The sequence below is a fragment of the Silvimonas soli genome (genome assembly GCF_030035605.1).
Taxonomy (GTDB): Bacteria; Pseudomonadota; Gammaproteobacteria; order Burkholderiales; family Chitinibacteraceae; genus Silvimonas; species Silvimonas soli.
The window spans coordinates 3,518,015-3,575,374 of the sequence record NZ_CP106736.1; the positions used below are offsets into that span (position 1 = coordinate 3,518,015).

Genomic DNA, 57,360 nt, shown 5'->3' on the forward strand with positions numbered 1-57,360 from the left:
CAGGTTTGACTGACCTGGCCCGGTGAATTGTCTACGGTTGTGTATAGTTGTGACTCAATACACATTCTGGAGACAGCTTTCATGTCTGCTTTTCTCAATATATCCCGCCTTTTACTTACGTGTGCTTTGCTGGCTTTTCTCACCGGCTGCGGTTACAACGCCATCCAGGTGAACGACGAGCAAGTCAAAGCCAACTGGTCTGAGGTGGTAAACCAGTATCAGCGCCGTGCTGATCTGGTGCCTAACCTGGTCAACACCGTGAAGGGCTATGCCAATCACGAAGAGAAAGTATTGACTGAGGTAACCGCCGCTCGCGCCAAAGTGGGCAGCATCCAGATGACTCCGGAAATGATCAACGACCCTAAAGCCATGGCCAGTTTTCAGGCAGCGCAGGGTGAGTTGTCTGGCGCGTTGTCGCGCTTGATGGTGGTGACCGAGAACTATCCGAATCTCAAAGCCGACGGCTTGTTCCAGAACTTGCAGGCGCAACTGGAAGGCACGGAAAACCGCGTGACGGTGGCACGCAATCGGTATATCAAGTCCGTCCAGGACTACAACGTATTGATCCGCCAGTTCCCCAATAACCTGACCGCCAAGATGTTCGGCTACGACGTGAAGCCCAACTTCACTGTTGATAACGAGAAGGCCATTTCGACTGCGCCGACGGTAGATTTCTCGCAGCCCACACCGCAACCTGCAGCCAAGTGAGCGAGCGCATGGTGATGCGTAATCCGTCGCTATGGTTGGTGTTGAGCCGCTGGATGGCGCCGCTGCTGTGCGTGCTGGGCCTGTTGTTGCCAGCAGCGGTACGTGCGGATGCCGATTCGCCACCCATCCCGGCCATCACCGCGCGGGTGACTGACACCACCGGCTCGCTCAGCGCGCAGCAAGTTCAGGATCTGGAACAGAAACTGGCTGCGCTGGAGCAAAAGAAAGGCTCGCAACTGGCGGTGCTGATTATCCCTACCGTACAACCGGACACTATCGAAGACTACGCTGTGCATGCCTTCGAGCAGTTCAAGCTCGGGCGCAAGAAGGTGGATGACGGTGTGTTGTTGATCGTCGCTAAAAACGATCACAAAGTGCGCATCGAGGTCGGTTACGGGCTGGAAGGGGCGATTCCGGACGCTGCTGCCGCACGCATCATTCGCGAATACATCGCCCCGCAGTTTCGCCAGAACAATTTTTATGGCGGCATCAACGATGCGGTAGGCGCACTGACGCTGCTGATTGAAGGTGAGCAACTGCCGCCGCCCTTAACCAAAGAACAGCATGTCGACGAAGGCGTTAATCCTCCGGGTTTGATTGGCGCCGGTATCTTCGGCGTGTTTGTGCTGATGCTGGGTTCGGCTTTCAAATTTGGCGGCTTCACGAGGGCGATGATGGCGGGTTTGCCCAGCTTTGCGGCGGGCTGGCTGTTGCTGGGCTCGCCCGCTGCAGCGCTGTTGATGGCGCTGGTGGCCGCTGGCTTGGGCTCCGGCGCATTCTTTTACATGATGGCCATGGGCGGTGGCGGACGTTATACCGGCGGTGGTGGAGGTGGCGGCTTTGGCGGGGGAGGTGGTTTTGGTGGTGGAGGCGGATTCTCCGGCGGCGGTGGTTCATCGGGAGGCGGTGGTGCCTCCGGTGGCTGGTGAGAGGGCGCACAGATGATTACCCGATTATTTCGCCACTTGTTTGCTCCGCTGGTACGCCAGCGTTTTCCTGATTCAGCGCTGGACGCCATCCAGCATGCCGTAACCCAAAGTGAACGCCTGCACGATGCCGAGTTGTGCTTTGCAGTAGAAGGGCGCTTGTCGATAGACCATTTGCTGTCTGGCCGCAGCGCTCGCCAGCGGGCCGAAGAGGTGTTTTCCAACCTGCGGGTGTGGGATACCGAGCGCAATACCGGTGTGCTGATCTATTTGCTGCTGGCTGAACGGGCCATTGAAATCATCGCGGATCGTGGCGTTGCGCTGCGCGTGCCAGAAGCGGAATGGGCCAGCGTGCATGCGGCGATAGCCAGTGCTTTTGCGCGACGCGATTGGCAAGGCGGTGCATTGTTGGGCGTTGAAGCAGCACATACGGTGCTCGCCCGGTTTGTACCAGTGACCGGCCAGGAACAGATAGACGAATTGCCGGATCGGCCTGTGTTGCTTTGAGTTGCTTTTTAAGCCTCGCTTCGTAGCCCGGATGAAGCGTGCCCCTCGGGGGTACCCCCACAAAGCACTTGGTATCACATATGGCGGTGGCGGTGGGGGGGGGCGGGAATCCGGGGGCAATGCATAAATGAATAACCGGTTTGGGATTATCGCCATCGCCACCCCGGATTCTCGCTCCGCTTCATCCGGGCTACATGTTGGCAGGGTACGCCGTGCGAGGCGTAAAACTGGTCCGGTAAATCAATCCCCCACCTTGAAAGCGGTTTTTATCGCCCCCACCTGATCTGCCATCTGCCGTCGCCCGGCAACGAATTACATCGCAACAAGGAGTGTTCAACCCATGAGTAAAGAAACGCTTGGCTTTCAGGCCGAAGTGAAGCAACTGCTGCAGTTGATGATCCACTCGCTGTATTCCAATAAAGAGATTTTCCTGCGCGAGCTGGTTTCCAATGCCTCGGATGCTTGTGACAAGCTGCGCTTTGAAGCCATCAATAACGGCGATTTGTACGAAGGTGACGGCGATCTGGCCATCAAGCTGTCGTTTGACAAAGACGCCCGCACCATCACCATTGCCGACAACGGCATCGGGATGAGCCGCGATGAAGTGGTTGCCAATATCGGCACCATTGCCCGCTCCGGCACCAAAGAGTTTTTCAGCCAATTGAGTGGCGACGCGGCCAAAGACAGCCACCTGATTGGCCAGTTTGGCGTGGGTTTTTACTCGGCCTTCATCATTGCCGACAAAGTCACCCTGACCACCCGCCGCGCTGGCTTGCCAGCCGACCAGGCTGTGCGTTGGGAATCGGGCGGTGAAGGCGACTTCACGCTGGAAGATGTCTCCAAAGCCAGCCGCGGCACCGAGATCGTGCTGCATCTGAAAGAAGGTGAAGACGAGTTCCTGGATGACTGGCGCCTGCGTGGCATCGTGCGCAAGTATTCGGACCACATCAGTCTGCCGATCCTGATGGCCAAGCAACCGGGCTACGACAAAGACGGCAATATCGAACCGGCTGAAGGCGAAGAAGCCGTCAACCAGGCCAACGCGCTGTGGGTGCGTAACAAGTCCGATATCACCGAAGAGCAGTACAAAGAGTTCTACAAACACGTTTCGCACGATTATGAAGAGCCGCTGGCCTGGAGCCATGCGCGCATCGAAGGCCGTCAGGAATACACCGAGCTGTTGTATATCCCTAAACATGCGCCGTTTGATCTGTACGAACGCGACCGTCGCCACGGTGTGAAGCTGTACGTGAAGCGCGTGTTCATCATGGAAGACGCCGAAAAATTGATGCCGCAATACCTGCGCTTTGTGCGCGGGGTGATCGATTCATCCGATCTGCCACTCAATGTCTCGCGTGAAATCCTGCAAGCCAGCCGCGAAGTGGAAACGATCAAGTCCGGTTGTGTGAAGAAAGTGCTGGGCGTGCTGGAAGACCTCGCCGAAAACAAGCCGGAAGACTTCACCACGTTCTGGACTGAGTTTGGCAAGGTGCTGAAAGAAGGCGTCGGCGAAGACTTCGCCAACAAAGAGCGCATCGCCAAGCTGCTGCGTTTTGCGTCTACCCAAGCCGACACGCCCGAGCAGACCGTCACGCTGGCCGATTACATTGGCCGCATGAAGGAAGGCCAGGACAAGATTTATTACATCACCGCCGATACCTTCGCTGGCGCGCAACACAGCCCGCATCTGGAAATCTTCCGCAAGAAGGGTATCGAGGTCTTGCTGTTGTCCGACCGCGTGGATGAATGGCTGACCTCTAGCCTGACTGAGTTCGAAGGCAAGAAACTGCAATCGGTGGCCAAGGGTGAACTGGATCTGACCGCATTTGAAGATGAAGCCGAGAAGCAACAGCAAGAAGCTGCGGCCGAAGAACTCAAAGACGTGATCGAGAAGGTGAAAACCACGCTGGGCGACAAGGTGAAAGACGTGCGCGTAACGCATCGCCTGACCGATAGCCCGGCTTGCCTGGTGGTCGACAACTTTGACATGAGCGCCAACCTGGAGCGTCTACTGAAGTCGGCAGGGCAGGATGTGAAATCCACCCGCCCGATTCTGGAAGTGAACCCGGAACACGCGTTGGTGAAAAAGCTCAAGGCGCAACTGGACGGCGGCAGCTTTGATGACTGGACCCACCTGCTGTACGACCAGGCCGTGCTGGCTGAAGGCGCGCAGCTGGAAGATCCGGCTGGCTTTGTGAAACGTTTGAATGGCTTGATGGCGGCGCTGTAATGCGCAGTTCTGTTTGGCTATGAAAAAAGGCGCCTGATTGGGCGCCTTTTTTTATGCAATTTCAGCATGGGTAGATTCGTCACGTATCTTTCGTCGCCCGGATGGCAAGCGAAGCGTGAATCCGGGGACTACATCGGCCAACACAGCCTTGATGATTTATATCGCCTCCCCGGATTCTCGCTGTGCTTCATCCGGGCTACGGGGCTGAAACGGTCTAACCGGCGCCCAAAACCCCGACAATCCGGATCGACTTGGTGTCCGGAATTTCGTTATGGGCAATCACCCGCAAATTGGGGATCGAGCGCCGCAAAAAACGACTTAACATCGGGCGCAGATTACCTGGAGTGATGAGCACCGGGTTGAAACCCTGCGCTTCCAGTTCTTCGGTCACTGTGGATGCCTGTTTCAACAAGCGTTCGGCCAGACCCGGTTCCAGCCCGCCTTGCGATTTGCCGGTGGCTGCACTGACCAGAATGTTCTCTAGTTGCGGCTCCAGCGTAATCACCGGCAATTCGTTTTCGCCGGGGAATAACTGGTGAATGATGGCGCGGCCCAGCGCAACCCGCACGGCGGCGGTCAGGTCGTCGATATCCTGGGTGCGGCCGATGTGCTCGCCCAAAGTTTCCAGAATGGTCCGCAGGTCACGCACGTGCATGCCTTCGTCCAGCAGGTTCTGCAGCACTTTTTGCACGGTGCCAACCGGCACCAGCTTGGGTACCAGGTCTTCCACCAGCTTGGGCGCTTCTTTGGCGAAATGGTCGAGCAACTGCTGTACTTCCTCGCGACCCAGCAATTCGGCGGCGTGGCTTTGCAGAATATTGGAGATATGCGTGCCTACCACGGTGGACGCATCCACCACGGTATAACCCATAGCCTGAGCGGTATCGCGCAGCGTGTTTTCGATCCACACAGCGGGCAGGCCAAAGGTCGGGTCTTTGGTAGCAGTGCCAGCCAATTGACCACTGGCGCTACCGGGATTAATGGCTAGCCATTGGCCCACAAACGCTTCGCCCGCGCCGACATCCACGCCCTTGAGCTGAATGCGATATTGATTGGGCTTGAGTTCCAGATTGTCGCGGATATGCACGGCCGGGACGAGAAAGCCCAAGTCCTGCGCGATCTTTTTGCGGATGCCACGGATGCGCCGTAGCAACTCGCCGTCCTGATTGCGGTCAACCAGCGGAATCAGTCGGTAACCCACTTCCAGCCCGATTGGATCAACCGGTTGCACGTCGGCCCAGCTGACTTCCTGCAACGGTTGCTCTGCCGCCGCCGCAGGTGCAGCCGCGGCTGCCGCAGTCTGGGCCGCTGCCGCCGTGGTGGCCACTTCTTTTTTGGTCTTGTTTTCAACGGTCCAGGCAATCGAGGCCAGCAAGGTGGCCAGGGTCAGGAACGCCAGATGGGGCATGCCGGGGATAATCCCCATCAGACCCATCACCCCAGCGGTGAGATACATGACCTGCGGGCGGGCAAACAACTGTCCGAGTAGTTGCTGAGACAGGTCGGCGTCGGTGCCCACGCGGGACACCACGATACCGGCGGCAACCGAGATGATCAGCGACGGAATTTGCGCAACCAGGCCATCACCAATGGTCAACAGCGTGTAGGTGCGGCCAGCGTCGGCAAAGGCCATGTCATGCTGCACCATGCCGACGATCAAGCCGCCCACAATGTTGATCACCATGATCAAGATACCGGCGACCGCATCGCCGCGCACGAACTTGGAGGCACCGTCCATGGAGCCGAAAAAGTCGGCTTCTTCGGCGATGGTCCTGCGGCGTTTGCGAGCGTCTTCTTCGCCAATCAAACCGGCGTTCAAGTCGGCGTCAATCGCCATTTGTTTACCGGGCATCGCATCCAGCGTGAAGCGGGCGCTCACTTCGGCGATCCGGCCTGCACCTTTGGTAATCACCACAAAGTTGATGATGGTGAGAATGACGAAGGCGACGATACCCACGGTGAGGTTGTCACCGATCAGCACGTGGCCGAAGGCTTCAATCACTTTACCGGCGGCATCGGCGCCGTTGTGGCCTTCAGTCAGGACCAGTTTGGTGGAGGCCACGTTCAGCGCCAGGCGCAACAGCGTGGTAAACAGCAAAACGGTAGGGAAGGCGGAGAATTCGAGTGGTTCGCGGGTGTACAAACCGACCATCAACACCACGATGGACATCGAAATATTAAAAGTGAAAAAGAAATCCAGTGCCAGCGGCGGCAGGGGCAAGATCATCATGCCCAGGATCATCAAGACCAGGATGGGGACGGCCAGCACGGCCACATTGATTTTACGCCACATGGCTAGACGTGGCTTTTGCAGAGAACTTCATGGTCAGGAAGTGATTCCGTTTTCAGCTTGGCTTGAGTGTTCCGGGTCCAGTTCGGCTGGCACCGGCAAATCCGTATTCAGTGTTGGAGCCTGGCCGCCGTGGCTTTGCCAGTTTTTCAATTGATAGATATATGCGAGTAACTCGGCAGCCGCAGTATACAGTGCCGCCGGAATCTCCTGACCAAGTTCAGTGTGGTGATACAACGCACGCGCAAACGGTGGCGTACGTACCACAGTGACCTTGTTTTCCTGCGCAATATCGATAATGCGCTCTGCCAGCAGATAAGCCCCTTTGGCGATGACCTGCGGTGCCCGCATGCGCTCGTTGTATTGCAATGCCACGGCATAGTGGGTCGGGTTGGTGACCACCACATCGGCTTTGGGAATCTTGGACATCATGCGCTTGCGCGCGGCTTCGCGCTGCATCTGGCGGATGCGCCCCTTCACTTGCGGATCGCCTTCAGATTCTTTGTTCTCTTGCTTGACCTCTTCTTTGGTCATGCGCAGGTTTTTGTAGTAATCCCACAACTGCCAGGGCACATCGATGCCGGCAATCAAGCCCATGCTGCCAATCACCAGCGTGAGCGTATAGCGGGTCATCTGCCACAGATAACCGTAGCTTTCGGTGCTCGGCATGACGGCCAGTTGCAGCAATTGATCGCGCTCACGCCACAATACCAGGCAAGCCACGCCACCAATCAGGCCGGATTTGAGAATGGCTTTGCTCATGTCAACCAGCGCGCGCAAAGACACCAGGCGGCCCAGCCCTTTGGCCGGATTCAATCGGCCGAAATTGGGGGCCAGGGTTTCGGTGGTAAACAGCCAGCCGCCCAAAACCAGCGGGCTGACCAGCCCGGCGATGGCGCAGGCGATAGCGACCGGCAATACCGCGAACAGGGCGATGTGAAACACATTGGTCAGAAACGGGAACAGCAGCGTGGGGTCGGACGCCATGGTGCGGTTGAAGGTAAACGCCTGCATGAAAATGCCTGTGATCGCCTGAGCCAGCGATGGGCCGAGCGAAATCATCGAGAGCAAGCCGGTCATCATCACCGCAAACGAACCCAGTTCTTGCGAGCGCGGCACCTGCCCTCGCTTTTTCGCTTCCTCCAGCCGTTTGGCCGAGGCGGGTTCTGTTTTCTCTAGATCTGAATCTTCTGCCATCTGGCGATGATATCCCTGTCACTTTGCCGTTGTGGCGTGCCCCGAAGTTTAGCAGCAAGCGCGGGCGCGGCGGGGCCTGGCATTGGTTTTGCTTTTATAGAACCAACTCGTATTTCAATCTGTACCCAGATTCAGGATTACCCAATGGCTGCCGCGTCCTCTGTCAATTCGTTTCAAGCGTTTTCCGCCAGCTCTGCCGGGGCGACGCAACAAGCTGGCCACAGCAATGGCGTAGACTTTGGCGCAACGCTGGCCGATGCGCAGCAGACTGCCAAAAAGGCAACACCAGCGCCGGCGCCATCACCGTCTCCAACGCCGGCACCATCCCCCAGCCCGGCCCAGACCCAAGCCAAACAAGACGCCGCACAAAACGCTGACGCCAGTACTGATAGTGCGGCCAAAGCCAGCAAGGCCGCTGCACGCGAGGCCGCCGCGCAAGACAAAGACAACACAGCGACTGATGGCGATACCTCGTCGTGGCTGGCGATGTTGCAAGCCATGCTGATGCAGCCCGCCACCAACGTTACACCTACCGATCCAACCGCCGCGGCTGCAACGTCTGGTACTAGCTCGACGGACGCCCTGGCCTCGCTGAACGCCATGCTGACAGCGCACCAGGGCAGCGTTAGCGACGACGCACTAACGGCGAGCGATGCCAAAGCGCTGTTGCAGGATATGAAAGCGGGAGACGGCAAAGCGGCGAATTCCATGGCGGATATTGCCGCAACCGACGGCAATTTCTTGCCGCTTTTGCAAAATGCCGCCGCTAATAGCGCCGCGACCACCAGCGATACGGACGACACCGCGCTGGCGCAATTGACGGCCGCGACTCAGCAACACCCCATCGCGGCCAATCAGGATCAAACTGCCAAACCGACCACCGCAGTTCACCAGATCGCCGTGCCGGTGACTGACAACAAGTGGGGCGACGCCGTGGCGCAACGGGTGTCGATGATGATTGGCAAGCAAGAACAACAACTGGATATGCAACTGAATCCGCCGCATCTGGGCCCGATGGAAGTGCGTTTGTCCATGGCGCAAGACCAGGCGAGCGTGATCTTCACTTCGCAGCACGCTGGTGTGCGTGAGGCGCTGGCAGCGGCAACACCACGGTTGTCGGCATTGCTGGCCGATCAGGGCATTACCCTGACCAATGTGCAGGTGGCGTCAGACTCGCTTAACCAGCAAGCACAACAGCAACAAATGCAACGCCAGTTTGATGGCAGCAACGGCCAGAATCAGGGGCGCAGTCAGTGGGGGGGAGTCGTCGACGCCAGTCAGGCGGCACTGACACCGGTAACCGGCACAATCCGCGTACCTGTCGCGCGTTCCGGTTTGAATCTATATATCTAGTTAGCGGATAAATCCGGCTAGCTCGCTTGCTTGCTCGTTTTATTACTTCAGACCCGCCTTCACGGCGGGAGTAGCCGCTTGTTTTCCGTCTGGTTTATGGGTATAACCCGGCCAGGTCTTGCAAATGCGATGTGGGTTGGTCTGGCACCGTTGAAGCCGGGTCAAAGCGGCTTTATGTCACTTTTACTGCGCTGCAATAATTTAAAAAGACCTGGAACGATACACGCATGAAAACCGGCTGGCATCAGTAAGCCAGGCACGTGATAATGCAAAAACGAGAGGCGGGATTGGTGTGCCGTGCGCGCCAGGCCTGCAGATACAGTGCTGATCGCTGCAGGCGCGTTTGAATCCGCCGGGCGCAGGCAAGCAACGTAAACGTACGGAATAAACTATGGCTGAAGCCAAGGCGCCCAAAGGCAAATCCAAGCTGTTGTTATTTATTATCCTCGGCGTCGTCCTGGTGTTGGTCATCGCTGGCGGCGCTGCCGCTTTCCTGCTGATGCATAACAGCTCGGACAGCGCAGATGATGGTAGTGATTCGTCCTCCCATCAAAGCAAGGCCAAAGCCGAGAAGAAAAAGACTGATCATCCCCCGATTTTCGAAAAGCTGTCGCAGTTCACGGTTAACCTGAACTCGCCTGACGGGCAAACCATGCTGCAAACCGACATTGTGGTTGAAGTTGCGGATGCGGCATCAGAAGAAGACCTGAAAAACTTGCTGCCCAAAGTGCAGAACGAAGTGAACAAGCTCTTGCGCAGCAAAACGCCAGAAGACATGAAGGCACCAAACAGTACCGATAAGCTGGGTAATGAGATTCGCCAGGCCATTAATAAAGTTCTGGGCGTTCATGCCGATGATCAGGGTGTGTTGTCCGTTAATTTCACGACTTTCATCGTGCAATAACGGCGCGATAGCGCATAACGGTATTGGGCAATAAAAAGTAATAGTCAGTGCAATAACGAGCAATAACAGTTGGTAATTGCAGTAAACCGCAGGTTTTACGGGTAAACAGATCGTATCAATGGCAGACGATATTCTTTCCCAGGAAGAGGTCGACGCGCTTTTGCGTGGGGTGACCGGAGAGGAAGACGTCGTTGAGGAAAACCTCGACGCGGGTGCCGTGCGCGCCTATGACATTGGTCGGCAAGAGCGCATTGTGCGTGGGCGCATGCCTACGCTGGAAATCATCAACGAGCGCTTTGCCCGCAATTTGCGCATTGCCTTGTTTAATTTCATGCGCCGCAATGCTGAAATCAGCGTTGGCCCGGTGCGGGTGCAGAAATACAGCGAGTTCATTCGCAATCTGGCTGTACCCACCAATTTGAACCTGATCCAGATGAAGCCGTTGCGTGGCACCGGCTTGTTTATCTTTGATCCGGACTTCGTATTTCTGGTGGTCGATAATCTGTTTGGCTCAGATGGTCGTTATCACGTGCGGGTGGAAGGGCGAGATTTTACCCCGACCGAACAACGCATTATCCAGCGCTTGCTGGACGTGGTGTTTGAAGAATATGCCAAAGCGTGGAAGCCGGTATTCGAGTGCGAATTCAGCTACGTACGCTCCGAAATGAACACGCAGTTTGCCAATATCGCTACGCCCACCGAAGTGATCGTAGCCTACACATTCAAGATTGAACTCGGCGCTGGCGGTGGTGATTTCCACGTCTGCCTGCCGTATTCCATGATCGAACCGATTCGCGACGTGTTGTACAGCTCCATGCAGGCTGACCGGATCGAATCCGATAATCGCTGGTTGAAACTGCTGCAAAAGCAGGTTCAGAACGCGGAGGTGGATCTGGTGGCTACATTGGGCAATACCGAGGTTACGCTCGGCGATATTCTCAACCTCAAATCGGGCGATGTGATCTCGCTGGAGATCCCGCAAGCCATCATTGCCGACGTGGACGGCGTGCCGTTGCTGGAATGCAACTATGGTATTCTCAACGGCCAGTACGCTTTGAAAGTCAACAAAATACTGAATAACGCCGACTCCTTGATGGGATCGGGCGATGTAGAGCGGGGAGATGCACATGGCTGAGGATAGCGCGCCCGAAGAGGCGCTGGACGACTGGGCTGCCGCCATGGCCGAGCAGGCCGAAGCAGATAGTCAGGCCGCCGCACCGGCTGCAGACGTAAAAAGCGCAGCCGACATTTTCGAGCGCTTTGACGCCGTCCAGACTACCGCACTAGGTACTCCGAACAATATCGACATGATCCTGGATATCCCGGTTGCGCTGACCGTGGAGCTGGGACGAACCAAGATCGCCATCCGTAGCTTGCTGCAACTGGCGCAAGGCTCGGTGGTGGAGCTTGACGGTCTGGCTGGCGAGCCGATGGATGTGCTGGTCAATGGCTGTCTGATTGCGCAGGGCGAAGTGGTGGTGGTGAACGACAAGTTCGGTATTCGTCTGACCGATATCATCACCCCAGCCGAACGTATTCGCCGCCTGCATAAATAGTCATCAGAACGTGATCAGAGCCGCTCGCCTTGCCACGCATGGCGCAGGCGGCCTCTGATTCCGGTGTCTACCCGATAATCCGTCAGTCCAAAGTGGGGCCGGGCGCGCCCGAGTGCAATTCATGCTGTTAAACCGCATCACATTGGGTGCCGTCCTTACGCTAAGTGCGGGGACTATTCTCGCCGCAACTTCAGCATCCGCAGTATCCGCAGCTATTCCTGCCGCAACTTCCGCTTCTTCGTTTGGCCAACTGGCGCAGGTCGTGCTCGCGCTGGTGTTTGTCCTCGGCCTGATTTTTGTGTCGGCCATGCTGATGCGCCGGTTTTCCTTGCTGCCCGGCATGGCGGCGGGCAATCGCTTGCGCGTGGTGTCCGGTGCGATGGTTGGCCCCAAAGAGCGTGTGGTGGTGGTCGAACTTGATAACACCTGGTTGGTGGTTGGGGTGACGCCGCACGCAGTAAACCTGCTGCATACCCAAGCCAAACCGGACGATGCCCGCGCCGCACCTGTCCCGCCGCAATTTGCCACTCGCCTGGCAGAAATCATCGCCCGCAAGAGACCACAGGCATGAAGTCCGTATTGATGAAACGTGTAGCCATGCTGGCGGCTGCTTTATTGCTGGGCGGTTTCGCCTTGACCGCCCACGCTGCGGATGCGGGTATTCCGTTCATGACCGCCACGCCGGGCAATGGCGGCACGGCGTATTCGTTGCCGATCCAGACCCTGCTGTTTTTGACTGCGCTGACCTTTTTGCCCGCAGTGCTGCTGATGATGACCGCGTTCACCCGCATCGTGATCGTGTTATCCCTGCTGCGCCAGGCTTTGGGCACGACCACCACGCCGCCCAATCAGGTCATTGTCGGTTTGTCGCTGTTTCTGACCTTTTTTGTGATGTCGCCGGTTTTCGACAAAATCTATACCGACGCCTACGTGCCGTATTCCACTCAGAAAATGCAGTTTAACGATGCGCTGGATAAAGCCGCCGTACCGTTAAAAGACTTCATGCTGAAGCAGACGCGCCAGCGCGATCTCGCCTTCTTCATTGATATCTCTGGTACACAAAAACCCAATGGCCCGGAAGACGTCACGCTGCGCGTGCTGGTGCCAGCGTTTGTGACCAGTGAACTCAAAACGGCCTTCCAGATCGGCTTTATGGTGTTTATCCCGTTCCTGATTATCGACTTGGTGGTGGCCAGTATCCTGATGGCAATGGGGATGATGATGGTGTCGCCAGTTACCATCTCTTTGCCCTTCAAACTGATGTTGTTTGTGCTGGTGGATGGCTGGACCTTGCTGATGGGGTCATTGGTGCAGAGCTTCTATACTGGATAGCGGTAGAGGCGCGTGCGCAGGCGGCTTCATATCAAACCTTCGCCGTGCTTGTGTTCCATTGCCATAAAACCCGATCCGTCCGTTCATAGGTGAATAGCATGAGTCCCGAAACCGTCGTAACCCTGATCCAGCGGGCCATGGAAGTGCTGGTGCTGTTGGCCGGGCCGATTCTGCTGGCGGTGCTGGCGGTGGGCTTGATCGTGTCGATTTTTCAGGCCGCCACCCAGATTAACGAAGCCACCTTGTCGTTTATCCCCAAGCTGCTGATCGCCTTTCTGGTGTTTGTGCTGGCCGGCCCGTGGATGATCAGCGTGATTACCGACTACACCACGCGGCTGTTCCAAAGCATTCCGCAGTTGATTGGTTAACCGCTGAGTATGTTTACTGTCACCGATGCCCAGATGAACAGCTGGCTCGCGCTATTGTTCTGGCCATTTCTGCGGATACTCGGTGTGTTCCTGGCCGATCCGTTTTTCTCCAGTGCTGCCATTAACTCCACCGTACGTGTGGCCTTTGCGCTGCTGCTCACCATCCTGATCGCGCCCGTTCTCCCGGCCATGCCAGACGTGCCGGTATTCTCGGCACCGGGTGTGCTGATCGGCATCAATCAGCTGCTGGTGGGCTGGATGATCGGCATGAGCATGCGGCTGGTTTTTACGGCGGTGGAGCTTGCGGGCAATCTTTCCGGTTTGCAGATGGGCCTGGGTTTTGCCTCGTTTTACGACCCGCAGAGTGCCGCGAATGTGCCGGTGGTGGCGCAATTCTTGAGCGCCGCAACGATCTTGCTGTTTCTAAGCATGAACGGACATTTGATCGTGTTGCGTGCACTGGTCGACAGCTTCAGCCAGTTTCCGCCCACTGCGCAGCCATTGGCGGCTGGCGCGCTCAAAATGCTGGTTGATCACGGCAGTGTTATCTTCAGCACCGGCCTGCAACTGGCCATGCCGATTATCGCAGCCTTGCTGATCACCAATCTGGCGATTGGCGTAATGACCCGCGCCGCGCCGCAACTGAATGTCTTTGCGATCGGCTTCCCGATTACGCTGGCGATTGGCGCCGTCTCTTTATATATGGTGGTGCCGTATTTGCCGCAATTTGTCAGCGCAATGATTAGCGAATACACCCGCTTTATCAATGCCTTGATGCTGCAACTGGCGCCGCCGCGCTAACTTTTCGGCGGACGGACTAAATAGATAGATATGTACATCCTGTTGATCGGTTATTTGTATGTGATCCTGATGATTGCCGTGGGCACCGGCACCGGCAGCGTCGCGCTGGGCGGCGCCTTCATCCTGTTTCTGGGCGTGCTGCCGACCTGGTTGATTTTCTGGCTCAAACGCGGCGGCCAGATCAAAAAAGCAGAAAAACGTGCTGAGCAAGCGCAAGACGAACGGTTGCGAGAAGAATGGGAACAACAAAACGCAACCTCTGCCGAGCCAGATGCCAACCCGCTATCCGTTGAGGCGGACAAAACGCCGCTGGATAAATCCTGATGTCGCGTATCGCCCCGGTACCGCATCGCAATGGCGTGGCGCCCAGTTTTGTGATCCTGCCTGAGCAAGGCCGCTGGCCAGATATGCGCAGCTTTCTGCTCGCGCGTTTTCCACATTTACCGCAAGACGTATTGTTTGCCCGCCTGGCCAATGGCGAAATCGTCGATGACCACGGCCGCCCCGTCGCCGGCTCCGACCCATATTGTTCTGGTGGTCGTCTATGGTATTACCGGGAAGTGCCCGATGAGGAGCCAATTCCTTTCGAGGCCAGCGTGCTCTATCGCGACGACTACATTCTGGTGGCGGACAAACCCCATTTTCTGGCCACCATTCCATCCGGTCGGCGGCTTCGCGAAACGTTGTTGGCCCGCTTGCGCACGCAGCTGGATTTACCGGACCTCACCCCCGTGCATAGGCTGGACCGCGAAACTGCCGGGTTAGTGTTGTTTTGCCTGCATCCGCCCAGCCGTGGCGCCTACCAGTCTTTGTTTGAAGCGCGTTCCGTATTCAAAGTCTACGAAGCGGTGGCGCCCTGGCGTGCCGATCTGCTGCTGCCGCGCACGCACATCAGCCGCCTGGAGCAAGGCGACAAGTTCTTTACCTCGCAAGAAGTGGCGGGGGAGCCCAACTCGGAAACCCGCATTTCAGTGATCGAGCGGGCAGGGGAGCTTGCTCTATATCGGCTGGAGCCACACACCGGCAAAAAACACCAGCTACGCGCGCATATGTCCGCGCTGGGCCTGCCGATTCTGAATGACCCGTGGTATCCGATTGTGCAAGCGGATCAGGACGACGACTTCGCCAAACCACTGCAACTGCTGGCACGTTCGCTGGCCTTTGTGGACCCGCTGAGCGGCGTCATGCGCGAGTTTCACAGTGAGTTGCAGCTGCAATGGCCGCGCTCACCTGAATAACAGCACACTGGCTAGTCTCCGCAATCAACAGGCATCAATCTGCATCCAGGCAAGCTCGCTGGCATCAGAGCGCGCTCTCGCGTGCGCGCTGGACCAGATTACGTAGCGTACTGGTCAAACGATTCAAATCGACCCTTTTTCTCCCTGCGTTCCCCCCACCCTCTCGATTGCCGTCTTTATCTCCTGCCTTGCAAGCCTGTTCAACTGACTTTAACCGCCGCCAATCACCGATTTGGGCCAGATTTGAAAGTGGATAGGGCAAAACACTTGTCCTTTTATTCGAGAGGCAAGGTCAGTTCTCTTTGCTGTGCGGGATATCCCGAATACTTCTTGGGTCGATTTTAGGCAGGGGTGGTACTTGCATATGGAATATTTCCTGACAACCCCTCCTGGTGCCTGGTGAGGAGGAGTCCATGACTGGTGCACATTTCAAAGCGGTGTAAGTAATATGCACCAAAAGTGTGCTTTTGCACTCTCATTAAACACTTGTTTCAATTGATAATTACTTTATGCTTACTTGTATATTATATATTAGGAATTTTTTATAGTTCTTAATTGAATATTTGACGTAATCTATATTCTATTTTTTAACGCATTTTTGTAGTTGGTGGGGTTCCGATTACACCCTGCATATGGGTGTGCAAAGTGGTTTGACTGTTGTCATGATACGACAACAGTTTCTTTTGGTACTTGTTTTACATCTTTAATGTATTGATTTTTAACGATTTAATCGTGTTTTGATAATGCCAAAAAGTACCTGTTTATCGTGTTGTAACGTGTTTACTGTGTTTTTTTGACAACAATTCTGAGCACTATTCCCATTTTTTTTGTGGAGTGAATGTCACTTCTGCGATTATCCGCACACTTACACGGCCAACCGACAACGATGGCCGGAGTGGGTCGCCAACAGCGAACCCCTTGGCCGTACTGTAAGGATGTGGGCTTCCACTTACCAACCCTGGGAGGCAGTTGTGCTTCATAAAAGAAAAACTCTTGTAGTGGCACTGGCAATGATCGGTGCAACGTATGCAGCATCTGCCTTCGCAGATGATGCAGATTCATCCTCAACAACCTCCTCCGCTGCGGCAAACCGTGTTGAAGTAACCGGTACGTATCTTCGTGGTATCAAGCAGCAAGGTGCCAACCCTGTTACCGTCATCAAGACGGAAGACCTGACCAAGCAAGGTATCGTCAACGTCGAACAAGCCGTTGCCGCTATCGCTGCCAATACCTCGGCTATTACTGCAGCGACCTCTGTCGGCACCGACAATGGTGGTGCTGCGTTCGCCGACTTGCGCGGCTTGGGCGAGCAATACACTCTGGTTCTGCTGGATGGCCGTCGTATGGCTAACCAGGCCAGTAACGGCCTGGCGGTTGACCTGAACGCTATTCCGCTGGCAACAATTGATCACATCGACGTATATAAGGGCGGCGCATCAGCCACCTACGGTACCGATGCGATTGCCGGCGTTATCAACTTCGTGACCAAGAAGTCTGTTCAAGGCGCGACGATTGAAGCCCGTATCCTGGATCCACAACATCCAGGTGGCATGACCAAAGAAGTGAGCGTGACCGGCGGCAAGGGCAGCCTGGTAGACGATGGCTTCAATATCTATGGCTCCTTCACGGCGTCCAAGACAGACGAAATCAAGACGACTGATCGCGATTTCGCGACCAACCGCCTGAACCCGCAGGGTGTGAGCGGCAATACTTTCCCGGCCAACTTTGTGCCGCTGGACAGGACCGGCAATCCACTGATCGATCCGAATTCAGCGGTTGATCCGACCACCGGCAACCAATCGCCGTATGGCACGCTGAATACGACTGCGCCGAATTGCCAACCGCCAGTCTTGGTGGGTAACGGTACTGGCAAGGCTTGTCGCGAACAGACTCCGCTGTTTTACGGTATCCAGCCTGAAGTTGAGCAGTACACCGTGACGGGTAAGGCTTCGAAGCAGATCAACGAAGACAATCTGGTGGCCTTGCAGTACATCGGTACGCAAACCACCACCAAGACTCGTGTTGCTCCGACACCGCTGCTGACCTACACCAACGACTTCTTCAATCTGCCGAGCACCTCGCCGTACTTCTCGCTGGCCAATGCACCCGCCGGTACGGACTCGCTAGAACTGCACGCTCGCTCCATTCCGGCTGGCGATCGTCTGGATGAAGTTGTGTCCACGACCCAGCGGATCATGGCAACCGCTGATGGCATGATTGGTGACTGGGCATATGCTGGTGGTCTGGCGTATTCGCAAAACCAGGTTCGCCACTACCTGACCGGTGGTTACGTTGACGGTAGCAAGTTACAAGACGCATTTAACGACGGCACCCTGAACCCGTTCGGCGACTCCGCTGCCGGTGCTTGGGATAGCGTTGCATTGAATGGCAAGATCGAAGAAGACAAGTACGCCACCACGTTGGCCGACTTCCATGTCAATAAAGACATCTTCGCTCTGCCGGCAGGTAACGTGCAGTTCGCGGCAGGTGTTGAAGCCCGACATGAAAGCCTTGACGCGAACTTCAGCACTTTGGCTGCTGCTGCTTTGAGTACCGGCCTTGAGTCGGCCCAGAACACATCCGGCAGCCGTAACTCGCAAGCTATTTTTGCGCAGATGGATATTCCTGTTACTGAAAAGTTCAATGCCGGTCTTGCCGTGCGTGATGACTACTTCAGTGATTTTGGTAATACCCTTAATCCGGAAGTGAAGTTCACTTATCAGCCGATCGAACAGCTGAAGTTCCGCGGTAACGCCAGCTCCGGTTTCCGCGCTCCGTCGCTGTACAACATTTATCAGCCGAATCAGCAAACCAACACTGCCGGTCAGTATGACGACCCGGTCTTGTGCAAGGGCGGCGTTCTGCAACCTGGTGGCAATCAGGGTCGTGATTGCGCCGCGCAGCAGCAACTGTTGATCGGTGGCAGCAATAACCTGAAGCCGGAAAAATCCAATTCCGCCAGCTTCGGTTTTGTAGTTGAGCCAATCAAGGCTGTGACTGCATCGGTGGACTACTTCTGGACCAACATTCACGACACCATCGGTACCCTGTCCGAAACCGCTATTTTTGCTGATCCAGACAAGTACGCAGACCGTTTCGTTCGTGATCCGTCCACTCAAAAGCTGTTGTACGTGATCGATACCACCCAGAACTTGGGTAACACCATGATCTCCGGTGTCGACTTGTCGGCAACGATCCGTCTGCCCAAGACCGATATAGGTAACTTCGCGATCAGTTACGACGGTACCTACCTGACCAAGTTTGATTATCAGCACGAGAAAGATGGTCAGTACTTCCACGGCATTGGTCAGTTCTCGGACTACAACAACGCGCCGATCTTCCGTTACAAGCAAGACCTGAACCTGAACTGGAACAAGGGTAACTTTAGCGGCCTGTTGGGTTCGACCTATCAGACTGGCTATCAGGATATGTATGAAGGCAATCGTGTAGCTTCGTACATCCTGTGGAACCTGTCCGGCACTTACGTGTACCAAAAGAACCTGTCGATCACGTTCGGTATCAAGAACCTGTTTGATAAAGAACCACCGTACTCCAACCAGGATTACACCTTCCAGCAAGGTTACGATCCACGCTTCTTCGACTCGGTTGGTCGTGCGTACTACCTGCAAGCTTCTTACAAGATGTAATTGTAGGGAGTTGCATCCGGCCTCGGTCCTGCCTTCGGGCAGGGCAGGGGCCGGGCAAATGGAAGCAAGTTTCAGCGAAGCCCGAGAGGGTGAGCTGTTGGTTGTGGCAAGTTGAACTTCTGAATCCTGTCGCCGGTAGTTCAGGCGGCGGGTCTTCAGGTGAATTGATAGGTTGAGCCGAACATGGCTAACACAGCGTACGGATATGGCAGTGGTCGTGCCGGTGGCCGTCGCGCGACAGGTCTGATTGGTGTGGTGGTTTTCCACGCTCTTCTGATCTACGCGTTGGTAACGGGCCTGGCGCAAGACGCGGTCAAGAAAATCCAGCAGAAGGTGGAAGTCGCTATTATCAGCGAACCGCCTCCGCCCCCTCCGCCCCCTCCGCCTCCCAAAGTAGAGAAGGTTGTCGAGAAAACGGTTCCGCAACCGCAACAGCCCAAGGCATACGTGCCGCCGGTTGAGCATCCGCAACCTCAGGCTGCGCCTACTGCGATTGCTGCGACGACGTCGGATCCTGCTCCGCAACCTCCGGTTCAGGCCCCTGCACCCACAGCTGCTCCCGCGCCGACAGGTCCGCTGTCAGCACGCGGCAATTGTAGCCACCTGGAACAACCCGAATACCCGTCCAAAGCCATGGAAGATGGCATCGAAGGTCTGGTTTCGATTGTGTTCAGTGTTGGCAGCAACGGTAAATTCACGGCAATTGACAACATCTCGTTCAAGGCTATCCCTGCGAGCTACCGTAATCAGTTCAAGAGTGAAATTACCAAGGCTTTGCAGTCCTATGTTTGCCCGGCTGGTTCGTTCAGTTACGAATACAACTTCCATTTGAATTCTGATTCCTGATCAGGGATCAACGTTTTACTTAAGGGTCGAAATCATGACTAAGCACTTCTCCTCCTTCATCAAATCCTTTGCTGCTGTGACCGGCCTGATGGCTGTCTCGGCAGTGGCCAGCGCCGCTGAAGCCGGCAGCAACCCGTACGGCATCGACGCACTGTGGAACCAGGGCGACGTAGTAGCCCGCACCGTGCTGATCATTTTGCTGATCATGTCCGCGGCCACCTGGTACGTGGGTATCGTCAAGCTGCTGGAACAGCGCCGCCTGCTCAAGCATGGCCGTTCGCTGCTGGAAGCCCACGGCGTTGAGCTGCAACAAAAGGCTGTGGCCGAGAACGACGACGTGCTGTTTACCGCCGTTGCGACTGCCGGTATCGAAGCCGCCAAAGAACACAAGGGTGAACTGGCCAACCGTGTTGACCTGAACACCTGGGTTGCCATGGCGATTTCCGATTCCATGGATTCCGCAGGTCACCACATGCAATCGGGTCTGTCCGTTGTGGCAACCATCGGTTCTACCGCGCCGTTCGTGGGTCTGTTCGGTACGGTGTGGGGTATCTACCACGCGCTGACCGCCATCGGTATTGCTGGTCAGGCTTCCATCGACAAGGTGGCCGGTCCGGTGGGTGAAGCGCTGATCATGACCGCGATTGGTCTGGCAGTGGCTGTGCCTGCGGTGCTGGGTTACAACTGGCTGGTTCGTCGCAACAAGCTGGTGCTGGACATGATTCGTGTGGTGGCTGGCCGCCTGCACGCAAGCCTGCTCGCTTCGCCTGCCAAGTAAGGTAAAAAACCATGGCGCGTTATCGTAGACCCAGTCACGGTGGCGCCTCTGGTGATGAAGATCAGGTGATGTCCGCCATCAACACCACGCCGTTGGTCGACGTGATGCTGGTGTTGCTGATCATCTTCCTGATCACCATCCCGGTGGTGACCCAGTCCGTCAATGTGAAGCTGCCGACGGAAACCAACATTCCGACGCAGACCAAACCGGAAAACATCGTTCTGGCGGTAGATAACAAAAACGTTACCTACTGGAACCAGAAACCCGTCAGCGATGAAGAATTGCTGGCCCGACTCGAAAAGGCCGCAGTGAAAGAACCGCAGCCTGAAGTACACATTCGGGGCGACATCAATGCACGTTATGGTCCCTTGGGCCGCATCGTGCTGGCCGTACAACGTGCCGGTATCGTCAAGATTGCGTTCATTACCGAGCCGCAGCCAAACAATTGATGTGGATCGCTCTGCAACCAGGCCAGTTGACCGGCCCGGTTGCAAGCCCGGATTTTTAAGGCAAATGCAACAGCGTTTGCCGTGTGGAGAACGACTATGGGCATGCAAGTAGGCTCGTCCGGTGATGACGAACTGATGATGGAAATCAACACCACGCCGTTGATCGACGTGATGCTGGTTCTGTTGATCATGCTGATCATTACCATCCCAATCCAGACGCATGCCATCAAGCTGGACATGCCAACCAACAATAACCAGCCGCAGAACGACAAGAAGCCGGTCGTGGTGCAACTGGATATCCTGCCGAACAATGAGATCCATTGGGATGGCGAGTTGGTGAATGGCCGCGCTGCGCTGGAACAAAAACTGACCTCGATTGCGAATCAAAACCCGCAGCCGGAATTCCATATCCGCCCTGACAAAGATGCATCGTATGCACCGGTCGCTGAAGTACTGGCCGAGTCGCAACGTCTGGGCGTGAAGAAGATCGGCATCGTGGGTGGCGAGCAGTTCCTGCAGTAACCGAGTAACACTCGCCGTAGCGTGCAAAACCGGAACAGGTTTGATGCTGGCAACGGTGTAGTGATTGAGATGCCTGGGGGGATTCCTCTCAGGCATTTTTATTAGGCGTCAGTTTGGTTTTGCAGCCTGAACAGGTTGTGCGAACTGGCGTTTGGCAGTGCTCAAGTGTTCGTTACAGCAACAATCGCCTGGCTAGAATGCATACATCAATCCAGCTGCGGCAAAAACAGAAACAGCAGTATTGATTACAGGTGATCCCTGTAACACGCGGATCAGGGAAGGGGGAAATATGAGAATCAGAAAGCTGGCGCTCGCCGCCATGCTCGGCATTCTGGCCTGGCAAGCGCAAGCCGCGCCTGATCCGGACAAGGTGCTGCATAGCTCGTTCAACGCGGCCGAAACCGGTTATGACCCGGCCAAGGTGTCTGATGTGTACTCGCACGGCGTGATCGAGAACATCTTTGAGCCATTGCTGACGTATGACTATGTCGCACGTCCGGCCAAGCTGATTCCGTTGACCGCACAGGCTATGCCCGAGATCAGCGCTGATCGGCTCACCTATACCTTCCACCTGCAAAAGGGCATCTATTTTGCGGATGACCCTGTTTTCAATGGCAAAAAGCGCGAGCTGACCGCTGCTGACGTGGTCTATGGCCTCAAGCGTCTGGCCGATCCGGCAACGGGTTCGCCCTCCAATTACCTGGTACTTGGTCATTTTGTCGGTGTCGATGAACTGGCCGAGAAAGCCAAAAACGGCAAGTTCAATTACGACGCCCCGTGCGAAGGTATCAAGGCGCTGGATCGCTACACCGTCCAGCTCAAGCTCAAAGACCCATATCCCGCACTCTCGTATGTCCTGGCGATGCCGCATACCTCGCCGCAAGCGCGTGAAGTGATTGAAGCCTATGGCCAGAATTCCAACGCCCACCCGGTCGGCACTGGCCCGTACATTCTCAAAGAATGGAAACCGGGCGTAAAAACCACGCTGGTGTACAACCCCAATTTCCGTCATATCGTTTATGACTTCCACCCCACGCCTGGCGACAAGGCGGGTGAGCAGGTGGCAAAAGACATGAACGGCAAAACCATGCCGCAGATCGGCCGCATCGAAGTACAGATATTCACCGAAGAACAGCCCATGTGGCTGGCCTTCAAGAGCGGCCAGCTGGATGAGTTGTATTCGATTCCGCAGCCATTGTTGCGTGGCGTGTTGAACATGGACCCAAAGAACCCGCGCCGTGCCGCGCTCAAGGCCGAATACCGCAAAGCGGGAATCAAGATCAGCCGGGTGCTTGATCCGGAAATGACCTATTGGCCGTTCAATATGCAAGACCCGGTGCTGGGTGGCTTGGGCAAAGAAAAAATCGCCCTGCGTCGCGCCATTGCCATGTCGTTTGATACGGACCAGACCATTCGCGATATCCGTCGCAACAATGCCGTTCGCATGGAATACATCGTACCGCCGGGTGTGGTTGGGCATAACCCAAACTTCCGCCTTGATTACGGGTTCAACCGTCCTCTAGCCAATGCCTTGCTGGATCAGTTTGGCTACAAGATCGGCGCGGATGGCTATCGCACCACGCCGGATGGCAAGCCCATTTCCATCGACTTTTTGTCAGATGCGTCTGCAGTTGGTCGTCAGTGGAATGAATACTGGCAAGAAGCACTCGACTCCATTCACCTTCGCGTGTCGTTCCGCCCGGTCACATTCAACGATCTGCTCAAGGCCATGCGTTCGTGCACCTACGGCATGGTTGGCGCGGCCTGGATCGCGGATTATCCGGACGGCGAAAATTTTGTGATGCTCAATTACAGCAAGAACATCGGCGCAGAAAATACCGCCTGCTATAACTCGCCACGCTACGACAAGCTGTATCTGGAATCGCAAAAAATGCAGGACAGCCCGGAACGCAATCACCTGTATGACGAAATGAACAAGGTGATGATGGAAGAAACCCCATGGCTGCCAGGCGAAACACGTTTCCGTAACCGTCTGATGCAACCCCGTGTTCTGGGCGATGAGGTTCATCCCGTCCTCCAGGTGTCCTGGCGTTTCATGGATATCCAGAAATAAGGAGGCGGCAAAATGTTCGCTTATATCGTCCGTCGCGTCCTGCAAATGATCCCGACTCTGTTTGGGGTGATGTTGCTGGTGTTTGTCCTGTTTAACGTGTTTGGCGGTGATCCGTCACTGGTGCTGGCAGGCAAGCACCTTACTGCTGAATCGCTGGCCAATATCCGCGCACAACTGGGGCTGGATAAAAGCCAGGCGGCACAGTTTCTGATCTTTGTGAAACAAGTGTTGACGCTGGATTTCGGCACCTCCTGGTCTACCCAGCAACCGGTATCCGACATCATCGGCTCGCGCGTCGGCCCATCCTTGCTGCTGACGGGTGCGATGCTGGTGGTTGACCTGTTGATTGCCATTCCGCTGGCGGCCACCGTGGCGTATTTCCGCCGTGGCCTGACCGACCGCATTGTGACCGTCTGCTGCACCATTGCCATGTCGGTCTCTGCGCTGGTGTACATCATTGCCGGTCAGTACTGGCTGGCCTACAAATTTGGCTGGTTCCCGGTGTCGGGCTGGAGCAATTCGTCGTGGCATAACCTGGTGTACTACGTGCCATTGCCCATGTTGATGGGGCTGATGGTGTCACTCGGGCCGGATATCCGTTTCTATCGCTCGTTCTTTGTGGAAGAACTGGGTAACGATTACGTGCGTACCGCCCGCGCCAAGGGCTTGTCTGAGCGAGTTGTCATGCTCAAGCACGTGCTGCGCAATGCGCTGATTCCGGTGGTGACCACGGTCATGATGTCGCTGCCATACATGTTGATTGGTGCGCTGGTGCTGGAGACCTTCTTCAGCATTCCGGGTATGGGTAACGCGGTGGTGATCGCCGTAAACAACAGTGATTTCCCGATCATCAAGGCCATCACCGTCTATATCGCCCTGGCGACCATGATCTTTAACCTGTTGGCCGATCTGATCTACAAGCTGATCGACCCACGCGTGCAACTCAAGTGAGCGGAGAGACAACATGACAAGTTCTGTACAGGCTGCTCCGGCCACAAATAGCTCGCCGGAAGTGCACCGCGGATTCTGGGCGCTGGGCTGGCGCCGTCTCAAGCGTGACCGTGTGGCGATGGTCTCGCTGATCGTGGTCGGCGCGTTCCTTGCTGTCGCCGTCGCCGGCTGGTTCAACATTATTGGTGATGGCTGGCGCAAAGAAGTGGCTATCCCTTATGCGCCCCCATCCTGGCTGGCGCAAAGCGCAGAAGAAACGCTGCCACCGGCTGAGGAAGACACCGCGGGTGCCAAAAGCAGTGCGCCGATCATGACCATGACCGAAGCGGAAGACCCCATTGGCAAGGAGCTGGCGATTGCCCGTCAGAACATGGGCAAGTACGCCTCGGTAGAAACACCCTTGCGCGAGGCGCTGCCGTTTGGTGCCGACCTGCGTGGCCGTGACGTGATCGTCAAGACTATCAAGGGCACATCAACCTCGGTCTTCGTCGGGATCTTTGGCGCACTGTTCACATTGCTGTTGGGCACCGTGCTGGGGGCGCTCTCGGGCTACTTTGGTGGCAAGGTCGATGACTTTCTGAACTGGTTCTACAGCGTGTTCACCAGCGTGCCAGACATGCTGTTGTTGCTGTCGTTTGCCGCTGTGGCCGGGCGTGGCATCAAGACCATCATTATTGTTATGGCATTGACCAGCTGGACCGGAACATATCGTCTGGTGCGTGCTGAATATCTCAAACTGAAGAACCGCGAGTTTGTACAAGCGGCCAGCGCGATTGGTGCCAGCGATGCCCGCCGTATCTTTGTGCATATCCTGCCCAATATCTCGCATCTGTTGCTGGTGCAGTTCTCGCTGCTGACCGTGGCGCTGATTAAATACGAAGCAATTCTGTCGTTCCTGGGTTTTGGCGTCGGCGTTACGCAAGTGAGTCTGGGTTCCATGCTGGCCGAGGCTCCGGCGGAGCTGGTGCAGGGTGTCTGGTGGCAAATGGTGGCGGTGACCATCGCCATGTCTTTGCTGGTGACCGCATTCAGCTTGCTGATTGACGGTTTGCGCGACGCGTTTGATCCCAAAGCCAACAAATAACCAGGACCGACATCATGAGCAACCAAGAAAACCTGCTGTCGATCCGCAATTTGAATGTGCGTTTCAAGCAAGAAGACGCTGAACATTTTCACGCGCTCAAAAGCGTGAGTTTTGATATCCCGAAAAACCGCACCGTGGCGCTGGTGGGCGAGTCGGGCTCCGGCAAGTCGGTGACGTCAATGGCGATCATGCAGTTGCTGCCCGCCATGCAGACGGTGATCGACCCCGAAAGCCAGATCATCTTTGAAGGCCGCAATTTGCTGGGCATCTCACATGCCGAACTGCGCCGTTTGCGCGGTAAAGATGTGGCGATGATCTTCCAGGAGCCGATGAGCTCGCTCAACCCGGTATTCACGGTGGGTGACCAGATTGTTGAAACGCTGATGCTGCATGCGCATTTGTCGCGCAGCGCGGCGTGGAAGCGGGCGCTGGCTTTGCTCATTGAAGTCGGCTTGCCGGACCCGGAAAAGAAGATCAAAGCCTATCCACATGAGTTGTCCGGCGGCCAGCAACAACGCGTGATGATCGCCATCGCCATCGCTTGCGAACCCAAGCTGCTGATTGCCGATGAACCCACTACTGCGCTGGATGTGACCATTCAGAAGCAGATTCTGGAACTGCTGGCTGCGCTGCAAAAGAAACACGGCATGTCCGTGTTGTTCATCACCCATGATCTGGGTCTGGTGGGCGAGTTTGCCGATGAAGTGATCGTGATGCGTCACGGCGAGATTCGTGAAGCGGGCTTGGTGCAGCAGATTTTTGAAGCGCCGCAAGACGCTTATACCAAGGCGCTGCTGGCGTGCCGTCCGCAACTGGATCATCGCCCGCAACGCTTGCCGGTAATTGACGACTTCATGAAGCCCGGCGGTTACGTGGCCCCGGCTGAACGCGTACGCGGTTATCAGGCAAATGACGAAATCGTGCTGGACGTGCAGGGTTTGTCCAAATCGTTTGATATTCGCGAAGGCTTGTTCGGCAAGAAGCAATTCCACGCGGTGAAAGAGGTGTCTTTCAAGCTGGCACGCGGCAAGACGCTGGGCATCGTCGGTGAATCTGGTTCGGGCAAAACCACCGTCGGTTTGACGCTGGTGCGCTTGCATCAGGCTACCGCCGGCAAGGCGTTGTTTGAAGGCAAAGACTTGCTGGCGATGTCCAACAAAGAGTTCCACGCCTACAAGCGCCGTATCCAGATCATTTTCCAGAATCCATACGCTTCGCTCAATCCGCGCTTTACCGTGGAGCAGATTCTCACCGAGCCGATGATGCTGCATGGCCTTGGCGCCAATGGCGCAGAGCGCCGGAAAATGGCGCAAGAACTGCTGGATCGCGTGGGTCTGCCAGCTCGTGCGCTGCTGCGCTACCCGCATGAGTTCTCTGGCGGCCAACGCCAGCGCATCGCCATCGCCCGCTGCCTGACCATGAAACCGGAAGTGCTGATTTGTGATGAATCGGTATCGGCGCTGGATGTCTCCGTGCAGGCGCAAGTGCTGAACCTGCTGCAAGACTTGCAGGATGAGTACAAGCTGTCGTACCTGTTTATCTCGCACGATCTGGCGGTGGTGAAGCATATCTCCGACCAGGTGCTGGTGATGAACAAGGGCGAAGTGGTCGAGCAAGGCGATTCGGATGCGATCTACCGCGAGCCCAAAGAAAGCTACACGCGCAAATTGCTGAATTCGATCCCGCAAGGCTGGATGGGCGCGGCACCCGCGCTGGCATGATGGCGTAGGGCGGGTGTAACCCGCCCTCTGTCACGCGCATATGTTCGGCGGGTTGGGGGATAACAAGATGTCTAGTCTGCAAGCACAGCGTTTATCCCGCGATGACCCTGCAGCCGTTGCGGATCTGCAGTCGGTCTTCAACGGCGCGCCCGCATTCAGCCTGCTGGTTGAGGGCAAGCTGCCCGAGCCCGATGCCGCCGAGCAGGCGCTGGAAGCCTTGCCGCCGGACATCGATTACCCCGACAAGTTTGTCTTCGGTTATTACCTCGATCAACAGATTGCAGGTTGCGCCGATGTGATTCGCGGCTATCCGGAAAAGCACTGTGCCTTTATCGGCCTACTGTTGTTTGCCGAAAACTGGCAACGCCAGGGGCTGGGTAAACAGGCGCTCCAGCATATTGATCACTTGGCGCGCGGCTGGGGCTGCCAGGAAATCCGCCTGGGTGTGGTTGCCAATAACCAGCCAGGATTGGTATTTTGGACAGCCCAAGGGTTTGTCGAACAATCCAGGCGTGAATTACCGGGCTATCCCGCCGATTTGATCCTGATGTCACGCGGTCTTTAGTTCGCGCGGGTTGACACGCCGGGCAACGCTGTTCGCCAAGTCCTCGGGCTTATCCCCCAAAGCCAGAGAGGATCGCATGACGCATATCGAACGCCATTCCGACCCCCATACTTTTGCCGCAGCGCTGACCGCGTGGCTGGGCGAACAGTACTGGACCCACAATCAGCTTTACACCATGGCGCTGCGTATAACGCCCGCCTTGTGCGCCGAACGGCAGGTTCATTTTTATCTGCTCAAACGTGCCGGGCAGACCTTGGGCGCCGCTTTGGTCAGCGGCGTGATACCTACCCGGACGCTGTTCATGACCGATCTGGATCATGACGCAATCGATTGCTTGCGTTCCGCCCTGCGTGACGACGATGTGCTTTTGACTGATGTCATCGGGCCGCAGGGTTACGCCGAGTCTTTTGCCGCCGTCTGGGGAGAGTTCGAGCCACGGGTAGCACTGGGTAACCATCGCTTGATGACTGAACCTGTGAGCACCGGCGCGGCCGGTTATTTGCGGGCTGCCACCGACGCCGATGAAGCCTTGCTGGCACGGTGGTTCCTGGCATTTTGCGAAGAGTGCGACATGTCTGAAACTGCGGCGGGTGCGCTCGGCAGAGTGGCGGGGTGGTTGCAGACGAATCCGCCCATGGTCTGGATCTGGGAGGTTGATCACCAGGCTGCCGCGTTTTGCGTGACTTCTCCCCATGCACCGCTGGCCCGCATCGGCCCGGTCTACACGACGCCCGAGCAGCGGGGTCGCGGCTATGCTGGAGCAATGGTGGCTGCGGCTTCAGCGCACTTGCAAGCCAGCGGCATTCGGGATGTATTTTTGTATACCGATCTGGCCAATCCGATCAGCAACAGCGTGTATCAGCGGATCGGCTTTGCCCAAATCAGCCAGCATACGCATCTGGATCTGGTCAGCTAAAACGGATTGCCATGCGCGGCTGCAAAACTGGGCGGCCGCGTATGGCTCTGGCCATCCCCAATCAAGGCGTGGCCAGATGCATGGCGAACTGGGCGTGTCGCGGGGCGCTGCTGCACATTCCCTGTTTTTGCGAAACACGCTGATATAAGCGTGTGAGCTTGTCCGGCGATTCATAAATCAGCGTGGCGTTATTCAAGGCGCGGGCCAGGTCCTGTGGGGCGACGGCATCCGTGTCCGTCGGTTTGCCCCAGATCACCACATAATCCACAGGCAAACCGGTTTGCTGCTCAAAACGTGGCACGTCCAGTCGTTGGATCGCGACCTGCGGCTGTCCTGGCTGCCAATGGAAGATCAAATCCTGCGTGTCATATCCTGGCCGGAAATGCACCGGATACACCTTGAGCCGCGCCAGAAAATTGAACAGCACCACGCGATCTTGCGATAACTCCAGCCGGTTCGTCGCCTGAAACAATGGGTCGTAATTCCATGGGTAACGCACGCCGTTCTGGTCGTAACTGACCGACGATTCCAGCACCGGCAGCACGGTGCAGTGCGCCCCGATTAAATGATCGATCTCCTGCAAGGCGTTCATGGGCGGTTGCAGGCTGGCCTGAAGTTTGTTGGTGGCGTGGAACTGGATCAACAGCAAGGCCAGAGCCAGCAGCGATAAACCGACGCGTTGCCAGCGCCGGAAAGCAAAAAATGCCGCACACAACACCGCCCACAACAGCGGAAAAAGTGCCGCGCGCATGAAATGCGACCAACCGCCGCCCGAGATATCCGGGACGAGCAGGCTGAAGGCAAAAAACAGGATAAACACGGTTAATGCTGCAAACCAGGCCAGCTTCAATCGCCAGCGCACAGCGCGTTTTCGCCACAAACCAACCATTAATCCAACGGCCGTCGCCACTTGCAAAAACACCAGCGTGCAGGACACCACGCGCTCGTCGCCAGTCTGTATGCGGAACAACTTGGCTCGCATCAGGCTATCTACGCGCTCGTGCAGCGGAATGCCGTACAAGGTTTGTGCGCCGTGCTGCTGCAAGAAAAACCAGATCACCAGCGGCAGCGGAATGCACAAGCCCACAATCAGTCGGCCATAGGTAGCACCAAGTTGCCGCCAGGATTGGCCGGCGCGCAAGTCAGCAAAAAATTGCAGTCCCGACAGCACGCCAATGGCCAGCAACGCCATCAGAAACCCGGCCGCGTGCGACAAAAGCGTCACCACCAAAGCGCAGCCCAAGGCCACGGCTAATGGGAGGCTGGGTTTTGTCCGCAAGCGCACGTACAAGCCAATGACCAGAAAGAAGCCCGCAACCGAGAACAGGAAGTTATATAAGCCAAGATAAAACAAACGGTTTGCCGTCAGCGGCAAGACAAACCAGGCCAGCCACGTATTGGCCGGGTTGATCTGCCGCAATGCATAGCGCGCAGCCAGCGCCGGGGTAATGAGGCAGAGCGCCTGCAAACACGCTTCGGCAAGATCAGGCGAAAAAACCAGCAACAGCGTGCGCAAAATGGCGTAGACCGCCATATTGGGTTGCAAAGTATTGGCGAGCACAAACATCTGCGACTGTAGTGGCCACTCTGGCGAGCCGTAGTGGCTTAGCAAATAGGCAAACGACAGATGAACCGGGCCGTCATTGGTGGCCAGCGGGCCCTTCACAATGATGAACGCGGCATAAGCCAGCAGGAACGCCGGAAACAGGCCATGCCGAAGTATGGTCCTGACAAAGTTATTCAATACGATCTCCAAAGCCGGGGGCGGCAGCCGTAGCAAGGGTGAATTCGGTGAGTGGCGCTACTTTCACCTGAATTCATGCCATTGGGATCAGTCTTGCATGCAATTGACAATTTTCAAGTTTGTTTTGTGCACTGCATCATCAATGCCCGCCGCAAAGAGATGCAAATAACAAGCGCGTGCGGGGATATCAAGCGCCGCCGGGACCGTTGGCGAGTGCTCGAAGGCATGAATAATCAAGTCAAACTGCGGGCAAGCAATGGGAATGACGCGCTGGGTGCTAAGTAGCCGCAGCGTTTTCAGCTATCTGTTGCAGCATCGCCCGTGTAAAGCTCCGGAAACTGCACCCGCACCGGATCACCATCGCTACGCCAGCCGTGGCACGAGTCAATCAACCTGCCCAGCAAACGAGACTGTTCACCGGTGCGCTCGCCCACGGCGGGCTGCGCTGTTTCCCGTTTGCGCAAGCCGGAGGAGATGGTCTGAAACGCCACCGTGGCCATCGGGCCCAGCAATTCGGTGATGTGTGTACAGCCCGCTCGCCCTTTGAATAATTCGCGGATTTTGCGGTTAAATCCCGGCCCGATCTTGATGCCGACCAGTTGCTGATATGAGGCGGCAATCTCTGGGCAAATGAGATAGGGCGAATGCTCGGTACTCGCCTCGGCAGCAACAATTTCGTATTGGCTGTTGAGCGTGAGCCGCACCTGCATTTCATGCAGTGCTTCGCCCGCAGGCAGGTTGCGGCCATCGTAAAACGACACGGGATAACCTTTGGTGTCGGTGATGGTGGCTTCGATATCCCACAAGCCGTCCTGGCGTAGATAGCCTTGGCAGCTGATCTGGCGAGAATGATATGGGTCGCGGGCAACGGCAGGACTGAGCGCCATGAGGACACCTTAAAAGGGACGCATAAATTACGATAAAAAAACCGGGCCGTCATTACGATCGGTCCGGTGATTGTCGTGGTTTTAAGCCCGCCAGTAAAAGTGCAGATAGTCCGTATCTTCGCGTTTGATTCAGCAATGCGGCCATCCGCGAACTGGTGGGACTAGTTTGGCGGCGAACTACAGATAGCGACTCCAGAACACCTGCACGTTGTTGGTCGAGGTCGATGCGCCGCCGCCGGTACTTGGCAAGCCGGCGCCGGGCTGGTAGGCAGGTGGTAATGCGGTCAGGTTGATGGTGGTACTGCCGCCCAGGCTGTTGGTCACACTGGAACCATTACCAGCGGCGGTGACATAGCCATTCACCACCGTACTCCCGCCGGTAGTGAGCTGGTTGCCTGCCAGAACGCTGCCGTAAATGGTGTTGGACGAGCCGAGACTGATGTTCCCGCCAGAATAGATGCCATTGACCGCGCCCCCAGCCAGCAGGGCGTAATTCGCTGCCGGGTTGGCCGTATAAACATAACTGGTGGGATTGCTCGTCGGCGTGCACAGGTTGGTAGGATAGCGCGCCGGAAAAAATGAATTCACGCAGATGCCGGTCGGCGTGTAATTGGTGCCAGAGACTGAACCGTTATAACCGGCGTAGCTCGGCGCATAGACCTGAAAACTGCCACTGGTGGCGATGTTGCCGGTGGCAATAAAGGTGTTGTAGTAATTGCCATTGCCCAGCGCCAGATTGCCGTGAAACCAGGTCACCCCCTGCGCAATGCTGGTGCCGTTAATCGACCATGTGCTGTTACTGGTGCTATAGGCAAAGCAGCTATTGCTGGTCGAATAACCCTGGCAAATGGTCACAGCGGAGCCAACGGCTGGCGTCTGGCAAGTCGGGTTGCTGGCACTTGAGCCGGTGGCTAACGCGGTACAGAGATAATCCTGGTGGCTGCCATCGTAATTGCCCAGATAATACGTACCGTTGGCGATGCCATTCACATTGGCAACGGTGACTTTGCGATAGCCGCTGCTATCCACATCAAAAACGTAATTGGCCAGCGATTGCAATTGGTAAGCATCCACCGTTTGCGTGGTCAGGGTCAGGGCGGTCAGCGGCGTGATGGCCACCGTGTAACCGGTTTGCTGCGTGACATTGACGTTGTTGTTCCAGCTAGGTTTGGACAGCGCGCCACCAATAATGCCGCTGCCGACACTGCCACTGCTGGTCACCGTCAGGTTTTTTTGCGCATACAGCGTGCCGACCGTGCTGTAGTCCATGGTCACGCTGCCTTTGGTTTTGACCGATGTCGCGCCGCCCAGCGTGACATCGCCAATCGCCACAATGGCGCCGTTGTTGGTGCTCTGGGCACTGACGGTTCCGTTGGCGTTAATCGCACCTGCATAGGCTGCGCCAGTCAGCACCACATTGCCCATTGCGTTGATCGTCAAAGCACTGGCACTGCCGCTCAACGTGACATTGCCATTCGAAGAAATGACATTTACCGAGGAGTTGCTGCCTAGCGTGACATTGCCGGTGGCATTGATCGCCTTCAAACCCGTTAGCGACAGACTGCCAGCATTGAACGCACCCTGTACGTTGATGACGGCGTTTTGCGCAGTGGTGGTGCTGGAGTTAATGGTGATGCTGCCACCCAGGTTCACGTCATGATTGAAATTGATGGCGTTGGTATTGCCAGGATTGCTTGAGGTGGTCGAACCGGTGACGCAATACACCGCCTGCACGGTTGACGTGGCGCCGCCGCTGCTGCCGGTAAAGTTGGCCGTGACCAAGGTGCCTTGGGTTGAGCCGGACGCCGCCGAGGAAACGCAGCCATTGCCGGTGGCCGAGTTCAGACTGACCACCGAGCCCGCGACGCCAGTGACGCCACCCAAGGTGATCGCGTTACCCGCAGCCAGACTGGTCGTGCCGGTCAGTCCGATTTGATACAGATATTGCCGAAAAGCCTCGACGCCATTCCATGCTTTCATCTGCGCCTGGGTGGCGCCGTGCGCCGTGACCATGCTGTCTTGTTCGCTGCGGATGTAATACATGGTGCCCAGCACGGCGGCGGACAACGACAAGCCCACCAGCAACACCAGCAAAATGGCCGCTAGGCCACGTTGGCCGCGGGTACTGGTCTGTGAGAAAGAAGAAGGGAAGTTGAAGGTTCTCATGTGGAGAAGTTCGGCAAGCAAGTGGTCCAGGAGTTACTGCCGCTATTGGTCGTCCAGTTAATCCGGATCGACAAACCGGCCGTATGGGTCTGGCTGCTGGTAAGCCCGGAAACAGCACTGGCTGCAGAGGCGGGCAGGCTGGCCGTGTTCACTTCTGCGCCATACGGCCAGCAGGTACCGGTGCCTGTGCTGGCCTGGAAAGTCAGATTGGGCGGCACCGGCGGTGCTGCGTTAATTGCTGGCAAGATATTGGCCCCAATCAGCGGGGTAACCGTCCAGACTTTGCTGCTCCACTGGGTGGAAACCGGGTTGCAACTGCCGGCGGCCTGCAATAACGAGACCGAATTGTCGGCACTACTGCTGATCAGGCCTTGGCAGGTCCACGCTGTGGTGGCCGTGGTCTGGGTGGGATTGCTTTCCCAAAAAATGGCGTTGGCGTAGGTGGTTGCCGTAGTCGGCAGGGTCACCGCAGTGCCGGTCACCTTATTGGTGCTAGCCAGGGCAGCACCGCTGACCACAGCAAAGTTGGTATTGCTGGCCGCGCTGGCAATCCCGAACCCCGCGCTTTGCAGCTGGTTTTGCACGGTCAACAAACCGGTGGTGGCCTGTCGATCTTGTGCGGCGGTGGGCTGCATGCCGCTGCTTTGATCAAACGTAAAATGCAGCACCACCCGAAACAGCGACAGCATGGCCAGGATGACCAGCATGGATATCACCAGGCCAACCATCAGACTGACTAGCGTGAAGCCTCGTTGTCCGGAGCCGAGATGAGCATTTTTTTTCATTGCGAACCATTGTTGGTAATGACAAGCGAACCGCCCAGCAACGAGCCATCACTTGGCGCGCTGGCGGTGATCGCCACCTGCGGCACAAACACGGTTTTGGCAGTGCCCCCGGCAACACTCACCGTCGCCTGAACCATGGTGCAATTGCTGGCCGTTGTGGCAGATACGGTGTTGCTGGCATTCAAGGCGATCGGGGCAGGAGTCACACCATTGCAAAGTGCACTCAAGCCAGTGGTGCTGCTTTGCAACTGGGCGCGCACCTGATTCACCACAATGTTCTGGGCGTTAACGGTGGTCTGGCTCAAGGCAGAGCGCGACAGCACATAGGTCATGCCCACCCCGACAATGCCCATCAGCAGCATGGCGATCAAACCTTCAAACAAGCTGGTGCCACGCTGGCGTAGCAGACGTTGCGACAATGGCTGTGGCGGCCTAGTTAAGCACGGCAGTGGTATCACTGCTAACTCCCATGCTGGTGACGATGAAAGTGGCAGCAGTACCGCATTGCGTACTCCCCAAAGTGGCAGCAACGGGCAGGCCGGAATCGTTATACGCCACGCATTGCGCCGCCGCGCCGTTCAAGATGGCCGTGGTGGCATTGGGCAATTTGCCGGTCCACACCGCGTTGGTGCAATTGAGGCCGCTGGCGGTTGCGGCGTCCTGGGCGCACACCGTGTTGTTATTCAATACCAGGTAAGCGGCTGGATTGCTGGCCGTGACGGCACTGCCATTGCGCAACGCCCGTGATTTGGCTCTGGCAACACCTTGGTTGAACAACGTAGTGCCAGACCGGATGTTGGAGGAGCCTACCCATTGCATCGTTAATGGCACACCCTGCAGTAACAGCACCATCATCACCGCAATGGTGATGATGAATTCAATTAGCGTGAAACCGGCGTTCCTTTGTTTATACATGGCCCGTTACCACATCGTCAGGCCACCGCAGGCTGAGGTTCCGGTTCCTGAGCCAGCCGAGATCTGCCGGGCATTGGTGCTATCCAGCTTGAGCGTGCATCCACTGGTCATTTGCCCGGCTTTACCTGTGGCGGTCAGCAAATAAGCTGGAGCGGGGGAGCCCGAAGGTGCCGGAGTTTGCACCGAGTAAGTAAACATGATCTTCTCGGCGGGGCTAAATCCGGGGAAGCTAGATGATGTGGTGACATCGCTGGACGTAGCCGGGTAGCTCAAGTTCACCTGATGCTGGTTTTCCATAATCAACGCCAGCGCAACCAGATCGGCGCCCGCACCCTTCACATGACTCTTCACGATGTAATTGCGATAGCTGGGCAGGGCAATGGCGGCCAGAATGGCCACGATAGCTACCGTGACCATTATTTCGATCAGCGTGAAGCCCGCGTTTTTTGCGGATATGAATGAAAGTGCGCTGCGTTGGTTCATGGTGCTCGCTGTGTGAATCTGGATTGGGGCAGGCAAACAGACAAGCGCCCCGTGGTAGTGGTTCCGCCTTATGTGATTATTTTGATCATTCCCATACAAACTGCATGCTTTTGGTCGTTTCTCGTTCATTACGCGAACAAAACGACCTGCTGATGGGCTGGAAAGAGCGCATTAGGGCGCAGATCCAATATTCACGATAGCAAAACATTGTGCGAGCTTTGTGCAGATCGGGCCGAAAGGTAGGCCGACCAGATGGGTTGATCTGGCCGAGGGCTGGCTAGAAACGCACGATCTGTTTGCGATGAACGAAGAAGTCAGTGCCAAAGGTCACCGCGCAATCCTCAAAATAATGGCTGGTCCGCAACAACCAGTATCCCGTGCCGGGAAGGTTATCGATTTTGCCTGCCCGACTGTCTGGCTCTTCAAATGCGCGCTCTGGTACTGGCGGCGTATGCACTGTGGGATTACTGAAGTGGCGCAGCATGCTCATGATTCAAGCTCCGTTAACGAGCGGGTGTGGGCATTCAGGTGCAGCGGCGCGGTGGCCAGCAAGCGGTGAATTGCCGTTTGGGTATGCGCAGCTCGCAATGCCTGGCGAAAATCGCGCTGGTGTAGCGCGGCGGCAAGGTCGGCCAGTGCCTGCAAATGGTGTTGGGTTGCTTTGGCCGGCATCAGCAAAAAGAAGAATTCGCTCAAGCCTTTGCCATCTGGCGTTTCGCCATCGACCGGCAATACCGGGCGGATGAAGATCAGTGCCGGACGTTCCAGCCCTTCAACGCGGGCGTGGGGAATGGCGATGCCGCGGCCGAGACCGGTAGGGCCAATGCGTTCACGGTCGAGCAATTTCTGAAGCACTTGCGCCGCTGGCAGCCCGAAATGGCGTTCAGCAAAACAGGCCGCCTGTTCAAATAACGAGTGCGGCGTCTGGGCGGGTACCTCTAGCAAAATACTGGATGGCGGGCATAAATCGGCCAGAGAGAACATGGTGTTTTCCTTTGCAATGCAGATGATCCGGTCACGCCTTGTGGAGCGGTGGACTGGCTGAGATCACTGTATGAAAGGCCGTATAAACAACGCATAAAAAAGCAGCTCCGCCAGGCAAAAATCGCAAAAATCCTCTTCCCGCGTGGCACCAATAACGCCTTTCGACCTGATGGCCAGGCAACATGCCTGGATAAAAGCGCACGCGCGTGCCTACAGTGGCTCTTGATCTATTTGTTCACACGCATCCCGGGAGCGAAGGTATGAGCACGAGCGATACGATTCACGGTTGGGCAGCAAAGGCGCCTCACACGCCGTTAGAGCCGTTTGACTTTAACGACGGCCCGCTGGGCGACGAAGACGTTGAAGTCGAAATTGATTATTGCGGCATTTGTCACTCGGATTTGTCGATGCTGGATAACGAATGGGGCATGACCACATACCCGTTTGTGCCGGGGCATGAAGCGGTCGGCCGGGTGGTGCGGATGGGTGCGCAGGCCAAAGGGCTAAAGCTGGGACAGACAGTGGGTGTGGGCTGGAATCGCGGCAGCTGCATGCACTGTCATTCGTGCATCGGTGGCGACCAGCATTTATGCGCCGAGGTACAACCCACCATTCTGGGGCGGCATGGTGCCTTTGCGGATCGTATCCGCGCGCATTGGGCGTGGGCTATTCCCTTGCCAGACGGGGTTGATCCGGCGGTGGCTGGGCCGTTGTTTTGCGGCGGCATTACCGTGTTTGCACCGCTGGTGGTGCATAACGTCAAACCTACCCAGCGCGTGGGCGTGATTGGTATCGGTGGCTTGGGCCACATGGCGATCCGCTTCATGAGCGCCTGGGGCTGCGAGGTCACAGCGTTTACCTCGTCGGCGCGCAAACACGATGAAGCCCGCGAGCTAGGCGCCCATCGGGTGGTAACCAGTACCGATAGCGCCTCGCTGGCTGCGGCGGCGGGTTCGCTGGATTTCTTGCTGGTGACCGCCAACGTCAAACTGGATTGGGATGCGATCATTAACACGCTGGCGCCAAAAGGTCGGCTGCATTTTGTCGGCGCGGTGCCCGAGCCTGTGCCGTTGACGGTGTTTACCTTGCTGCTCAAGCAGATGGATGTCTCCGGGTCCCCCACCGGTTCGCCTGCGGTGATCGCCGACATGCTGGCATTTTGCGCCCGGCACGGCATCGGGCCGATGGTCGAGCACTTTCCGGTCGCCCGCATTAACGACGCCATCCAGCATTTGCGTGATGGCAAAGCGCGTTACCGCATCGTGCTGGATATGTGATTCGGAACGCACTTGTCAGCGTTTTGGCTGCAAACTGCCCCGGCTGCGACTTGCGTCCGGGGCAGTTTATTGCCGAGGACATTCTCGAAGCCGGTGCCTTAGCCGCGTAACGTGACCAGTTCTTCGGCAATGGAAGGATGTAACGCCACAGTCCGGCGAAAATCCTGCCAGCGCGCACTGGCAGTAAGTGCTACGCCAATCAACTGCGCCATCTCGGCTACACCTTCGCCCAGCAAATGCACGCCCACTACCCGGTCGGTTGGATTGTCGATCAACACTTTCATCAGCACTTGATCTTCTGATCCGGCGAAAGCCTGCGTCATCGCCCGGAAACGCGTTTGCAGCACGCGGATATCCGGGAAACGCTCGCGCGCCTGGGCTTCGGTGAGGCCGACTGTGCCCAGCTCGGGAGTGGAAAACACCGCGGTGGGGACCAGTTCGTAATCCAGTTCGAGCGGGGTGATTTGCCCAAACAATTGATCGGCAAAAGCCTGCCCTTCGCGAATGGCCACTGGCGTCAGATTCAGCCGGTCAGTGACATCCCCCACCGCGTAAATGGATGGAATGTTGGTGCGGGAGTGGGCATCCACTTGGATGGCGCCCTTGTCATCCACCGCAACGCCAGCTTGTTCCAGCCCCAGCGCGCGCGTATTGGGTTTGCGCCCGGTACAAAGCATGACCGTATCCACCGTATAAGTGGCGCCGGTGCTGCTGCTTACGCGCAGACCATCGGCGGTTTGCTCGATTTGGCGGATGAACTGCTCGGTATGCAAAGCAATGCCGCGCCGGGTTTGGTGCTCGGCGAGCAGTCGCGCCAGGTCTTCATCAAACCCCCTAAGCAATTGCTGTCCGCGAATCATGATCGAGGTCTGCACACCCAATCCGGCAAAGATGCCGGCAAATTCCACCGCGATATAACCACCGCCAACGATCAGCACCCGGCCGGGTAGCTCTGGCAAGTGAAAGGCTTCATCCGAGGTAATCGCCAATTCACTGCCAGGAAAAACCGCCCGATGTGGATAGCCGCCGGTGGCAATCAGGCTGTAGCGTGCGGTAACGCGTTGGCCACTGGTCGCCAGGCGCAGGGTGTTTGCGTCTTCAAAGGTGGCTTGCTCGGCATGGATGACCACGCCGGAATTAACCAGGTTGCGCTGGTAAATGGCTTCCAGCCGCGAAATCTCCGTGTCTTTGTGGGTGATCAGGCTGGCCCAGTCAAATTGGGCATCTTGCTGCTGCCAACCGTAGGCGCGGCTGGCGCGAAACTGATCCGGGAAGCGGCTGGCATAAACCAGCAGCTTTTTGGGAACGCAACCGCGATTGACGCAGGTGCCGCCAAAATTGGCTTGCTCGGCAATCGCTACCCTGGCGCCGTGGCTGGCCGCAACCCGCGCCGCCCGCACGCCGCCGGAACCCCCGCCAATGACAAACAGGTCAACGTCGTAATTTGCCATCTGTGCTCTCCAGAGTCTGATCAGTCTGCACGTGATATGAGGGTGGTCGAAAGCGGCCCGATACGCAAGCCGGTACTGTGGTTGCGCGTCGGCCTCGCCAATGTCCATGTCATGTTTTACGCTGTAGGCTCGGGCCAAAGTGGCCGGGTTTGACACAACAAACAGTCGGGGAAGCTAGTCAATGGGGAAGGGCAGGCTGGAAGCGTTTAGTGATGGCGTGTTGGCCATCATCATTACCATCATGGTGCTGGAGCTTAAAGTGCCGCACGGGACCGATCCGCACGCATTGCTGGAAATGTGGCCGGTGCTGTTGAGTTATATCCTGAGTTTTATCTACGTCGGTATTTACTGGAACAACCATCATCACCTGTTTCATGCGGTAACGGCGGTCAGCGGCGGTGTGCTCTGGGCCAACTTGCATTTGCTGTTCTGGTTGTCGCTGATTCCCGTTACCACGGCCTGGCTGGGCGAAAACGGCCTGATGTCATGGCCAGCTGCGCTCTACGGCGTGGTGTTGTTGGGGTCGGCAATTGCCTATTTCATTCTTACCCGCGTGCTGGTTGCTCACCACGGGCGGCAATCTTTACTGGCGCAATCGTTAGGCAGTGATGTGAAGGGCAGGATATCTGTGGTGTTGTATGCACTGGGTGTTGGTCTGGCGTTTGTGCATGGCGCCATTGCCTGCATTTTGTATACCGTAGTCGCGGTAGTCTGGCTGATTCCAGACCGGCGTTTTGAACGGTCAGCCGATCAAGTATCTTGATCAATTTGGGGCAAAAACGGAGTTGGATCATTTCTGATAGCGGAATGCGCCAAGGGCCGCTGCTGCACGCAGAAAATTGATTTGTATTGTGCAATTCGCAACGTTATTGCTGATTCGTTGCATTTTTTTACAACTCGCAACATGATTTCTTTTGAATTCGCCGTGTGATCTTCTAAGGTGAACGTGCAGTTGCATTTATATGACAAATTTTCCCGTGCAAACAGAAAGGAGAGAACCGAGATGAAGTTGCTTACCGCAATGTTGATGGCTTTTGCATTTATTGTTACCACTGGTGTAGCTTCCGCTGAATCCGCCGTTGGCGGCGCAGCTGCCAGCGAAGTCAGCCCAGCTAAAGTCCAACAAAAACGTACCACCAAGCATCATCACAAGGCATCTGCTGCATCGGCAATGTAATACCGAGCTGCGTTAATGCTAAAAAAGCCAGTCCTGTGGGGACTGGCTTTTTTGTTTGACCAAATGCGTTTATCACCGCTATTTCAAGTTAAAGCGACCGTGGCAATTCGCATACTTGCGAAACAATTTCATACGAGTGCAAGCGCTCGGCGTGATCATAAACCGCCGCATTCGCCATGATTTCATCCACGCCGAATTCTTGCAAAAATTCGCGCAGCTTTGCCCGTACTGTGACCGGGCTGCCAATAATGGATGCGCCCAATTGCGCTTGCACCGCTGCACGTTCATGCGGTTCCCAATATCCATCCATGCTTTCCACTGGAGGCTCAAGCGGGCCTGGATTGCCACGAATCATGCCGACAAAACGCCGTTGTGCTGAAGTCGCCAGAAATTGCGCGTGTTCGTCGGTATCGGCCGCAATGACGTTAATTCCGGCCATGGCATAAGGTTGTTCCAGCACGCGGGAAGGGCGGAAAGTATGGCGATATAAATCAAACGCCGCTTTCATATTACGCGGCGCGAATTGCCCGGCAAAAGCAAACGGCAAGCCCAGATAACCAGCCAATTGCGCGCTGAAACCACTGGAGCCCAATAACCAGATTGGCACGTCCAGCCCTTCGCCGGGCACGGCATGAATACCGTTGCTGCCGCCGTGCAGGTCGGGCCGGAAATAGGCACGCAATTCTTCGAGCATCTGCGGAAACTGATCGCCATCGGCACCCGAATCACGGCGCAGCGCACGCATGGTGGCCTGGTCGGTGCCGGGTGCCCGGCCCAAACCCAGATCAATCCGGCCGGGGTAGAGTGATTCCAGCGTGCCGAACTGCTCGGCGATCACCAGCGGCGCATGGTTGGGCAACATGATGCCGCCAGAGCCAACGCGGATGCGTTTGGTGCCGCCAGCAACGTGGCCAATCACCACTGAGGTGGCCGCGCTGGCGATGCCGCGCATACCATGATGTTCTGCTAGCCAGTAACGATTGAAGCCCCAGTGATCGGCATGTTGGGCCAGATCCAGGGTGTTGGCCAGGGCTTGGGTGGGCGTAGAGCCCGCGACGATCGGGGAGAGATCGAGTACCGAGATCGGCGTGTTTTCCAGTGTTTTCATGTTCTTTCCGGCGGGGCAGACGAACATCTAATCTGGGGACGCGACCAGTTAATTCCAAGACGATTGGTCTAGTGTTTTTGCATTCACTCCAAAACGCGACTCACACCCACACCAGCGACACAGCCAAACCCAGCATCATGCAGCCGATCAAGCCATCCAGGATGCGCCAGGCGCGCGGCGAAGCAAAGACCGGTGACAACAAGCGCGCGCCATAGCCCAATCCCAGAAACCACAGTAGGGAAGCGGTCATGGCACCTAACGCAAACCACGGTTGCGCCAGGGGTGTTTGCTGGCTGGCAATCGAGCCCAGTAACACCACTGTATCCAGATAAACATGCGGATTAAGCCAGGTCAGCGCCATGACGGTGAGCGCGGCTTGCTGCCAGGAAATGGTGGGAACGCCTTTTTCGGCGTGTAACGCGCCGGTTGAAAACGCCGCCCGCCATGCCCGAAGACCGTACCAGGTCAGGAATGCGGCACCCGTCCAGCGGGCCACTGTCATCAGTGCCGGGCTTTGTTCAATCAACGCGCCCATGCCAGCCACACCGGCGGCAATCAGCAGCGCGTCGCCCACGATGCAAACCAGCACGGTGATGCCGATATGCTGGCGCGACAAACCCATGCGAAGTACGTGAGCGTTCTGCCCACCAATAGCCATGATCAGACTGGCGCCCAGGCCTATGCCTTTTAACCATGCCGAGAAAAACATTGGTATTGCCCCTGATCACGTCGTTGAATGAGAGCGATTGTCGGCGGTCTGGCGGGTTTTATGAAGCTGTATTAATATTTTTCAGATAACATTATTTTCTCTAATAATGGCTGGAAAAGTGATGAACCTGGATCACCGCCAAACCGATGCCTTGCTGGCCGTTATTGAGACCGGCAGTTTTGATCTGGCCGCAAGCCGGCTGCACATTACCCAGTCGGCGGTATCGCAGCGCATTCGTGCGCTGGAAACCAGCCTGGGCAGCCCGCTGGTAGTGCGCAGCCGTCCCTGCCGCGCCACGCCGCAAGGGCAGCGGCTGCTCCAATACCTGCGCCGCACTGCCATGCTGGATCAGGAATTTGCGGCCGAATTGGCGGACAACCAGTCCGCGCCGTTTGTGGTCAAACTGGCCATCAACGCCGATACGCTCGGCACCTGGTTTGTGCCCGCCGTGGCACCGCTGTTATTGGCCGAGAACGTGTTGCTGGATGTGACGATGGAAGACCAGGATCACACCTTCGCGCTACTGGAATCTGGCCTGGCAACGGGTTGCGTGACCACCGAAGCCCAGCCATTGCGCGGCTGCCAGGCGCTGTTTCTGGGCAATATGCGTTACCGCATGATTGCGTCGCCGGGCTTTTATCAGCGGTGGTTTGCGCAAGGCTTCACTCGCGCAGCAGCTCGCCACGCACCGGTGATGGTATTTAACCGCAAAGACGCGTTGCAGGCGGTGTTTCTGGAAAAGCGCTTCGGGCTGACCCGGGACGTTTATCCAAGTCATTACATCCCGGCGCATGACTCATACTTTGCCGCGATACGCCTTGGCTTGGGCTACGGCATGGTGCCAGAGCAGCAATTTGGCCAGTTGCTGGAGCAGGGCGAGTTGATTGATCTGGCCCCGGATAGCCCGGTGGACGTGCCTTTGTACTGGCATGCCTGGAAAGTGCAGTCGCCGCGGCTGGAGTCGCTGACGCGGCAGATTGTGGCAGCGGCGCGCGCGGTATTGGTCGATGGGGATGATCCGGGGGGCGGTGGAAGCGAACCGTGACAGCCAATAAAAAACGCCGCATTCAGCGGCTTTTTTTTTCGTAAGAACCGTAGCCCGGATGAAGGCCACAGGCCGGGAATCCGGGTTGGCAATGCGAGTTGGTTCTGTTACGCGTCGCATTCCCGGATTCCCGCTTCGCTTCATCCGGGCTACGGAAATAATGATGAGTAATGATAAACGCCGCTCTCAAAGCGGCGTTTATCATTTCAAGCATCAAATCACTTGATCACTTCACCCGCATGCCTGGCTTGGCGCCAAGATCCGGCGTCAGGATGTACAAACCACCATCACCACCCGCAGCCAGAACCATACCTTCGGACAAACCAAACTTCATCTTGCGTGGCGCCAGGTTGGCGACCATCACGGTGTGACGACCAATCAGGTCTTCCGGTTTGTAGGCGGACTTGATCCCGGCGAATACGTTGCGGGTTTGTTCCTGGCCGATATCCAGCGTCAGTTGCAGCAGCTTTTCGGCACCTTCCACGTGTTGGGCATTCACGATTTTGGCGATGCGCAGGTCGATCTTGCTGAAGTCATCAATGTTGATAATCGGCTCGATTTCGGGGATTTCGTAATCCGGCTTGGCGGCTTCAGCGACATTGGCGGTCGGGGCCAGGCTTTGTTTGTTTTCTTCGATCATGGCTTCAATGTTCTTGGGGTCTACACGTTGCATCAGGTGTTGATACACATTGATGGTATGGCCGGTGAGCAGGGTGTCGGCATCTTGCCAGGTCAGCGGGGCGATATTGAGGAACGCTTCCACATCGGCTGCCAGCTTTGGCAGTACCGGCTTGAGGTACACGCTCAGAATGCGGAAGGCATTGATCAGCACCGAGCACACGCGTTGCAGTTCGGCATCCTGGCCTTCTTGCTTGGCGATTTCCCATGGCTTGTGCGCGTCGACCCACTGATTCACTTCATCGGTCAGCGCCATGATTTCGCGGATGGCACGGCTGTATTCGCGCGCTTCCCATAAACCAGCAATTCCGGCCGAAGCATTTTGCAGTTTGGCCAACGGGCCGCTGTCACCCAAGTCAACTGCCAGCTTGCCGTCAAAACGCTTGGTGATGAAACCGGCGGCGCGGCTGGCAATGTTGATGTACTTGCCGATCAGGTCGCTGTTTACGCGGGCGACAAAGTCTTCCAGGTTTAGATCGATATCTTCAATGGCGCTGTTGAGCTTGGCGGCAAAGTAATAACGCAGCCATTCCGGGCTCAGGTGGCGCAGATACGATTCGGCGGTAATGAACGTGCCGCGGCTCTTGGACATTTTCTGGCCATCGACGGTCAAGAAACCATGCGCATTGATACCGGTCGGCGTGCGATAACCGGCGTATTCCAGCATGGCGGGCCAGAACAGGGCGTGGAAATACAGAATGTCTTTGCCGATGTGGTGATACAACTCGGCGTCAGAGTCTTTGTTCCAGTAGCTGTCGAAATCCAGGCCGAGGCGGTTACACAATTGCTTGTGGCTGGCCATGTAGCCGACTGGCGCATCCAGCCAAACGTAGAAATACTTGCCCGGCGCATCGGGAATCTCGAAGCCGAAATAAGGCGCATCGCGACTGATGTCCCAATCGTTCAGGCCCGCATCAAACCACTCTTGCAGTTTGTTGGCCGCGCCTTCTTGCAGGCGTGCGCGTTCCTGACCGTTGACCGCTACGTTGCCAGACGTCCAGTTGCGCAAGAAGGTTTCGCAATCACCCAGCTTGAAGAAGTAATGCTCGGAATCACGCAGTTCTGGTGTTGCGCCGGAAATCGCCGAGTACGGGTTGATCAGGTCTGTTGGCGAATACGTGGTGCCGCAGACTTCACAGTTATCGCCGTACTGGTCTTTGGCGTGGCACTTGGGGCACTCGCCTTTGACAAAGCGGTCCGGCAGAAACATGTTTTTCTGCGGATCGTACAACTGGCTGATGGTGCGCTGGGCGATCTTGTCGTTGGCGCGCAGTGATTTGTAGATACGGTAGGAGAACTCGCGGTTTTCGTCCGAGTGCGTGCTGCCGTAATTGTCGTAGTTCACCAGAAAGCCGTGAAAGTCTTTCTCGTGCGCTTCTTTGGCAGAGGCGATCAGTTGTTCGGGCGTAATGCCTTCGGCCTGCGCGCGCAGCATGATCGGCGTGCCGTGGGTGTCATCTGCACAGACAGCATGGCATTCATGGCCCCGCATCTTCTGAAACCGCGCCCAGATATCGGTCTGGATATGTTCCAGCATATGGCCAAGGTGCAGGGGACCATTGGCATAGGGCAGGGCGGAGGTAATCAGTATCTTGCGCTTCATGGGATCAGGCTGTCCGTCTTGAACAATCGAATGGGCGATTATAACGCAAGCGGGCGTCATGCCAGACGAGTTGGTGAATCAGGGTGCCACGCTGCCGCGCTGGTCTGTCACCGTGACCGGGTTGAGTGCACGATTGCGCTGCACGCGTTTGACCGGAAGCCAGAGCACGGCCAGCCAGCGCACGCGCACCACGATCTGATAAAACAACGTGGGCAAGATGATGGCCGACAGGTACGCCAGCATGCCAGCCGCGACCATCGACAATCCGTGCTCCTCAAAAAAGCGGAAACTGCGCCGCTGCAGGTAATCATGAAACAGCAAGATAAACAGGCTGGCTGATGCCGCTTGCAGCAATAGCCAACGCAGGCCGGGCAAATAGCGGGAAGTCCAGACCGAGACCGATAGCACCAGATACACGCCGCACAGGGTCTGCCCGACATTGAACAGAAAGTCTTCAAACAGGCGCTTGCTCAGATTGAGTTCACCATCGCCCAGATAATGCATCAGCCCGAATACGGCCAAAGCGGCAAGGGCGTAAAGCACCCGAGGTTCAAAGGTACTGATCTGCTCTTTCAGCGCGTGCCCCATCAGAAAGATCGGCACGGTAATCAACAGCAGATCGGCGCTGAACGGCAGGCCCAGGTCGCCCAGAATTTGCCCGGCATTGCCGTAGGCCAGATATGGAATGGGCACCGGCACCGAGCGCATGGTCTGGAACATGAAATAGGTGCTGGTAATGCAGCACAGGCCAATCAGTAGTGACATCCGCCTTGAGATTTGCCAGCGCTTAGCTACTTCCAGGTAAATACGGCCCGCCATGAAAACCAGAAACAGATGCGGCAAAAACCAGAGCGGCGTCCAGCGCAAGGTGCCGCCGGTGGCATACAACGACCCAGCAACAAATTGGGCAAATGGCGCGTGCGATAACAAAGGCTGCAATGGCGCCACCAGCAACAGCGTGACAAAAACAGGTTTGAGCACGCCGTCGAGCTTTTGCAGGGCCAGCGATGAAATGGAAGTGCTGGCTTTGAAAAACACGCCTGACATCAGAAAAAACATGGGCATGTTGATGGAGTGCAGGATGTGGTGCCCGACAGGGTTAATCAGATCAAAAATCCGGTTGTGCCCAAGTACGATCAGCAGAATGCCAATGCCTCTGGCCAGGTCCAGATGGCGGATGCGGTTATGCATTATTTGTCACCAAGTGCGGTTTTTATGCGCCCATTTAAGCATCTTGATATCGATAAAACGAGAAATTAATTACAAATAATGAAATTTATGCATAAGTAAATAACGATATTCGGGTGTCGCTAAAGCCTGTGTGGCTGGTGTTTTCTGCCCTGAAATTGCAGCCAACTGAGCGCTTGCTACGGCGACGCGGTAAGATTTGCCACGATCAATTCTCAGATACATGCATGGCCTTTCCGCTTTATTTTGAAGTCATGAACCAGATCGGCACTGCGGCTTTTGCCATTGCCGGTTATCTGGTGGGCGCGCGCAAGCGGCTGGATTTGCTGGGGGTGGTTATTGTGGCGCTGCTTACCGGCATCGGCGGCGGGGTCATGCGAGACTTGCTGCTCAGCCGTACGCCCCGCGTGTTTCTGGATGCGCTGCCCATTTACACCATCTTTGCCACCTTGGCGGTGGCATGGGTAATCAAGTTGCATCAGCGCCATAAGGGGTTGTTACGCAAGCTGTTTATCGTGGCGGATTCAATCGGGTTGGTGGCTTTTAGTCTGGCGGGCGCCAAAATCGGCATGGATTTTGGCGTGAATCTGTTTGGTGTCTGTTTCCTGGGTTTTGTCACCGCCGTTGGTGGCGGACTGGTGCGCGACATGATGGTGAACGACGTTCCTTTTATCCTGCATGAAGATTTTTACGGCACCGTGGCGATTCTTTTGTCGGTGGCGCTTTACCTGCTTAAAGGCTGGGGACTGGAAGGTGCGGCAGTTGAATGGTCGTTGTTTGCCATTGGCCTGACACTGCGACTGGTTGCCCACAAGCAGGATTTTCGGTTGCCCAGGGTGGACGGATGAACTCGCTGGCCCCCGCTCATGGCGATGCGCCAGCCTGGGCGGACTGGCTGCGCAGCCAACTGGCGCAGGCAGAGCGACAGACTCGTGGCGATATGGGACTGGAACAGGCACGTCGTGCCGCCGCAGTGCTGATCCCGATCGTGCCTTACCCGGATGGCAGCCGCATCATTCTGACCGAACGCGCCGCGCATTTGCGCCATCACGGTGGCCAGATCAGTTTTCCGGGCGGGAGGGTTGATCCGCAAGATCAGAACCCGGCGGCCACGGCTTTGCGCGAGGCCAATGAAGAAATCGGGCTATTGCCTGCCAACGTCCAGGTGCTGGGTGAACTAGGCACCTATCACACCATCACCGGCTTCAATGTGACGCCCGTGGTCGGGCTGGTCACTCCCGGAATGGCCTTGCAGCCCGAGCCCGGCGAAGTGGCCGCCATTCTGGAACTACCCTGGAATGTGCTGTTGAACCCCGCTCATTACGAACTGCGCTGGGTGGAACGCCGGGGTTTGCGCGGCAAGAGCCTGTTTGTGGAGTGCGGCGGCATCACCGTGTGGGGTGCTACGGCAGGCATGCTGCTGATGTTGGCGCGGGCACTGGGAATGCCGGGCCAACCCCTGGACACGACGGCCTAGAAACGGCCCGGAATCCCGATTCCGTACAATGAGTTGCAAAACACACGCTCTTTTCTTTCGTCCGCACATCCTGCAGCGCAGCGAACTGTAATGGGTTCGTGCTACAATCCTCGGCTTTTCAAACTGTTAGCATCCCATCCATCATGACGCGCGCCATTCGTAACATCGCCATTATTGCTCACGTCGACCACGGTAAAACGACCCTGGTTGACCAACTCTTGCGCCAATCTGGCACCTTCCGCGAAAACCAGCAGGTGGACGAGCGCGTGATGGATAGCAACGATCTTGAAAAGGAACGTGGCATCACGATTCTGGCCAAGAACACTGCTATTGAATACGAAGGCACCCACATCAACATCGTTGACACCCCGGGTCACGCGGACTTCGGTGGTGAAGTCGAGCGCGTGCTGGGTATGGTTGATGGCGTATTGCTGCTGGTTGATGCCGTTGAAGGCCCGATGCCGCAAACCCGTTTCGTGACCAAAAAGGCACTGGCACTGGGTCTGCGTCCTATCGTGGTGATCAACAAGATCGATCGCCCGGGTGCACGTCCGGATTGGGTTGTGGATCAAACGTTTGACCTGTTCGACAAGCTGGGCGCCACTGACGAACAACTCGATTTCGCGATCATCTACGCTTCGGGCCTGAACGGCTTTGCCAAGCTGGAACTGGATCAAGAATCCGACAATATGCGTCCGCTGTTCGAGACCGTGCTCAAGCACGTGCCGACACCGGAAGGCAATCCTGATGCACCGCTGCAGCTGCAAATTGCTGCGCTGGATTACTCCACCTATACCGGCCGCCTTGGCGTTGGCCGCGTGTTGAATGGCCGTATCAAGCCAGGTCAACAAGTGGTGGTAATGAACCACGAAGAACAAGTTTCTTCTGGCCGTATCAACCAGGTGCTGGGCTTCCAGGGTCTGGAGCGCGTTGCTGTTGAAAGCGCAGAAGCCGGTGACATCATTGTTATCTCCGGTCTGGACGAAATCGGTATCGGCGTCACCATCTGTGACAAGGAAGCCCCGGTTGGCCTGCCAGTGCTGGGTGTGGATGAGCCGACACTGACCATGGACTTTATGGTGAACACTTCGCCGTTGGCCGGTACTGAAGGCAAGTTCGTGACCAGCCGCCAGATCCGCGACCGCCTGACCAAAGAACTGCTGACCAACGTGGCTCTGCGGGTTGAAGACACTGCCGATGCGGATATCTTCCGTGTTTCCGGTCGTGGCGAACTGCACTTGACCATCTTGCTGGAAAGCATGCGTCGCGAAGGCTTTGAAATGGCCGTTGCCAAGCCACGCGTTGTATACAAAGAAGTGAACGGCACCAAGTGCGAGCCGTACGAAAACCTGACTATCGACCTGGAAGATGAACACCAGGGCGGCATCATGGAAGAAATCGGTCGTCGCCGTGGCGAACTGACCAACATGGAATCTGATGGTCGCGGTCGTACCCGTCTGGAATACCATATTCCGGCGCGTGGCCTGATCGGCTTCCAGTCCGACTTCATGACCATGACTCGCGGTACCGGCCTGATGAGCCACGTGTTTGATGACTACGCACCGGTCAAGGCCGATCTGCCAGGTCGTCACAACGGCGTGCTGATCTCGCAAGATCAAGGCGAAGCAGTCGCCTACGCGCTGTGGAAGCTGGAAGATCGCGGTCGTATGTTCGTGTCGCCAGGCGACAAGCTGTACGAAGGCATGATCATCGGTATCCATAGCCGTGATAACGATCTGGTTGTGAACCCGATCAAGGGCAAGCAACTGACCAACGTTCGCGCTTCCGGTACTGACGAAGCCGTGCGTCTGACCACTCCGATCAAGCTGTCGCTGGAATCGGCGGTTGAGTTTATCGATGATGATGAACTGGTTGAAATCACCCCGCAGTCGATTCGTATCCGTAAACGTTTCTTGCAAGAACACGAACGTCGTCGCGCGTTCAAGCAAGAAGGCTGATTTGACGCTTCAGTCATCTCAAAAAAAAACCGGGCCATGTGCCCGGTTTTTTGTTTTTATGGCGGCGGTTAAGTCAGGTGTTTTGACTCGTTCAGTGTGATGGCATGTTTAATGGCCTCACGGTGCGCCAAGGTCATATGCTGCGGGGGCGGTCAGCGCTTGCTATTGTATAGGGACGTATATGCAATTGATGAGCGCCAAGGTTGTTATCGTCGCTCATATGGCAATTTGTACTCAAGCCAATGACAATCCACTCACGGATAACTTGCTGGATATCTACGTGGGTGTTTATTCGCCAATCAAGCTCGATAACGGCCAGCACTGGATTGAAAACAGTAGTCTGTACTCGGGTGGTTGTGCCATGTAAAAACGCCTGCAAATCATTGCAGGCGTTTCTTCTTGCCGGGTAATTCAATGCATCAATGTTGAAGCATTTGCACCACGTAAAGCACAACGATTGCCCCGACAATGGATAGCAATATTCCGGCAGGGTGAACGGGTGATCCTTCGGGTGGTTTGCTGAAAATGCGGGCGATGAAACCGCCAACAAACGAGCCGACAATACCGACAACGCCAGTCATGATCAGGCCCATGCCTTGGGCGCCCGGCATGATAAAGCGGGCGATCAAGCCCACGATAATGCCGATAATGAACATCCAGATGTAATGCAGCATGCTTTGCTCCTTGTTCAGAATGGTGGTGAGGGGCTGGGACAAATTGCTGGTGTGCTGTTGGAGTGATGAAATTGGAATAGCCAGTTCACTCTAGCAGTGCATTTCTGGTGGAGTGGCTTCTGCCGATGGCTGGCAGTTTGGGGAAGGATTCAAGTAATCTTGCAGGAGGGTATTTATGGCGCTGGAAAAACAAAAAACCCGTTCGATTGAACGGGTTTTTTGATGAATCTTTGGTGCCCAAGAGAAGACTCGAACTTCCACGCCCTTGCGAGCGCTAGGACCTGAACCTAGTGCGTCTACCAATTCCGCCACCTGGGCATCGCGCTGTAACTGGTTTGTTGCAGCAGCGAAGGAGAGCGATTATGCGTATATCAGCTAACCCTGTCAACAGGGTTGAACTACTTTTTTTGGCAAAGCATTGATTGAAAAACCAATTCACTGCCAGATAATGACAAAAGCATTTGACGGTCCGTTATCCCTAGCATGTCGCAATGGACATAACAAACAAGCCATAGCCAGAAATGCAAAAACCCGCTCAAAAGAACGGGTTTTTATCATTTGGTGCCCAAGAGAAGACTCGAACTTCCACGCCCTTGCGAGCGCTAGGACCTGAACCTAGTGCGTCTACCAATTCCGCCACCTGGGCCTTGTGCTACGCTGTTAGAATGCGCAGATCACGAAGAAGCGCGATTATCGGGAAACCCCAAGACAATGTCAACAAAAAAGAGCCCTGCCATCGATACATCCTCCCGCCGTCCCAAACAGGTCAAAAGCCTGCGGCTGCAAGACCCTCATCTTGAGCGCGAACGAGAGCGCTACGAGAACCCTTTGCCCTCACGGGAATATGTATTGCAGGTTCTGGAAGAGGCGGGCGCACCGCTTTTCGCGGTCGATCTGGCTCAGTTGTTGTCGATTACCGAAGACGAACGCGCTTTCTTTGATCGACGCTTGGGGGCGATGGCGCGGGACGGCCAGTTGATGGTCAATCGCAAAGGCGCTCTGTGCATTGCAGAAAAAATCGATCTGATCCCCGGGCGCGTGCAAGGCCACCCGGAAGGCTTCGGTTTTCTGATCCCGGACGATGGCTCGGATGATCTATATCTGTCGTCGCGCGAAATGGACAAAATCATGCACGGCGACCGGGTACTGGTCCGCCAGGCCGGGTTTGACCGTCGTGGCCGCCGCGAAGGCCGGATTGTCGAAGTGCTCGAACGCCTGACCAAGCTGCTGGTCGGTCGCTTTTTGACCGAGCAGGGCGTTTACATGGTGGCGGCGGAAGACAAACGCATCTCCAAAGACATTCTGATTCCGCCCAAGGAAAAAGGTAAAGCCAAGCCAGGCCAAGTGGTGACGGTAGAGCTGATCCAGCAACCAGATCGCAATATCAAGCCGCTGGGCCGGGTGGTGGAAGTGCTGGGTAATTACGATGACCCGGGCATGGAAATCGAAATCGCGCTGCGCAAACACAATCTGCCGCACGAATTTTCGGCCGCCGCCGAGGCTCAAGCGCAAGCAACCCCAGATAAAGTTGGCAAAAAAGATCTCAAGCCGGTGATGGGCGTGAAGCGCGTGGATTTGCGCGACCTGCCACTGGTAACCATTGACGGTGAAACCGCTCGTGACTTTGACGATGCCGTTTATGCCGAGAAAAAAGGCAAGGGCTGGCGCCTGGTGGTGGCGATTGCCGACGTCAGTCACTACGTGCAGCCAGACGATGCACTGGACGCAACCGCCATTGAGCGCGGTAACTCAGTGTACTTTCCGCGTCGCGTTATCCCGATGTTGCCAGAACAACTGTCCAACGGTGTTTGCTCGCTGAACCCGGACGTTGCGCGCTTGTGTGTGGTTTGCGATATGCAGATCAGCGCTACCGGCGATATCAAGAAATACAAGTTCTACCCGGCGGTGATGCATTCCAAGGCCCGGCTTACCTACAACAAAGTGTGGGAAATGCTGGAAGAGCCAAAAGGCAAGATGGCCAAGCAGTACAAGAAGGTCTTGCCCCACGTGCAGGATTTGTACGCGCTCTATCAGGCCTTTGCCAAGGCACGCGCAGTGCGTGGCGCCATTGATTTTGAAACCACCGAAACCGAAGTGCGCTTTGACGACAAAGGCAAGATCAACGAGATCGTGCCTGTGGTGCGTAACCCCGCCCACAAGTTGATTGAAGAATGCATGCTGGCCGCCAATGTATGTGCGGCGGATTTCCTGATCACCAACAAGCATCCATGTTTGTTCCGGGTGCATGAAGGCCCGAACCCGGAAAAGCTGGAAAAGCTGCGCGAATATCTGCGCTCTTGCGGTTTGACGCTGGGCGGTGGAGAAGAACCCAAGGCCGGTGATTACGCCGCGTTGCTGGAGCAGATCAAGCTACGCCCGGACGCATCGTTGCTGCAAACCATGTTGCTGCGCAGTCTGCAGCAGGCCGTCTACAGCCCGGATAATAAAGGTCACTTTGGCCTGAGTTACGAGGCGTATACGCACTTTACTTCGCCAATTCGCCGCTACCCGGATTTGCTGGTCCACCGCGCCATCAAGGCTGTGTTGGCGGGCAAGAAATATCGCCCGGCGCAAAAGTGGGATCAACTGGGCATTCAGTGCTCAATGACCGAACGCCGCGCCGATGAAGCCAGCCGCGACGTGCTGAACTTCCTCAAGTGCTACTTCATGCAAGACAAAGTGGGTGAGGAGTTTGAAGGCACGGTCTCGGCTGTTACCGGTTTTGGCATGTTTGTGTTGCTGGATAATCTGTACGTGGAAGGTCTGGTACATGTCTCGGAACTGGGCAACGACTACTTCCATTACGATGACCGCCGTCATGAACTCAAAGGCGAGCGTTCCGGACAAATCTATCGCCTGACTGATCGGGTGAAAGTGAAAGTGGTGCGGGTCGATCTGGACACCAGCAAGATCGACTTCACGCTGGTGCTGGAAGAAAAATCCAAAGCGCCGCAACAACCCGCGACATTCCAAACCCCGGCGAGTGTGGGCACGCAGGCGCGCCCCACACAACAAGCCGCCACTGCGCAGGTGCCGCAGGAACGTGAACGGTCTGGGCGCAGAAATAACCGTAACAAGAATCGCAACAGCAACCGCGCGGCAAGCCAGCAACCAGCGCAACGTAACGCGGTGCCTCCCGTGCAGGCGGCCAAACCGGTTGTAGCGCCTAAAGTAGCGACCGCGCCGACTCAATCTGTCGCCACGGCACAGGCCAATCCGGCATCCGCAAATAGCGGCAAGCAGGCGCGTAAGCCCAAGCGTACCGCGTCGGTCAAAGTGACGGCCACAGCGCAGCCTGCTGCGGCTGTTCCTGCCAAACCAGTGACTGCGCCAGTCGCCAAAGCCGCGCCGGACCGCAATGCTCAAACGCGCAAGCCTGCCCAACCGGCTGCTCAACCGGCAGTAGTGCCGGCGGTTGCGGCTCAACCACCGAAGAAAGCGGCAGAGTCCAAACCGGCAGCTCGTGTTGCAGGCAATGCTCAGGAAGCCGCACCGCAGCCCGCTACCGGCGGTACTCGGCGTCGCGGCGGCACGCAAAAATCGGCGCTGACTAACGCACCTTCGGCTGCACTAGTTCCAGCACCGGTTGCGACCCCTGTTGCTGCGCCAGCTCCTGCTGGTCGGCGCAAACCGCAAACTGCGGCGTTGTTGCAAGCCAAGCCAGCCAGCGCCAATCCGGTTGCTGCGCCAGCGCCGGTTGCGCCAGCTACAGCTCCGGTGGCTGCACCCGCCGCCGCGCCAGCCGCCAGCCGTACACGTCTTCGTAAAAAAGAAGTTTGATCCCGGCTGTCGCAGCCACCGTGCCGATTGTTGCGGCGCGGTGGCTGCGCGCGGCATGTTAATCTTGCAAAGTATGTGAGCTGGCACACAGTGTCGCGACTTTTCGCGGTACTGGTGCGGCCCTGTGGAAACATCAAGGAGTATGGGTTCTATGTTTATCGTTGATCGTTCGGCGGCTTTGATTCGCCCCAAGCAACCTTTCCTCGACTGGCTCAATGCCTTGCCGGGCAACGATATTGTATTGTCGCTGGAAGACATCCGTAGCGATTGCACCGTGATTATGGTTCCGGAAGTCAGCGAACCTGAAGACGGTATTTCGTATATCGATGATCTGGCAGAACGTTTGTTTGAGATGGAACTTGCGTCGTGGGTTGAGGACGAAAGCCTGTGGCCGGCCAAGCGCACGCTCAAACTGTTCTGGGAATGGTTTGATGTAGAGATTCACATGGGCGTGATGGATAGCGTGGCCGAAGATATCCACAACACACCTTCAGATCATAACTATCACTAATGCGTCGGGAACAGTCGGCGCACAGGAGAAAAACCCATGCGTCGACCTGCACTTGCTATTGTTGCTGTGCTGTTTTGTTCCGGTCTGGCTCAAGCCGAGCCGCTCAACTACAACGTAGTCAATCTGGAAGCCAGTTCCAGCCAGGACGTCAGCAATGACATGGCGTCCGCCACCTTGTTTGTTGAAATCAATAATAACGATCCAGCGCAGCTGGCAGACAAGGTCAACCAGACGCTTGCCGCCGCAATCCGCGTCTCCAAACAATATGGCACGGTGCAATCTGCAGGCACTGGCTACACCACTTATCCGGTCTACAACAATAAAACCAGCAAGCAAGATGGCTGGCGTGGCCGGGGTGAGTTGCGTCTGACCAGCCGCGACTTTGCGTCACTCTCTAAACTGCTGGGGCAATTGCAGCAACCATTGTCCAACGGTGTACCCATGCAACTGGCGGGCATTCGCTATGGCGTGTCCGATGAGTCGCGCAAAGCGGCCGAAGACGGGCTGATTACAGAGAGCATCAAGGCCTTTCGCCAGCGCGCCGAGCTGATTCAGCGCGGGATGGATGGCGCGGGCTGGCGCACCGTGAACATGAACGTCAACACCCAGTCGTTTGAGCCGCCAATGCCACGCCCGATGATGATGAAGGCAGCGATGTCAGCTGACAATCCCGCGCCGCCACCGGTTGAAGGTGGCGAGAGCAAGGTTTCAGTGACTGTCTCGGGCAGTATCCAGGTTCAATAAGCCAGGTTCAACGACTTATGCGCGTGACCGCTCCGGCGTTGCACATCTCCTTTGGGGGCGGGCGCGCCGGTTTCTATCTGTGCTGTGTTTTTGCTGCTGCAGCGGCGCTCAGTGCTATCGCTTTGCCGTGGTCGTGGCGGCTGCTGGCCTGGCTTGGGACGGCAGCATACCTGGTTTACTTATGGTGCCAGCCGACCCCGCGCGGATTGCTTGTTCTGGCAGGCGATGGGGCTTTGCAGATTGGCTGGGGCGACGAATCTCCCCAAGCCGCTCAAGTACTGGGTTCCACAATGGTCAGTGCGCATTTGCTGGTACTGCATTTACGTGTGCAAAACGTCCGTAAAGTGCAGCGTCTGGTTTTGTGGCCAGACAGCATGCCTGCAGACGATTTTCGGCGTTTGCGCGTGGCGTTGCGCTGGAACAAACGTGCACATGCGCAAGAGCAATCAGCCAAACAACACCAGTTGCCGTCCTGATCCGGGCGGATATTCTAGTACGTCGGCGGACATCCCGTAGAGCGCGTGCATGTTTTGCGCAGTCAGCACTTCTGCCGGTTTACCATCCGCCAGCATTTTTCCGTCATTGAGCAATAACAGCCGGTCGCACCAGCGTGCCGCGAGGTTGACGTCATGCAGCACCACCAGCACGGCCAATTGCTCGCGTTGTGCCAATTCCCGCACTGCACTGAGCAAACCGTGTTGATGCTTGGGGTCGAGGCTGGACGTAGGTTCATCCAGCAATAACAAGCGTTCGGTGCTGGGGCTTGCTGCGAGTATCTGCAGTAGCACGCGGGCAAACTGCACCCGTTGCTGTTCACCGCCGGAGAGCCCGGCATAGTGGCGCCCGGCCAGATCGGCCGCGTCCGCCAATGCCAATGCCTGAGTGATCAACTCCTCAATCTGCGCCGCGGCGAGATCCTCGAAGGGGTAGGCGCCCATGGCTACGACTTCGGGCACCGGCAAGTCAAACGCCAGCGTTGGCGATTGCGGCAACAGCGCGCGTTGCCGGGCCAGTTGGCGTTGGGTCAGTTGTTTGAGCGCCACGCCGTTGAGG

54 protein-coding genes, 2 tRNA genes and 1 pseudogene (1 of these 57 running past the window's edge) are annotated in these 57,360 nt (G+C 56.5%); 37 read left to right on the forward strand and 20 right to left on the reverse strand.

Annotated elements, in window-relative coordinates:
- The first annotated feature begins 81 nt into the window (after window positions 1–81).
- The 4 genes from N7220_RS16175 to htpG all read left to right on the forward strand — a co-directional run bounded on the left by N7220_RS16175 (window position 82) and on the right by htpG (window position 4,371).
- Window positions 82–708 (forward strand): LemA family protein, encoded by a 627-nt coding sequence (locus tag N7220_RS16175; RefSeq protein ID WP_283148551.1) that lies wholly within the window; start codon window positions 82–84, stop codon window positions 706–708.
- Window positions 705–1,637, forward strand: coding sequence for a TPM domain-containing protein (locus N7220_RS16180; protein WP_283148552.1), 933 nt, complete (start codon window positions 705–707; stop codon window positions 1,635–1,637). Before N7220_RS16175 ends, N7220_RS16180 begins: the two co-directional genes overlap by 4 nt.
- A 12-nt stretch (window positions 1,638–1,649) precedes the next feature.
- Entirely contained in the window at window positions 1,650–2,141 is a 492-nt protein-coding gene (locus N7220_RS16185) for a TPM domain-containing protein (protein ID WP_283148553.1), read from the forward strand.
- A gap of 340 nt (window positions 2,142–2,481) precedes the next feature.
- Complete coding sequence (gene htpG, locus N7220_RS16190) at window positions 2,482–4,371, forward strand: molecular chaperone HtpG (protein WP_283148554.1); 1,890 nt, start codon at window positions 2,482–2,484, stop codon at window positions 4,369–4,371.
- 214 nt (window positions 4,372–4,585) lie between these two features.
- Here the strand turns inward: htpG and flhA are convergent, their stop codons facing one another.
- Both flhA and flhB read right to left on the reverse strand, forming a co-directional pair.
- A complete protein-coding gene (gene flhA, locus N7220_RS16195) occupies window positions 4,586–6,664 on the reverse strand; it encodes a flagellar biosynthesis protein FlhA (RefSeq protein ID WP_283148555.1) in 2,079 nt (692 codons plus the stop codon).
- A 33-nt stretch (window positions 6,665–6,697) separates the two neighbouring features.
- Window positions 6,698–7,858 (reverse strand): flagellar biosynthesis protein FlhB, encoded by a 1,161-nt coding sequence (gene flhB, locus N7220_RS16200; RefSeq protein ID WP_283148556.1) that lies wholly within the window; start codon window positions 7,856–7,858, stop codon window positions 6,698–6,700.
- A gap of 144 nt (window positions 7,859–8,002) precedes the next feature.
- On the opposite strand from flhB, the gene N7220_RS16205 reads away from it, so the two are divergent.
- The 21 genes from N7220_RS16205 (at window position 8,003) to N7220_RS16305 (ending at window position 28,963) form a co-directional block, all read left to right on the forward strand.
- Window positions 8,003–9,211, forward strand: a complete 1,209-nt coding sequence (locus N7220_RS16205) for a flagellar hook-length control protein FliK (protein ID WP_283148557.1) — start codon at window positions 8,003–8,005, stop codon at window positions 9,209–9,211.
- A 391-nt stretch (window positions 9,212–9,602) separates the two neighbouring features.
- Complete coding sequence (locus tag N7220_RS16210; RefSeq protein ID WP_283148558.1) at window positions 9,603–10,115, forward strand: flagellar basal body-associated FliL family protein; 513 nt, start codon at window positions 9,603–9,605, stop codon at window positions 10,113–10,115.
- Between the two features lie 118 nt (window positions 10,116–10,233).
- Window positions 10,234–11,250, forward strand: coding sequence for a flagellar motor switch protein FliM (gene fliM / locus N7220_RS16215; protein ID WP_283148559.1), 1,017 nt, complete (start codon window positions 10,234–10,236; stop codon window positions 11,248–11,250).
- Window positions 11,243–11,671: a flagellar motor switch protein FliN gene (gene fliN, locus N7220_RS16220; protein ID WP_283148560.1), complete on the forward strand. Its 429-nt coding sequence runs from the start codon at window positions 11,243–11,245 to the stop codon at window positions 11,669–11,671. The genes fliM and fliN overlap by 8 nt, the downstream gene beginning before the upstream one ends.
- A 121-nt stretch (window positions 11,672–11,792) precedes the next feature.
- Window positions 11,793–12,242 carry a flagellar biosynthetic protein FliO gene (gene fliO / locus N7220_RS16225; protein WP_283148561.1) on the forward strand — a complete coding sequence of 150 codons (450 nt, stop codon included), beginning with the start codon at window positions 11,793–11,795 and terminating at the stop codon, window positions 12,240–12,242.
- Window positions 12,239–13,003: a flagellar type III secretion system pore protein FliP gene (gene fliP / locus N7220_RS16230; protein ID WP_283148562.1), complete on the forward strand. Its 765-nt coding sequence runs from the start codon at window positions 12,239–12,241 to the stop codon at window positions 13,001–13,003. Before fliO ends, fliP begins: the two co-directional genes overlap by 4 nt.
- Window positions 13,004–13,101: 98 nt before the next feature.
- Window positions 13,102–13,371: a flagellar biosynthesis protein FliQ gene (gene fliQ / locus N7220_RS16235; RefSeq protein WP_283148563.1), complete on the forward strand. Its 270-nt coding sequence runs from the start codon at window positions 13,102–13,104 to the stop codon at window positions 13,369–13,371.
- Window positions 13,372–13,404: 33 nt separating this feature from the next.
- Window positions 13,405–14,172, forward strand: coding sequence for a flagellar biosynthetic protein FliR (gene fliR, locus N7220_RS16240; protein WP_283148564.1), 768 nt, complete (start codon window positions 13,405–13,407; stop codon window positions 14,170–14,172).
- 30 nt (window positions 14,173–14,202) lie between these two features.
- On the forward strand, window positions 14,203–14,496 hold the full coding sequence (locus N7220_RS16245; RefSeq protein ID WP_283148565.1) for a hypothetical protein: 294 nt from the start codon (window positions 14,203–14,205) through the stop codon (window positions 14,494–14,496).
- A complete protein-coding gene (locus N7220_RS16250; protein ID WP_283148566.1) occupies window positions 14,496–15,410 on the forward strand; it encodes a pseudouridine synthase in 915 nt (304 codons plus the stop codon). Before N7220_RS16245 ends, N7220_RS16250 begins: the two co-directional genes overlap by 1 nt.
- Before the next feature lie 1,010 nt (window positions 15,411–16,420).
- A complete protein-coding gene (locus N7220_RS16255) occupies window positions 16,421–19,057 on the forward strand; it encodes a TonB-dependent receptor (protein ID WP_283148567.1) in 2,637 nt (878 codons plus the stop codon).
- A gap of 183 nt (window positions 19,058–19,240) precedes the next feature.
- Window positions 19,241–19,903 carry an energy transducer TonB gene (locus N7220_RS16260; protein ID WP_283148568.1) on the forward strand — a complete coding sequence of 221 codons (663 nt, stop codon included), beginning with the start codon at window positions 19,241–19,243 and terminating at the stop codon, window positions 19,901–19,903.
- Window positions 19,904–19,937: 34 nt separating this feature from the next.
- Entirely contained in the window at window positions 19,938–20,681 is a 744-nt protein-coding gene (locus tag N7220_RS16265) for a MotA/TolQ/ExbB proton channel family protein (protein WP_283148569.1), read from the forward strand.
- Between the two features lie 11 nt (window positions 20,682–20,692).
- The gene (locus N7220_RS16270) at window positions 20,693–21,130 is read left to right on the forward strand and encodes an ExbD/TolR family protein (protein ID WP_283148570.1); all 438 of its coding nucleotides are present in this window, start codon (window positions 20,693–20,695) and stop codon (window positions 21,128–21,130) included.
- Window positions 21,131–21,226: 96 nt separating this feature from the next.
- On the forward strand, window positions 21,227–21,652 hold the full coding sequence (locus tag N7220_RS16275) for an ExbD/TolR family protein (RefSeq protein WP_283148571.1): 426 nt from the start codon (window positions 21,227–21,229) through the stop codon (window positions 21,650–21,652).
- Between the two features lie 289 nt (window positions 21,653–21,941).
- Window positions 21,942–23,726, forward strand: a complete 1,785-nt coding sequence (locus N7220_RS16280) for an ABC transporter substrate-binding protein (protein WP_283148572.1) — start codon at window positions 21,942–21,944, stop codon at window positions 23,724–23,726.
- 12 nt (window positions 23,727–23,738) lie between these two features.
- A complete protein-coding gene (locus tag N7220_RS16285; RefSeq protein ID WP_283148573.1) occupies window positions 23,739–24,677 on the forward strand; it encodes an ABC transporter permease in 939 nt (312 codons plus the stop codon).
- Window positions 24,678–24,690: 13 nt separating this feature from the next.
- Entirely contained in the window at window positions 24,691–25,761 is a 1,071-nt protein-coding gene (locus N7220_RS16290) for an ABC transporter permease (RefSeq protein ID WP_283148574.1), read from the forward strand.
- A gap of 14 nt (window positions 25,762–25,775) precedes the next feature.
- Complete coding sequence (locus tag N7220_RS16295) at window positions 25,776–27,482, forward strand: ABC transporter ATP-binding protein (RefSeq protein WP_283148575.1); 1,707 nt, start codon at window positions 25,776–25,778, stop codon at window positions 27,480–27,482.
- Window positions 27,483–27,549: 67 nt separating this feature from the next.
- Entirely contained in the window at window positions 27,550–28,047 is a 498-nt protein-coding gene (locus N7220_RS16300) for a GNAT family N-acetyltransferase (protein ID WP_283148576.1), read from the forward strand.
- A 76-nt stretch (window positions 28,048–28,123) separates the two neighbouring features.
- On the forward strand, window positions 28,124–28,963 hold the full coding sequence (locus N7220_RS16305; RefSeq protein WP_283148577.1) for a GNAT family N-acetyltransferase: 840 nt from the start codon (window positions 28,124–28,126) through the stop codon (window positions 28,961–28,963).
- A 61-nt stretch (window positions 28,964–29,024) separates the two neighbouring features.
- On the opposite strand, the gene N7220_RS16310 is transcribed toward N7220_RS16305, so the two are convergent.
- The 9 genes from N7220_RS16310 to N7220_RS16350 form a co-directional block, all read right to left on the reverse strand.
- Complete coding sequence (locus N7220_RS16310; protein WP_283148578.1) at window positions 29,025–30,707, reverse strand: hypothetical protein; 1,683 nt, start codon at window positions 30,705–30,707, stop codon at window positions 29,025–29,027.
- A 296-nt stretch (window positions 30,708–31,003) separates the two neighbouring features.
- A complete protein-coding gene (locus tag N7220_RS16315; protein ID WP_283148579.1) occupies window positions 31,004–31,594 on the reverse strand; it encodes a DUF2889 domain-containing protein in 591 nt (196 codons plus the stop codon).
- A 177-nt stretch (window positions 31,595–31,771) separates the two neighbouring features.
- Complete coding sequence (locus tag N7220_RS16320; protein WP_283148580.1) at window positions 31,772–33,760, reverse strand: beta strand repeat-containing protein; 1,989 nt, start codon at window positions 33,758–33,760, stop codon at window positions 31,772–31,774.
- Complete coding sequence (locus N7220_RS16325; RefSeq protein WP_283148581.1) at window positions 33,757–34,545, reverse strand: PilW family protein; 789 nt, start codon at window positions 34,543–34,545, stop codon at window positions 33,757–33,759. Before N7220_RS16325 ends, N7220_RS16320 begins: the two co-directional genes overlap by 4 nt.
- Window positions 34,542–34,964: a PulJ/GspJ family protein gene (locus N7220_RS16330; RefSeq protein WP_283148582.1), complete on the reverse strand. Its 423-nt coding sequence runs from the start codon at window positions 34,962–34,964 to the stop codon at window positions 34,542–34,544. Before N7220_RS16330 ends, N7220_RS16325 begins: the two co-directional genes overlap by 4 nt.
- Before the next feature lie 13 nt (window positions 34,965–34,977).
- Window positions 34,978–35,460, reverse strand: a complete 483-nt coding sequence (locus tag N7220_RS16335; protein ID WP_283148583.1) for a pilus assembly FimT family protein — start codon at window positions 35,458–35,460, stop codon at window positions 34,978–34,980.
- Between the two features lie 6 nt (window positions 35,461–35,466).
- Window positions 35,467–35,943 (reverse strand): type IV pilin protein, encoded by a 477-nt coding sequence (locus N7220_RS16340; protein WP_283148584.1) that lies wholly within the window; start codon window positions 35,941–35,943, stop codon window positions 35,467–35,469.
- Between the two features lie 277 nt (window positions 35,944–36,220).
- On the reverse strand, window positions 36,221–36,433 hold the full coding sequence (locus N7220_RS16345) for a hypothetical protein (protein WP_283148585.1): 213 nt from the start codon (window positions 36,431–36,433) through the stop codon (window positions 36,221–36,223).
- The gene (locus N7220_RS16350; protein ID WP_283148586.1) at window positions 36,430–36,927 is read right to left on the reverse strand and encodes a PTS sugar transporter subunit IIA; all 498 of its coding nucleotides are present in this window, start codon (window positions 36,925–36,927) and stop codon (window positions 36,430–36,432) included. The genes N7220_RS16345 and N7220_RS16350 overlap by 4 nt, the downstream gene beginning before the upstream one ends.
- Before the next feature lie 260 nt (window positions 36,928–37,187).
- Between N7220_RS16350 and ahr the strand changes: the two genes are divergently transcribed.
- Window positions 37,188–38,204 carry an NADPH-dependent aldehyde reductase Ahr gene (ahr, locus tag N7220_RS16355; protein ID WP_283148587.1) on the forward strand — a complete coding sequence of 339 codons (1,017 nt, stop codon included), beginning with the start codon at window positions 37,188–37,190 and terminating at the stop codon, window positions 38,202–38,204.
- Between the two features lie 98 nt (window positions 38,205–38,302).
- Here the strand turns inward: ahr and gorA are convergent, their stop codons facing one another.
- Window positions 38,303–39,655: a glutathione-disulfide reductase gene (gene gorA, locus N7220_RS16360; RefSeq protein WP_283148588.1), complete on the reverse strand. Its 1,353-nt coding sequence runs from the start codon at window positions 39,653–39,655 to the stop codon at window positions 38,303–38,305.
- 181 nt (window positions 39,656–39,836) lie between these two features.
- On the opposite strand from gorA, the gene N7220_RS16365 reads away from it, so the two are divergent.
- Both N7220_RS16365 and N7220_RS16370 read left to right on the forward strand, forming a co-directional pair.
- Window positions 39,837–40,418 (forward strand): TMEM175 family protein, encoded by a 582-nt coding sequence (locus N7220_RS16365; RefSeq protein WP_283148589.1) that lies wholly within the window; start codon window positions 39,837–39,839, stop codon window positions 40,416–40,418.
- 240 nt (window positions 40,419–40,658) lie between these two features.
- Window positions 40,659–40,832, forward strand: a complete 174-nt coding sequence (locus N7220_RS16370) for a hypothetical protein (RefSeq protein WP_283148590.1) — start codon at window positions 40,659–40,661, stop codon at window positions 40,830–40,832.
- An 88-nt stretch (window positions 40,833–40,920) separates the two neighbouring features.
- On the opposite strand, the gene N7220_RS16375 is transcribed toward N7220_RS16370, so the two are convergent.
- Together N7220_RS16375 and N7220_RS16380 are read right to left on the reverse strand one after the other, a co-directional pair.
- The gene (locus tag N7220_RS16375) at window positions 40,921–41,940 is read right to left on the reverse strand and encodes an LLM class flavin-dependent oxidoreductase (protein WP_283148591.1); all 1,020 of its coding nucleotides are present in this window, start codon (window positions 41,938–41,940) and stop codon (window positions 40,921–40,923) included.
- A 100-nt stretch (window positions 41,941–42,040) separates the two neighbouring features.
- Window positions 42,041–42,649: a LysE/ArgO family amino acid transporter gene (locus N7220_RS16380; protein WP_283148592.1), complete on the reverse strand. Its 609-nt coding sequence runs from the start codon at window positions 42,647–42,649 to the stop codon at window positions 42,041–42,043.
- A 121-nt stretch (window positions 42,650–42,770) separates the two neighbouring features.
- On the opposite strand from N7220_RS16380, the gene N7220_RS16385 reads away from it, so the two are divergent.
- A complete protein-coding gene (locus N7220_RS16385; protein WP_283148593.1) occupies window positions 42,771–43,694 on the forward strand; it encodes a LysR family transcriptional regulator ArgP in 924 nt (307 codons plus the stop codon).
- A gap of 226 nt (window positions 43,695–43,920) precedes the next feature.
- Here the strand turns inward: N7220_RS16385 and metG are convergent, their stop codons facing one another.
- Both metG and N7220_RS16395 read right to left on the reverse strand, forming a co-directional pair.
- Window positions 43,921–45,975 carry a methionine--tRNA ligase gene (gene metG / locus N7220_RS16390; RefSeq protein ID WP_283148594.1) on the reverse strand — a complete coding sequence of 685 codons (2,055 nt, stop codon included), beginning with the start codon at window positions 45,973–45,975 and terminating at the stop codon, window positions 43,921–43,923.
- A gap of 78 nt (window positions 45,976–46,053) precedes the next feature.
- Window positions 46,054–47,166, reverse strand: a complete 1,113-nt coding sequence (locus N7220_RS16395; RefSeq protein ID WP_283148595.1) for an acyltransferase family protein — start codon at window positions 47,164–47,166, stop codon at window positions 46,054–46,056.
- A 224-nt stretch (window positions 47,167–47,390) separates the two neighbouring features.
- Between N7220_RS16395 and N7220_RS16400 the strand changes: the two genes are divergently transcribed.
- The 4 genes from N7220_RS16400 to N7220_RS16415 all read left to right on the forward strand — a co-directional run bounded on the left by N7220_RS16400 (window position 47,391) and on the right by N7220_RS16415 (window position 50,965).
- The gene (locus tag N7220_RS16400) at window positions 47,391–48,011 is read left to right on the forward strand and encodes a trimeric intracellular cation channel family protein (RefSeq protein WP_283148596.1); all 621 of its coding nucleotides are present in this window, start codon (window positions 47,391–47,393) and stop codon (window positions 48,009–48,011) included.
- Complete coding sequence (locus N7220_RS16405; protein WP_283148597.1) at window positions 48,008–48,640, forward strand: CoA pyrophosphatase; 633 nt, start codon at window positions 48,008–48,010, stop codon at window positions 48,638–48,640. The genes N7220_RS16400 and N7220_RS16405 overlap by 4 nt, the downstream gene beginning before the upstream one ends.
- A 143-nt stretch (window positions 48,641–48,783) precedes the next feature.
- Window positions 48,784–50,598, forward strand: a complete 1,815-nt coding sequence (gene typA, locus N7220_RS16410) for a translational GTPase TypA (RefSeq protein ID WP_283148598.1) — start codon at window positions 48,784–48,786, stop codon at window positions 50,596–50,598.
- Window positions 50,599–50,779: 181 nt separating this feature from the next.
- Window positions 50,780–50,965, forward strand: coding sequence for a hypothetical protein (locus N7220_RS16415; protein ID WP_283148599.1), 186 nt, complete (start codon window positions 50,780–50,782; stop codon window positions 50,963–50,965).
- A 52-nt stretch (window positions 50,966–51,017) separates the two neighbouring features.
- On the opposite strand, the gene N7220_RS16420 is transcribed toward N7220_RS16415, so the two are convergent.
- From N7220_RS16420 to N7220_RS16430, 3 genes are all read right to left on the reverse strand, one after another.
- Window positions 51,018–51,272, reverse strand: coding sequence for a GlsB/YeaQ/YmgE family stress response membrane protein (locus tag N7220_RS16420; RefSeq protein WP_283148600.1), 255 nt, complete (start codon window positions 51,270–51,272; stop codon window positions 51,018–51,020).
- A 231-nt stretch (window positions 51,273–51,503) separates the two neighbouring features.
- A tRNA-Leu gene (locus N7220_RS16425) sits at window positions 51,504–51,590 on the reverse strand.
- Window positions 51,591–51,831: 241 nt separating this feature from the next.
- Window positions 51,832–51,918 (reverse strand) — tRNA-Leu (locus N7220_RS16430).
- 65 nt (window positions 51,919–51,983) lie between these two features.
- On the opposite strand from N7220_RS16430, the pseudogene rnr reads away from it, so the two are divergent.
- The 4 genes and pseudogenes from rnr to N7220_RS16450 all read left to right on the forward strand — a co-directional run.
- Window positions 51,984–54,566, forward strand: a pseudogene (gene rnr / locus N7220_RS16435) (ribonuclease R); the annotation flags it as partial.
- 637 nt (window positions 54,567–55,203) lie between these two features.
- Window positions 55,204–55,563, forward strand: coding sequence for a hypothetical protein (locus N7220_RS16440; protein WP_283148601.1), 360 nt, complete (start codon window positions 55,204–55,206; stop codon window positions 55,561–55,563).
- 36 nt (window positions 55,564–55,599) lie between these two features.
- Complete coding sequence (locus N7220_RS16445) at window positions 55,600–56,307, forward strand: SIMPL domain-containing protein (RefSeq protein WP_283148602.1); 708 nt, start codon at window positions 55,600–55,602, stop codon at window positions 56,305–56,307.
- Window positions 56,308–56,324: 17 nt separating this feature from the next.
- Window positions 56,325–56,783, forward strand: a complete 459-nt coding sequence (locus N7220_RS16450; protein WP_283148603.1) for a protein YgfX — start codon at window positions 56,325–56,327, stop codon at window positions 56,781–56,783.
- Here the strand turns inward: N7220_RS16450 and N7220_RS16455 are convergent.
- A protein-coding gene (locus N7220_RS16455) for a heme ABC transporter ATP-binding protein (RefSeq protein ID WP_283148604.1) crosses the window boundary here: on the reverse strand, window positions 56,754–57,360 show its 3' portion. 176 nt of this gene lie beyond the right edge of the window; the window shows 607 of its 783 coding nt (coding positions 177–783); its start codon lies off the right edge, out of view; the stop codon is at window positions 56,754–56,756. The two genes, N7220_RS16450 and N7220_RS16455, sit on opposite strands and share 30 nt — an antisense overlap.

Coding starts and splice junctions, on each gene's coding strand:
- N7220_RS16175 (WP_283148551.1), top strand. CDS start 82: ATGTCTGCTTTTCTCAATATATCCCGCCTTTTACTTACGTGTGCTTTG.
- N7220_RS16185 (WP_283148553.1), top strand. CDS start 1,650: ATGATTACCCGATTATTTCGCCACTTGTTTGCTCCGCTGGTACGCCAG.
- htpG (WP_283148554.1), top strand. CDS start 2,482: ATGAGTAAAGAAACGCTTGGCTTTCAGGCCGAAGTGAAGCAACTGCTG.
- flhA (WP_283148555.1), bottom strand. CDS start 6,664: ATGTGGCGTAAAATCAATGTGGCCGTGCTGGCCGTCCCCATCCTGGTC.
- flhB (WP_283148556.1), bottom strand. CDS start 7,858: ATGGCAGAAGATTCAGATCTAGAGAAAACAGAACCCGCCTCGGCCAAA.
- N7220_RS16205 (WP_283148557.1), top strand. CDS start 8,003: ATGGCTGCCGCGTCCTCTGTCAATTCGTTTCAAGCGTTTTCCGCCAGC.
- N7220_RS16210 (WP_283148558.1), top strand. CDS start 9,603: ATGGCTGAAGCCAAGGCGCCCAAAGGCAAATCCAAGCTGTTGTTATTT.
- fliM (WP_283148559.1), top strand. CDS start 10,234: ATGGCAGACGATATTCTTTCCCAGGAAGAGGTCGACGCGCTTTTGCGT.
- fliN (WP_283148560.1), top strand. CDS start 11,243: ATGGCTGAGGATAGCGCGCCCGAAGAGGCGCTGGACGACTGGGCTGCC.
- fliO (WP_283148561.1), top strand. CDS start 11,793: ATGCTGTTAAACCGCATCACATTGGGTGCCGTCCTTACGCTAAGTGCG.
- fliP (WP_283148562.1), top strand. CDS start 12,239: ATGAAGTCCGTATTGATGAAACGTGTAGCCATGCTGGCGGCTGCTTTA.
- fliQ (WP_283148563.1), top strand. CDS start 13,102: ATGAGTCCCGAAACCGTCGTAACCCTGATCCAGCGGGCCATGGAAGTG.
- fliR (WP_283148564.1), top strand. CDS start 13,405: ATGAACAGCTGGCTCGCGCTATTGTTCTGGCCATTTCTGCGGATACTC.
- N7220_RS16245 (WP_283148565.1), top strand. CDS start 14,203: ATGTACATCCTGTTGATCGGTTATTTGTATGTGATCCTGATGATTGCC.
- N7220_RS16250 (WP_283148566.1), top strand. CDS start 14,496: ATGTCGCGTATCGCCCCGGTACCGCATCGCAATGGCGTGGCGCCCAGT.
- N7220_RS16255 (WP_283148567.1), top strand. CDS start 16,421: ATGATCGGTGCAACGTATGCAGCATCTGCCTTCGCAGATGATGCAGAT.
- N7220_RS16260 (WP_283148568.1), top strand. CDS start 19,241: ATGGCTAACACAGCGTACGGATATGGCAGTGGTCGTGCCGGTGGCCGT.
- N7220_RS16265 (WP_283148569.1), top strand. CDS start 19,938: ATGACTAAGCACTTCTCCTCCTTCATCAAATCCTTTGCTGCTGTGACC.
- N7220_RS16270 (WP_283148570.1), top strand. CDS start 20,693: ATGGCGCGTTATCGTAGACCCAGTCACGGTGGCGCCTCTGGTGATGAA.
- N7220_RS16275 (WP_283148571.1), top strand. CDS start 21,227: ATGGGCATGCAAGTAGGCTCGTCCGGTGATGACGAACTGATGATGGAA.
- N7220_RS16280 (WP_283148572.1), top strand. CDS start 21,942: ATGAGAATCAGAAAGCTGGCGCTCGCCGCCATGCTCGGCATTCTGGCC.
- N7220_RS16285 (WP_283148573.1), top strand. CDS start 23,739: ATGTTCGCTTATATCGTCCGTCGCGTCCTGCAAATGATCCCGACTCTG.
- N7220_RS16290 (WP_283148574.1), top strand. CDS start 24,691: ATGACAAGTTCTGTACAGGCTGCTCCGGCCACAAATAGCTCGCCGGAA.
- N7220_RS16295 (WP_283148575.1), top strand. CDS start 25,776: ATGAGCAACCAAGAAAACCTGCTGTCGATCCGCAATTTGAATGTGCGT.
- N7220_RS16300 (WP_283148576.1), top strand. CDS start 27,550: ATGTCTAGTCTGCAAGCACAGCGTTTATCCCGCGATGACCCTGCAGCC.
- N7220_RS16305 (WP_283148577.1), top strand. CDS start 28,124: ATGACGCATATCGAACGCCATTCCGACCCCCATACTTTTGCCGCAGCG.
- N7220_RS16315 (WP_283148579.1), bottom strand. CDS start 31,594: ATGGCGCTCAGTCCTGCCGTTGCCCGCGACCCATATCATTCTCGCCAG.
- N7220_RS16320 (WP_283148580.1), bottom strand. CDS start 33,760: ATGAGAACCTTCAACTTCCCTTCTTCTTTCTCACAGACCAGTACCCGC.
- N7220_RS16325 (WP_283148581.1), bottom strand. CDS start 34,545: ATGAAAAAAAATGCTCATCTCGGCTCCGGACAACGAGGCTTCACGCTA.
- N7220_RS16335 (WP_283148583.1), bottom strand. CDS start 35,460: ATGTATAAACAAAGGAACGCCGGTTTCACGCTAATTGAATTCATCATC.
- N7220_RS16340 (WP_283148584.1), bottom strand. CDS start 35,943: ATGAACCAACGCAGCGCACTTTCATTCATATCCGCAAAAAACGCGGGC.
- N7220_RS16345 (WP_283148585.1), bottom strand. CDS start 36,433: ATGAGCATGCTGCGCCACTTCAGTAATCCCACAGTGCATACGCCGCCA.
- N7220_RS16350 (WP_283148586.1), bottom strand. CDS start 36,927: ATGTTCTCTCTGGCCGATTTATGCCCGCCATCCAGTATTTTGCTAGAG.
- ahr (WP_283148587.1), top strand. CDS start 37,188: ATGAGCACGAGCGATACGATTCACGGTTGGGCAGCAAAGGCGCCTCAC.
- gorA (WP_283148588.1), bottom strand. CDS start 39,655: ATGGCAAATTACGACGTTGACCTGTTTGTCATTGGCGGGGGTTCCGGC.
- N7220_RS16365 (WP_283148589.1), top strand. CDS start 39,837: ATGGGGAAGGGCAGGCTGGAAGCGTTTAGTGATGGCGTGTTGGCCATC.
- N7220_RS16370 (WP_283148590.1), top strand. CDS start 40,659: ATGAAGTTGCTTACCGCAATGTTGATGGCTTTTGCATTTATTGTTACC.
- N7220_RS16375 (WP_283148591.1), bottom strand. CDS start 41,940: ATGAAAACACTGGAAAACACGCCGATCTCGGTACTCGATCTCTCCCCG.
- N7220_RS16380 (WP_283148592.1), bottom strand. CDS start 42,649: ATGTTTTTCTCGGCATGGTTAAAAGGCATAGGCCTGGGCGCCAGTCTG.
- N7220_RS16385 (WP_283148593.1), top strand. CDS start 42,771: ATGAACCTGGATCACCGCCAAACCGATGCCTTGCTGGCCGTTATTGAG.
- metG (WP_283148594.1), bottom strand. CDS start 45,975: ATGAAGCGCAAGATACTGATTACCTCCGCCCTGCCCTATGCCAATGGT.
- N7220_RS16395 (WP_283148595.1), bottom strand. CDS start 47,166: ATGCATAACCGCATCCGCCATCTGGACCTGGCCAGAGGCATTGGCATT.
- N7220_RS16400 (WP_283148596.1), top strand. CDS start 47,391: ATGGCCTTTCCGCTTTATTTTGAAGTCATGAACCAGATCGGCACTGCG.
- N7220_RS16405 (WP_283148597.1), top strand. CDS start 48,008: ATGAACTCGCTGGCCCCCGCTCATGGCGATGCGCCAGCCTGGGCGGAC.
- typA (WP_283148598.1), top strand. CDS start 48,784: ATGACGCGCGCCATTCGTAACATCGCCATTATTGCTCACGTCGACCAC.
- N7220_RS16415 (WP_283148599.1), top strand. CDS start 50,780: ATGCAATTGATGAGCGCCAAGGTTGTTATCGTCGCTCATATGGCAATT.
- N7220_RS16420 (WP_283148600.1), bottom strand. CDS start 51,272: ATGCTGCATTACATCTGGATGTTCATTATCGGCATTATCGTGGGCTTG.
- N7220_RS16440 (WP_283148601.1), top strand. CDS start 55,204: ATGTTTATCGTTGATCGTTCGGCGGCTTTGATTCGCCCCAAGCAACCT.
- N7220_RS16445 (WP_283148602.1), top strand. CDS start 55,600: ATGCGTCGACCTGCACTTGCTATTGTTGCTGTGCTGTTTTGTTCCGGT.
- N7220_RS16450 (WP_283148603.1), top strand. CDS start 56,325: ATGCGCGTGACCGCTCCGGCGTTGCACATCTCCTTTGGGGGCGGGCGC.